This is a genomic window from Pseudomonas sp. CBZ-4, from assembly GCF_000346755.1.
Taxonomy (GTDB): Bacteria; Pseudomonadota; Gammaproteobacteria; order Pseudomonadales; family Pseudomonadaceae; genus Aquipseudomonas.
Map to the genome: position 1 here is coordinate 1 of NZ_ANNV01000072.1, position 57,671 is coordinate 57,671.

Genomic DNA, 57,671 nt, shown 5'->3' on the forward strand with positions numbered 1-57,671 from the left:
GGATCATAAAACCTGAACGTATTGAAATGCAGCCCCGTCTCCCGATCCAGATACTGCCCCTGAAACCGCAGGTTCTGCTCTTCGATGTAATACGGCTCGCGCACCTCCTCCAGCGTGTTGCCCCACACCCGATAAGTCGCCCGCCAGACGTCATGCCCATCCGCTTCGGTGAGCTGTTCCGGCAAGCCGTTCAGGTCGTTGTGGTAGTAGCGGATCTTCTGCAACGGCCCCGTACCGTCAACCCGGGCCAAGGGCTCGTGGCCTTCGTCCTGATAGATATACAGGCTGGTCTGGCTGTGCCGGTGCTCCTGCAACAACCGCAGGCCATCCCACACGAACCGCGTTTCCCCTAGCGGATAGCCGTCGCTGCCATGCTCGGTTTTCCCGATGCGCCGGCCCAACGGGTCGTAGGTCATCCTGACCACGCTGCCGTTGTCATTGCGTACTTCGATCAGTCGGCTTTCAGCATCATAGGCAAAGCGTTGCACGCCCCGCGCGGCACTGCGTTTTTCAATCGTGCGGCCAAACGCATCGTAGCGATAACGCTTGTCCTGATAGGTCAGCAGTTTGTTATGCACCACCAACCCGGCGCCCGTTTGCGGGCCGTCGAGCAGGTTGGCGGCGGCGTCGTAGGCGAAGGTTTCGCGCTGGCCGTGCAGGCTGTCCTGGCTGGCGATGATGCGGCCGGTGGCGTCGTAATGCAGCAGTTGGCGATGTTGCGCGGAGGGTTGTTGGTCGAACTTGCCGATCAGGTTGTCGGCAGGGTCATATTCGAATTGTTTTTGCGCCGCAGCGGGCAGCAAGGACGGCTGGCTGGCGTGGCGGCGTTGGCGTGAGCGCAGGCGGCCGCTGCGGTCGTATTCGCTGCGGGTATTGAGCTGGCCTTGGGTGCGCAGCACTTCGCGGTGCAGGCGATCGCGTTCAAAGTCGCTGATGACCTGGCCGTCGAGGTTGATCTGGTGCAGGTGGCCACTGCCGTAGTGCAGGCGATTGAGCCAGCGACCGTCGGGCAGTCGGCTCTGGATCAGGTTGCCCAGCTCGTCGTAGTGGTGGTTCAGGTCGCCCGCTGCGCTTTGTTCGCACAGCAGTTGGCCGAGGGCATCGTAGGCAAAGCCCAGGGCTTGGGTGTTGCCGTTCAAGTCGGTGAAGGTTACGGCGGTGAGTTGATCCACCGCATCGTAGGCGTAGTCGGTGCGGCCATCGTCGGTGGCCTTGGCGATCAGGCGGCCAACCGCATCGCGTTCCAGCTGATGGACGATGGGGGCGGGCGGGGTTTCGGGGACTACCGCCAGACCGTTGCCGTGAGGGGCCGGAACAGCAGTCACTGCGATCACATTATTCAGTGGGTCGTAACCGTAACGCTTGGCGCTGCCGTCGAGATCTTGCTGTTCTGTCAGCCTGTCCCCGGCATCCCAGGCAAACCGGTAGCGCTCGCCGTTCTCGTTGATCAGCGCTTGCAGCCGCCCATAGCTGTCATAACCGAACTGCACCTGTCGGCCGTGGGCATCAGTACGCTGGCGGACCTGGCCGCGACGGTTGTGCTGATAGAGCGTGGTGTGTCCGGCCGGGTCGGTGTAACCCACCAGTTGCCCGCTGACGTCACGCTGGTATTGCTCGGTGCGCCCGTCCGGCAGTTGGCTGCCGAGCAGGCGGCCCTGGGCGTCATAGTTGAACAAGGTGCGCTCGCCGAGGGCGTCCGTGATCACCTGCAAGTTGCCGCGCGCGTCGTAGCCAAAGCGGGTTGGATAGCCCGAGCAATCAACGTGTTCCACCAGCTGCCCGAACGGGTTCCAGCGCAGCTTTTTGCTTTTGCCGGTGGCGTCGATGATTTCCACCGGCTGGCCGTGGTCGTCATAGCGGTAGCGGGTGACATGGCCCAGCGGATCGGTTTCGGCGATGCAGTTGCCACGCGGGTCGTAGCGATACTGCCAACTGTTGTCGGCCGCGTCGGTTTCCACCTGCGGCAAGGCCCAATGCTCCAGCCACAACGTCGAATCGCTGCGCCCCAACGGGTCACGCTCGCCGATCAGATTACCGGCCTCGTCATAGCTGTATTCATAACGCCCACCCTGCGGATCGGTGGCGCTGAGCAATTGGCGTTCGTCGTTCCACTCGAACAGCCAGGTCTGGCCGAGGTTGTCGCTGTACTGGATGATCTGGTGCTGCGTGTTCCACAAGCGGGTGCTGACGCGTTGCAAGCCATCGGTGATGCGCGTGAGGCCGGCCTGCAAGTCATAGTCGAACTGGTAAGCGTCGCCTTCATCGGTCCAATGCCGGACCACGCGCCATTCCAGGTTTTCCACCAACGCCCATTCGTAAAAACACCGTAACCCGGTCGGCAGTTGATGCTCGACCATCCGGCGGCCGTTGTCGTAGGCGAAGCGGCGTTGCACCTGATCAGTCGCGTCGCGTACTTCAGCCAGGCTCCCGGCCATGTCATAGCCGTAGCTGACCAGCACTTCACGACGCTGATCGGGATACACACGCTCGATGCGCGCCAATTGGCCCTGCTCACGGACCAACTCAACCTGCACCAGATCGAACGTATCGCGCAGCCGTACCTGATGCCCGGCTTCGTCGTAGTCGAGGTAGATACGGTTGTCATTGCGGTCGCCGAGCTGGCTCAGGCGCAACCGCGCCGGGTTGGCCGTAGGCTCGAACAACCTGAACAGGCCATCGTCGCTTTCGATCAGCAACTGCCCATTGAGGTGGCGGCGCACCGCGAGCCCTTCACCGGCGCTGAATACCGCGCCGCCCAAAGCAATCGAACCCATGTCGATTGCTCGGCCCTGCTCGTCGGTGTAGATCAGCGTTTCACCACCCTCAGGATGGGGGCGAATGTCGACGCACACTTCATAAGCCACGCTCCAGCCTTTGCCGAACAGGCTGCCCGGGCGCTCATCGCGGCTGTTGTAGAACCGCTGCCAGGCAATCGGCAGGATGCCGGGCAGCACAAAATCCAGCTCTTCGACGTGCCCCAACACTTTTGCGCCGGTGGCCGCATGGACCGGGTTCGACGAGCCCATCGCCGCGTTCGCCAAGGCCCCCATCGCACTGCTGACGGCCATCGACGTCGCGCCGCTGATCAGCATGCACGGCAGCTTGCTGAAGAACTTGCCCTTGCCGCCCTTGAGCATCAACAGCGCCGTCACCGCCAGCCCGACGCCCGGCGTCTTGCCGCTGCGAATCTCACGCACCACCACCGAGCCGCCGCCAATGGTCACGTTGGACGAGATCAGCCCCGAACCCACCACCGTCGCATCGCACGTACTGCGATCACCGCTGCGCACCGCCGGCTGGCCGTTGACCGTGACCTTGTCCGAACCCTCGGCCATGAACTGCGGCGGCATCGGCGGGTGCTTCATGCACACCACCAGGTCCAGCGGCTTGGGCACCGCGCCTGGCGCCGGCGTGGCGACGGGGGGGCGCCACATCTGCGAGAAGAAACTCTCGGCCATGTCCAGGTAGCCCGGCTCTGGTGCCGGCTCTTCCAGCTCGGTGCCGGCCGGCGCGACGTGGGAGCTGATCGCCCCGGCAGCGCGGGCGGCGGGGATGTTATTGGTCAGGGTGTTGGTGGAACCGGTGAGAATGTTCGCCTGCACCGTGGGCGGAAACAGGGCGTTGCTAAAGCTCTCGCATAAATTCGACAGGCCTTTGTCCGCCCCCGTCTTGCTCATGGCCAGCCCGACAATCGTGCCCACCACCGCGCCCAGCAGGAAGCAGCCAAGCCCGCCCGTGGCCACGGTGATACCGGTGGCGGCCACCACCGCAGCGGTTGCCACGGCGGTGATCGCAATATTGGCCGCCACCTCCAGCACACCGCCGAGGATGTCGGCCATCATCGACGTGTGGGCGAGCGCGTCGCCCATGCGGGCCGCCCAAAGTGCGTCAGACATGCAGGCGGCTCATCAAAGGGCGTCGAACGACAGCGAGTTCTTGATCAACGCCCAGTGCGCTGCCTCGGCATCGCCGAGCTTTTCGGCCTTCACATAACTCAACGCGAGCATCTTACGCGTGCCCGGCAACACCAGCGCCAATTGGTACTGGAACACCTTGTCATTGCCCTTGTTGAACTGGCTGCGCAGCTCGATGCCTTCGATTTCTTGAGCCGCGCCCAAACGCACCACAGTGCTCGGCTGGCAGCGCAAATCCTGCACCTGTTGCTCCAGGCGCTTGAGCTGGTCGGCGAAGTTGCTGTGCAGGGTTTCGCCCTCGGCCAAGAGGCTGCGACTGATGATCAGGGAAGTGCCCAGCTCAGGGAACTTGAGGATATTGATCGTCGCGTCCTGCAACTCGGCGGCCGGCAGTTGGAACTGGAATTCGTTGATTCGATACGTCATCGCAAACAGGTCTCGTCAGGAGCTTTTAGGCGTTGGGAACGCGGCGTTGATATTGGCGTCGATGCTGGCTTTAACGCCCTGGCCATCGGGGGTTGCGCCCGCGCCGCCGCCGTTGTTCAGGTGCAGCACGCCACCCGTGTTGAACTCGGCATCGCCGCTGGCGTAGAAGCTGATCTGCACGCCCGTCAGGTTGATCTGCCCGCTGGCATTCAACTCCAGGATGCTTTCACCGCAGACCAGGCGCAGGTTTTCGCCCACTTCGATGACGTAGCTTTGGCTGATGCTGTCCGTCTTGCGCTGGCCCACTGAGAGGATGTCTTCCTGCTTGACGATGCGCAGGCGGTTGTTGCCGATGGTCACTGTCTCGTTGTGGCCGATGCTCTTGTTGCGGTCATGCCCCACCGAATGGCTCTCATCCACCTCCACCACGATGTCCTGGTTACGCTCGGCATGGATGTACAGCTGCTCCAGGCCCTTCTTGTCCTCCATGCGGATTTCATTGAAGTTGGCCGGCGTGCCGCCCTTGCTGGAGCGGCTTTTCATGCCGCTTTGCGTGGCGTTTTCCGGCAAGTCGTAAGGCACCGTCTGCTCGGCGTTGTACACCCGCCCGGTGATGATCGGCCTATCGGGATCACCTTCCAGAAAACTCACAATCACTTCCTGGCCGATCCGTGGAATCTGCATCGAGCCCCAGTTCTTGCCGGCCCAGGATTGCGACACGCGAATCCAGCACGAGCTGTTTTCGTTGGATTGGTCGTGACGGTCCCAGTAGAAATGCACCTTCACGCGGCCGTACTGGTCGGTCCAGATTTCCTCGCCCTTGGGCCCCACCACCAGCGCGGTCTGCGGGCCTTTGACGATGGGCCGGTGGGTGCTGGCCAGCGGGCGGAAACTTTGCTGGGCATCGATGCAGTTCAGGCTGCTGCTGAACTGCGCCGCGCCCGAGCCGCTGCCGCTTTCCAGGCTCTCCTGGACGATGTGGTAGCGGATGCCGACGATCAGGTATTCGCGGTTCTGGTCCTGGCGACTGAAGCCGGTGAGGCTGAACAAATGCCCCGAACCCAGGCCCCGCGCATTGCCGCTGAACTCGATCTGTTCGTGCAGGGTTTGCAGGGCCTCGATGCGGGTGCGCGCGTAGTGTTCGCCGTCCTGGCTTTGCACGTAGGTGCCGGGGTAGTCGTACAGCGGATAGTCGCCGGCGGTGTGCGGGCGCGGCATCGCCGAGCGCACGTCGATGCTCGCGCTGGGGCGCTGGAAGTCGTAGTCGTTGAGCTCCAGCGAGCCCGGCTGCACTTGCTGCGCCAGGTGCCAGTTGTGCATATGGTCGCGTTCGCGCTGCTGCTCGTCCTTGGGGTAATACGGGATCGACGCGTAGCCCGGCACCGTGGTGTGGGCGCCATAGGCGTCGGCCAGCACCAGCACATGGCGGTCCTGTTCATGGCGGAAGAAGTAGTAGATGCCTTCCTGTTCCATCAGGCGGCTGACGAAATCGAAGCTGGTCTCGCGGTACTGCACGCAGTATTCCCACTCGCGATACGGGCGGCTCAGGGCGTCTTCGAAGTCGGAGAAACCCAAGTCGCGAAACACCTGCTTGATGATCTGCGGGATGCTCAGGTTCTGGAAAATCCGACAGTCCGAGGTGCGACTCAACAGCCAGAACCACGGGCGCAGCACCACCTGGTAACTGGCGAACTGGCCCTGGTCGATATCCTGGCTACAGCGCGCGACGATGCCGTGGAAATGCCGCTCACCGCCGTCCGCCAGCTGCAGGCCGACGCTCATGGGTTTGCCGAGCAACTGGTTGGGGTCGATGTTGGCGTCCAGGGACGTCAGTTGCAGTTCATAGGTGAACAGCCGGCCCAGTTCCTCACCGCCGCCCATGGCATTGAGCAGCAGCACATCCGGCCCGAGGGGGCTGGTGATCTTGGCCAGGCGTGAGGCTTGGTTGAATAGCATCGGTTGTCCTGTAATACCTTTTTCACTGACGGAACTGGATCAAATGTGGGAGCTGGCTTGCCTGCGATAGCGGTCTGTCAGTGAAAAATCTGGGACTGCCCCACCGCTATCGCAGGCAAGCCAGCTCCCACAATGACCGCATTCCACCAATAGTTATTCTGCGTCGCTGAAGGCGTAGTGCAATTCTTTATCCCGACTGCTGATCCGCACCCCCGCCAACGCCTTGCCCTCCAGCATGCGCGTGAGGAATTCACGGCTCATGTCCGGCAGCAAACTGTTGGTCAGGATCGTATCGATCATGCGCCCGCCGCTCTCAGTCTCGGTGCAGCGCGAGACGATCAGGTCGACCACCGCGTCGTCATAGTCGAAGGCCACCTTGTGCGTACTCTCCACGCGCTTCTTGATGCGGTTCAGCTGCAGGCGGGTGATCGCCTTGAGCATCTCGTCGCTCAGCGGGTAGTACGGAATCGTCACCAGGCGGCCGAGCAGTGCCGGCGGGAAAATCTCCAGCAACGGCTGACGCAATGCCTTGGCGATCTCTTCCGGCTCCGGCACATTCGCCGGGTCCTTGCACACGCGGGAAATCAGCTCGGTGCCGGCGTTGGTGGTCAGCAGGATCAGGGTGTTCTTGAAGTCGATCACCCGGCCTTCGCCGTCTTCCATCACGCCCTTGTCGAACACCTGGAAGAAGATCTCGTGCACGTCCGGGTGGGCTTTTTCCACCTCGTCCAGCAGCACCACGCTGTAGGGTTTGCGCCGTACGGCTTCGGTCAGCACGCCGCCTTCGCCGTAGCCGATGTAACCCGGTGGTGCGCCCTTGAGCGTGGAGACCGTGTGCGCTTCCTGGAACTCGCTCATGTTGATGGTGATCACGTTCTGCTCGCCGCCGTACATGGCTTCGGCCAGGGCCAGGGCGGTTTCGGTCTTGCCCACGCCCGACGTGCCGGCGAGCATGAACACGCCAATCGGCTTGCTCGGGTTGTCGAGGCCGGCGCGGGAGGTCTGGATGCGCTTGGCGATCATCTGCAAGGCATGGTCCTGGCCGATGATGCGTTTTTTCAGGTGCTGGTCGAGGTTGAGCACCGTCTCCAGTTCGTTGCGCGCCATGCGGCCCACCGGGATGCCGGTCCAGTCGGCGACCACCGAGGCCACGGCCTGGTAATCCACGGTGGGCAGGATCAGCGGGGTTTCGCCTTGCAGGGCGCTGAGGCGTTGTTGCAGGTCCACCAACTGAGCGCGCAATGCGTCGTTGCCGCTATCAACCACGCCTGCGGTTTCGCGCAGGGTCGCGCGGGTGGCGAGCAGTTCATCCACCAGCGCTTTCTCTTCGGCCCAACGGCTTTCCAAAGTCGCTAGACGCTCACGTTCAGCACTCAACAGCGCTTCGCTGTTGGTTTGCCGCGCCCCAATCGCAATGCCGATGGCATGTTCGCGGGCGATGATTTGCAGCTCGGTTTCCAGCGCTTCGATGCGGCGACGGCTGTCGTCCACTTCCGCCGGCACCGCGTGCAGGCTGATGGCGACGCGGGCGCAGGCGGTGTCCAGCAGGCTCACGGATTTGTCGGGCAACTGGCGTGCGGGGATGTAGCGGTGGGACAGCTTGACCGAGGCTTCCAGGGCTTCGTCGAGGATCTGCACCTGATGGTGTTTTTCCATGGTCGAGGCCACGCCGCGCATCATCAGCAGCGCCTTGTCTTCCGACGGTTCGGCCACCTGTACCACTTGGAAACGGCGGGGCAGCGCCGGGTCTTTCTCGATGTGTTTCTTGTACTCGGCCCAGGTGGTGGCGGCCACGGTGCGCAAGGTGCCGCGGGCCAAGGCGGGCTTGAGCAGGTTGGCCGCGTCGCCCGTGCCGGCAGCGCCACCGGCGCCGACCAACGTATGGGCTTCGTCGATAAACAGGATGATCGGCTTGGGCGACGCCTGCACATCCTCGATGACCTGGCGCAGGCGCTGTTCGAACTCGCCTTTCATGCTTGCGCCGGCTTGCAGCAGGCCGACGTCCAGGCTGCGCAGTTCCACATCCTTGAGCGCTGGCGGCACGTCACCGGCGACGATGCGCAGGGCGAAGCCTTCGACCACGGCAGTCTTGCCCACGCCCGCTTCGCCGGTGAGGATCGGGTTGTTCTGGCGTCGACGCATAAGGATGTCCACCAGTTGGCGGATCTCTTCGTCGCGGCCGACAATCGGGTCGAGCTTGCCGCTGCGCGCCTGTTCGGTGAGGTCGACGGTGAAGCGCTTGAGGGCTTCCTGCTTGCCCATGGCACTCGGCGCCATGGCGCCGCTGGCTTCACCCGGAACGGCGCCGGCGTTAAAACCATCGCTGGCGCTCAGGGCGTTTTCCGGCGAGTCGCCGACGTATTCGTCAAAACGCTCGCTCAGCGCTTCGGCCTTGATCTTGTCGAACTCGGCCGACAAACCCAGCAGCGCATGGCGCAGGCTTGGCGTCTTCAAGATGCCCAGCACCAGGTAGCCGGTGCGCACCTGGCTTTCGCCAAACATCAGGCTGCCGTAGACCCAGCCGCGCTCTACGGCTTCTTCCACGTGGGACGACAGGTCGGTGATCGACGTCGAGCCGCGTGGCAGGCGGTCCAGCGCTTCGGTGAGGTCACGGGCCAGGCGCGCCGGTTCCACGTTGAACTGGCGGATGATGCGGTGCAGGTCCGAGTCCTGCAGTTGCAGCAACTGGTGAAACCAGTGCGCCAATTCCACATACGGGTTACCGCGCAATTTGCAGAACACCGTGGCGGCTTCGATGGCCTTGTAGGCCACGCTGTTGAGTTTGCCGAACAGCGCGGCGCGACTGATTTCACCCATGCTCTGGATTCCTTGAGGTGGTGGCGTGATCGGCGTAATGCCGGGCCAGGATTAGGTCGTTGGCGTCTCGCTCGGGTTGACCGAGCCAGGTATTGAAGCCCAGGCGGAACTGCCCATTGAGTTGCAGCGCCGGCACTTCGGGTTGTTGCAAAACCAGGTTCAAGTCCCAGTCCAGTTCATGGCCCAGGTACTCGGCGACCCACGCCACCAGCTCGTTGAACGGCTGCTGGCCGGGCAACATGCCCATGTAGTCGTCAAGGGTGAGCGGGCCGAGGCGGATGCGAAATTTGTGCTGGCGGTCCCACACATGGCTGCCCAGGCAAAAGTCCACGCCCAGGCGGTTGGCGCTGACGCCGACGCGGCTGCGTTCGGGCAGTTCCAGCCATTGGCCGACGTACTCTTCAATCGCCACCGGCAGGCCGAAGTACTCGCCGAGGATCGCCTTCAAACCGTCCGGGTAACGGGTTTGCGCCGACAGGTGGCCGCTGTAGTGCAGCTTGGCGGTGTCGGGAATCAAACCCTGATTGAGCAGGCTTGGCATGCCACGGCCACTCAAGGCGGCGAGGCGCGCGGACCAGTAGTCATCGTCCGGGCGATCGTGGCTGACGGTCGGCCGCGCCTCGGCCCAGGCCCGGTAAAACAGGCTGAGCAGGCGATGGTGGAACACGTCCAGGAACTGTTTGCTGGTGCTGTCGGCGTTGTTGCGCTGGCGCTCGCGCACGTACTCGGTGATGTGCAGCGGCAGCGGGCCGTTGGGGCCGCCGAGGCCGAAGAAGAACTGCTCCAGGCGCGCCGGTTTGCCGTCGCCGCCGGGATCGACCGAGGCCAGCGTGGCCGGGGCGAAGGTGCAATCGGCTTGTTGACCGAGGCGCAAGGGATCGTCCGCCAGGCGCAGGGAATGGCCCAGGCGCGGCAGGTCCGGCGATTCGCACTCGATCCGCCGCAATGCCTGGAAGAAATCGTATTCCCAGGGCTCCTGATGCATCGCGTCCAGGGTCTTCACAGGGTTGGCCGCCGCCCGGGCTTGGCTTTCCAGCGCATGATCTCGCCGCGTTCGGTGGTACGGATCACCGTTTCGGTAAAGCTGTTGATCGACACGTAGCGCGCCAGGAAGCGTTCCAGCACCGCGCCGAGGAGGAACACGCCGGTGCCGCGAAACGCGTTTTCATCGAACTCCAAGGTGATCTCCAGGCCGCGACCAAACACAATCGGGCCGGGCATCGGCAGGCGGCGGGTCACGGCTTTGCTGCTGACTTCGCGCAGGCCTTCGATCTGCAATTGCAGCGCCGCGTCGTTGCTGTCGCCATAGAGCCGCAGCAGTTCACGCAAGGCGCCGGCGCCCTGGCCTTGTTCGCTCAGGGACAAATAGTTGAGCGACAGCTGGCTGATCAATCGCCAGGCCTTGGCGTCATGCGCATGGCTGGCGCGCGGGCGGCTTGGCCCGGCGACGCAACGTACGGCCAACACCGGCGCGCTGTCGGCCAGGGTGAAGTCGGTCTTGCCATTGCCCACGCTCATGAACAGCGGCAAATCGCGGTTGGTACACAGCGCGGTAACGCCGAGTTGACGCAAGTCGTGGCCGTACGGCGCCTGGCGGCTGTCCACCAGGCTGATAAAGGTTTCGCTGCCCACATAGGTGGAGCGCGGGCCGTTGCGGCGCTGGTCGCTGGACAACACGCGAGGTTCGCGGCGCACCGTGTAATACGCCTGGTCGCGGCCATAACGCGACGGATCACGCACGGCGTAGAACGGCAAAAACGGCTGCTCCGGCCCGGTGCCGTGGCCGGTGAGGCCGCTGAGGGAATGAATCTCGAAATCCATCGGCCGCGTGCGGTCGGCGATCACATGGTGTTCGTTGACCCGGTCGGACAAGTGGATACGGTCCACGCGTTTCGGGAACAGGTTGATCGCCGGCGTGCAGAACGGCAGGAATTGCGCCGCACCGACGCTGCCTTCCAGGCTTGGCTCGTGACGGTCGAACAGCACGATCAGTTCCAGCTCCTGGCCGTCGCAGCGCTTGACCGCGCGGCTCAGCTCGGCAAATTCGACGAACAGATAGCGGTGGGGCAGGGCGAAGTATTCCTGCAGCAGGCGATAGCCCTGGAACGCCCGCGCCACCACCGGCATGGCGGCGTCGGCGTCGTCAAAACCACGGGAACGCAGTGCGTCTTGCGGCAGGCGCTCGACCCAATCGCCACCGGGCTTGCGCGCAAAGACCGCGCAGGCATTGCCGAGCAATTGTTCGTAGAGGCGAAACGGTTGCTCATCCGCACCACTGAGGTACAGCGGCAGCGTGTCCAGGTCGAGGCTGTTGAACGGCAGTTCGGCACCGGTGCGCAGGGTCAGGCGCAGGCCGGCCTTGGCCTTCGGTTCGCTGGCGGCCAGGCGCCCGAGCACGGCGGCGGGGTTGCCGAAGTACTCGGCGTTGCTCACTTGCAGCGGCCACAACGTCACCGGGTGGGCGGTGCGGTACTCGCAGCAGGTCTGGGTTTCGCGGCCCAGCGCGGCGCGCAGGACGGTGTCGCGGGGCAGGGGGAAACCGCTGGCCAGCGAGCCTTCGTCCGGGTCGGTCTGCAATTGCACCACGGTCATCGACGGCGTTGGCGCCAGGTAGTGCGGGTAGGCGATTTCCAGCAGGTTGTGGGTGAAGGTCGGGTACTCGGCGTCGAGCTTGAGCTGCACGCGGGCAGTCAGGTAGGCAAAGCCTTCCAGCAAGCGTTCGACGTACGGGTCGGCGCAGTCCATACCGGACAGGGTCAGCCGACTGGCGATCTTCGGGTATTCCTTGGCGAACTCGGCGGCGCTTTCGCGCACGTGGTGCAGTTCCTGGTTGTACAGCTCCAGCAGGCGCGGGTTCATGGGCGTCTCCGCTGGTCGGCATTGACCACGCGCACGTGGCCGGACTCCAGGTCGAGGTCGGTTTGCAGCAACAGGCGCAACGGCACCGGCTGTGCCCACAGGTCGCCTTCGATCTCGAAACTCAGCGCGTTGTGGTTCATCTCGCCATGGCCGACGCGGGCTTTGACCCGCAAGGTGTGGCGCAGGATGCGCGGTTCAAAGGTGGCGATGGCCTGGTAGATCAGCGCTTCGAGCGCCTTGATATCGACGCTGGACACACTGTTGCCCGCCAGCGCCGGCAGGCCGTAGTTGACCACCGAAGTCCCGGCCGGGGTGTGCAGCGTGGCATCGGCATCCAGCAACGACGTGGTGTTGAGCAGCCACGCCAGGTCGCGCAGCACCGAGGCTTTCAATTGGGTCAGGGACAGCACGCGTTTGTCGGCGCTTTCCTTGGGATTGGTTGGATCGTCATCGGTCAACCGGTCCAGCAGGGACGGTTGCAGACGGTCGCGGGAAGCGATTTCAGTGACCACCAAAGCAGCTCCACGGACGGGTTGTGAGAGGGGCAATTGAACTGAGGCCGTGGCGCTGGGCCACGGCCACAAGGGCTATCAGCGCTTGGTGTTGGAACGGATATTCCAGCCAAACTTGATCGCGCCGCCGTCTTTGGTGCCGTCGGCTTTCTGCGGCTGGTAGTCGACCATCACCTGGGCGAAGTTCAGGGTGACGTTCTCGGTCAGGCGATCATCGGAACCCGAACCGCCGGTGCTCAGGGACGTGACCAGCACTTCTTCCAGGTTGATCACCATGTACTCGACCTGGCTTTCACCACCGGCCTTGCGCACGGTCAGCTTGACCTTGTCGATGTGCTTGCCGCTGGCGCAGTGCATCATCAGGTTCGGCGAGGCCTTGTCGACGTACTTGGTCAGCGACAGGTCCTGGATATTCACCTTGCCGGCGCCGCCGCCACCGCCCACGTGCATGTTGCCGGACTGGGCCATGCCCCAGCTCCAGTTCAACACGTCGATTTCGTCCTTGTGGGCCTTGTCCATGGACTCGCCCTTGATGTCGCCGATCTTGATGAAAATATCAACAGCCATGTTTTCTCCCTGTGTGGCCCAAGCCACGAAATTTGTTTAAGCCCGATGGGGCTTTGCTTTTCTGTGGGAGCTGGCTTGCCTGCGATAGCATCACCGCGGTCTGACTGGCAGACCGCGTCGCCTGCATCGCGGGCAAGCCCGGCTCCCACAGAAGAGCCAGTTCACCAGCTACTTACGCGCTTTTTGCCGAAGGCAGCTTCGATACCAGGCGCAGCGACACGGTCAGCCCTTCCAGCTGATAGTGCGGGCGCAGGTAGAACTTGGAGTTGTAGTACCCCGGGTTGCCTTCCACTTCTTCGACGATCACTTCGGCCGCTGCCAACGGGTGCTGGGCCTTGGTGGTTTCGGTGGAGTGCGCCGGATCACCGTCCACGTAGTTGAGGATCCAGTCCTGCAACCAGCGCTGCATCTCGTCCTTCTCTTTGAACGAGCCGATCTTGTCGCGCACGATGCACTTCAAGTAATGGGCGAAGCGGCACGTGGCGAACAGGTACGGCAGGCGCGCGGCCAGGTTGGCGTTGGCGGTGGCGTCCGGGTCGTCGTATTCGGCCGGTTTCTGCAACGACTGGGCGCCGATGAACGCGGCGAAGTCGGTGTTTTTCTTGTGCAGCAGCGGCATGAAACCGTTCTTCGCCAGCTCCGCTTCACGGCGGTCGCTGATGGCGATTTCGGTCGGGCACTTCATGTCCACGCCACCGTCATCGGTCGGGAACGTGTGGGCCGGGAGGTTTTCCACTTCACCGCCGGACTCCACGCCACGGATGCGCGAGCACCAGCCGTAGTGCTTGAACGAACGGTTGATGTTCACCGCCATCGCGTAGGCAGCGTTGGCCCAGGTGTACTTGGAGCTGTCGGCGCCGTCGGTGTTTTCTTCGAAGGCGAAGGCTTCCACCGGGTCGGTCTTGGCGCCGTACGGCAGGCGCGCGAGGAAGCGCGGCATGGTCAGGCCGATGTAGCGCGCGTCTTCCGATTCACGCAGGGAGCGCCAGCCGGCGTATTCCGGGGTGGTGAAGATCTTGGTCAGGTCGCGCGGGTTCGACAGTTCCTGCCACGAGCCCATGCCCATCACGGTCGGCGAAGCGGCAGCGATGAACGGGGCGTGCATGGCAGCGCAGACTTTCGACAGCTCGCCCAGCAGTTCCACATCCGGTGGCGATTGGTCGAAGTAGTAATCGCCCACCAGGCAACCGTAAGGCTCGCCGCCGAACTGACCGTATTCTTCTTCGTACATCTTCTTGAAGATCGGGCTCTGGTCCCACGCGGTGCCCTTGAATTTCTTCAGGGTCTTGTGCAGGTCCGGCTTGGAGATATTGAGCACGCGGATCTTCAGCTGCTCATCGCTCTCGGTGTTGTTGACCAGGTAGTGCAGGCCACGCCAGGCGCTTTCCAGCTGCTGGAAATCCTGGTGGTGGATGATCTGGTTGACCTGGGCGGTGAGCTTGGCGTCGATGGCGGCGATGATCGATTCAATCGACTTGATCGCGTCGTTGGACACCAGGTCCGTCTGCGCCAACGCTTGTTCGGCCAAGGTGCGCACGGCGGTTTCCACGGCTTCGCGGGCACGCTCGGTCTTGGGCTTGAACTCTTGCAGCAGCAGGTTGGCGAACTCGCTGGCTTCCTCGGTGGCGCCCAGGATCGGCGCGCCTTCGCGGGCGGTATTGTCACTCATGATTACTGCTCCCCTGCAGGCTTGGGCGCACTGGCAAGTGCTTGCAGCAATGCCGGGTCCTTGATCGCCTTCATGATGATTTCTTCAGCGCCGGTCTTGCCGTCCATGTAGGTCAGCAGGTTGGCCAGTTGGGTGCGGGCTTCGAGCAGCTGGTTCAGCGAATCGACCTTGCGGGCCACGGCGGCCGGGCTGAAGTCGTCCATGCTTTCGAAGGTGATGTCCAGGCTCAGGTTGCCTTCGCCGGTCAGCTCGTTGGGTACGTGGAACGCCACGCGCGGCTGCATGGCCTTGAGGCGCGAGTCGAAATTGTCCACGTCCACTTCGAGGAACTTGCGATCAGCCACTGGCGCCAGAGGCTCGGCGGGCTTGCCGGCGAGGTCGGCCATCACGCCCATCACGAAGGGCAGCTGGACCTTTTTCTCGGCGCCGTAGAGCTCGACGTCGTACTCGATCTGCACCCGAGGCGCGCGGTTGCGCGCGATGAATTTCTGAGAACTTTGCTTCGCCACGTTGCTGCTCCTGGTCGCTTGAGCGACGGTGTTGTTACTGCACGGCCGGGCGGTTTACTCGCCGTCCGGGCCGCGCAGGTTTTCAAATTGGGACATGCCGTCGGGAATCAGATTGCGCACGATCGCCGCAAAGTCGGCGTGCACCAGGTTCTTCGCCCGGTTCAACAGCACCGGCAGCGGGCTCGAAGGCTCGTGCCGGGTGTAGTACGCAAGGATCTTGTCGAGGCTGCGCAGCACGTCATCGCGGTTGGCGATATCGCCCAGCGGGCGCGGTGCTGCGGGGGCGGCGGCGGGTTCGACCGAGGGGGCATTGTCTTCACTGACGGCCTCGGGAACGCTGCTGCCGGGTACGGCTTGATTGAGGATTTGCAACGCCTGCTTGAGCGGTTGCTTCAAGGCGCTGAGGTCCACGCCCTGGGCGGAACCGACCTGCTCGTTGACCTGTTGCTCGATGGCTTCGCAGGCCGCCCGCGCGGCGCTCAAGGCATCGCGGGTGGCTTGCAGCTGCTCGGGGTCGCTGTCGAGGAACGCGGCGTTGAGCTGCTGGGCGCCGAGTTGTTCATCGGCAAACGACTGCAAACCGCTGGCGTTCAGCGCCGCGCGCAGGCTCACCGGGCCGAAGGTGCGCGAGCGCGTGAGGATGCTTTCGCGCAGCAGGCGGATGTTGGTGTCGCAAGTCAGGCCGGTGAGGGCGTTGATGCGTACGGTCGGGTCGTTATCGTCGTCGGCGTCCAGGCGCGGATGCAGCTCGGCCCAGTAGTCACGCAGCAGTGCGTTGATCAATGAGAGGACTTGCGCCAGCCCGGCCACACCCTGGAGGGCGAGGGCACTTTGCAGCAGGAAATGGGTGATGCGCAGGTCTTTGCTGCGTTGCAGCAAATCGAGGCTTTGCTGCTGGATGTCGCGCCATTGCGGTGGCTCAGCGGGCAGGATCGAGTCGCCCATGCTTCGCTCGGGTTGGCCCTTCGCGGCACGCTCTAGTTGAAGAAAGTCCGCGTCATATTCCATGTCTTCGCCACACGGCGAATTCGCGGAAACGGCGGCGAGCAGCAACGGCACATCCACTGAATTTGATCTCCTTATCAGCCCGTTAGATGGCGGGCAATGCATGCATTAGTTGCGCGAGGAACTTTGCATGTTTTCTCGGTCATATAAGCAAGATGCCACTAGTGTGCCATCATGGTTATCTGAGAAGTTGTGCATTTTTGGTGTAGTACTTACGCCTTGTCAAGGTAAGCTATTCGCCCTCTGTGACAGATGTGCGGTGCTTAACAACCTGCGCGACTGGTGGGTCTAACGACGTACCGGGACAGGATTTTTGTCATGGAGCCCGGTTAAGATCAGCAATTGTGCGGGTGTTGCAAGGTTTTACGGTGGGTTGCACGACCTTATGGAGAGACTTTCTGGAACTAACGTTCAGGAAGTAGAGCGCGCGCGAAGTATCAGCAAGGAGGCAAGATGTCGCTGTGTTTGACTATCACTAGTTATCACAAGATCACCCCAGGGCAATGTGCCGAAAAGTCCATGGATCAGGGCGTGATGGCTATTGGCCGCAGTTTGCATAATGACTGGGTATTGCCTGACCCTGAGCGCCTCGTCTCCTCGCAACATTGCGTTATTCAATACAAAGATGGCCGTTATTATTTAACCGATAACAGCACCAACGGCGTGGAGTTGGTCAACGCCGGTATTCGCCTGCGTCGGGGTAACAGCGAGCCCCTGGAAAATGGCGAGTTGATCCGCATCGGTGACTACGAGATCCAGGCGCGTATCGACTTCAACGTGCAGGCCGGCGACAGCCAACCCTTTGCCGCCGATGCCGCGAACAGTTTTGAAGCGCTGATGGGCGCCGTGGCGAACAAGCCGGTGATCGCGCCGCAGTTCCAGGGCGCCTCGTCGATGGACACCCTGCCGGACCTGTTCGACTTCCTCAGCCCCAGCGCCGTACCGCCGCCGACCGTGGCTGATCATGTGCCGTCGGAGCAACACGACTTCCGCCCGCCGACCCCCATTGCCGTCGAAAAACCCGTGGCCTCGGCGTCGGTGATCCCGGATGACTGGGACCTGTTGGCCGACGCCCCCGCGCCCGTCGTCGCGCCGGTAATCCAGCCGCCACCGGTGGCCGTCACCCCGCCACAAACCGACCTGCTGCAAGCCTTCCTGCGTGGCGCCGGCCTCGACCAGTTGAACCTCGACAAGGCCCAGGCTGAGGCGCAGATGGAAAACATCGGCCGCAGCTACCGCTTGATGGTCGAAGGCCTGATCGACGTGTTGCGTGCCCGCGCTAGCCTCAAGGGCGAGTTCCGCATGCAGCAGACGATGATCCAGCCCGCCGAAAACAATCCGTTGAAATTCGCCCCCAACGCCGACGAAGCGTTACTGCTGCTGCTTCGCCACGGCAACCAGGCGTTTATGGCGCCGGACGCCGCCGTACGTGACAGTTTCAACGACCTGCGCGCCCACCAACTGGCGGTGATGGCCGGGGTGGAAGCGGCGATCAAGCACCTGCTCACGCGCTTTGAACCGGCGCAGCTGGAAGAGCGGATGGGCAAGCCCGGCGGCTTGTCGAGCCTGTTCAACGGTTCGCGCCAGGCCCAGTACTGGCAGCAGTTCACCGAGCTCTACAGCAATATTTCCCGCGAGGCCCAGGAGGATTTCCAGGACCTGTTCGGCCGCGAATTCAGCCGCGCCTACGAAGACCACAGCGCACGACAGCGTCGCTAAAAACCGCACGACATGGATTAACGGATAGCTAAGTACGTCATTGAGGACGCAGGATGATTCCCAGGTTTTTACTCGCAGTTGCCACCGTGCTGCTGCTGACGGCGTGTGCCAAAGACGCCGTCGCGCCCGCCGCAGCCCCTGAGGTTGAAGCGGACACCGCGGCCATCGAGTTGCATTTCCACGCAATCAGCGGGCTCAACCCCGGCGCCAGCGGCCAGGCCGCTCCGGTGCGGGTGCGCATCTTCGAATTGAAAAACGCCGCCACCTTCGCCCGTTCCGATTACTTCGCCCTGGCTGACCGCGCGCAATCCACCCTCGGTCTGGACCTGCTCGACCAGGACGAAGTGGTGGTGCAGCCCGGCCAGCAATTGAGCATCCAGCGCGACCTCGACCCGGCCACCCGCCAGATCGGCTTGCTGGTGGGCTATCGCGAGTTGGACCGCGCGCAATGGCGCACGGTGATCAACGTGCCCGCGCGCCAATACACCGAATACCAGATCAGCCTCGATGTGCGTGCCGTGCGCGCCGACGTCGCGGCCTCCCCATCCAGCCCAGCCCAATAACAAGCAATCGGAGCCCCCATGTCCTGGAACAATCGCGTGGTCTGGTCGGAAGGCATGTTCATCGGAACGCAGCACTTCCAGCAGCATGACCGTTACCTGGAAAACCTGATCGACGCCCGCAGCCGCCCGTTGTCCGCCGGCAGCTGGGGCTTCTCCGAGTTGCTGATCGACCAGGGTCTGCTGGCCCAGGGCAAGCTGGCCATCGTCTCGGCACGCGGCCTGTTGCCCGATGGCACGCCGTTCAATATCCCCCAGGATGACCTGGCGCCGAGCCCGCTGAACATCGACGACCACCTGCGCGATGGCCTGGTCTACCTGGCCTTGCCGCTCAAGCGTGCCGGCGCGCGCGATACCGTGGATGAGGGCGAAGCCCTGGAAGCCGCGCGCTACGTGAGCCAGGTGCGCGAAGTGCGCGACGACAACGCGCCGTTCGAAAACCGCGCGCCGGTGGCCGTGGGCTCCCGCGCGTTGCGCCTGCTGACCGCGCAAGATGGCATCAGCGACTACGCCGCCATCGGTCTGGTACGCATCAAGGAAAAGCGCGCCGACCGCGCCCTGGTGCTCGACGACACGTACATCCCACCGGTGCTGGACGTGGCCGTGAGCAAACCGCTGGCAGCCTTTCGCAGCGAACTGCTGGGCCTGCTGCACCAGCGTGGCGAGGCCTTGGCGGGCCGCGTGGTCGCCTCGGGCGCCGGTGGCGCGTCGGAGATTGCCGACTTCATGCTGCTGCAACTGGTCAACCGCGCGCAGCCGCTGATCCAGCATTTCAACCAGTTGAGCCCGCTGCACCCGGAGCGGTTTTTCAGCGAGCTGGTGAGCCTGGTCGGCGAGTTCTCGACCTTCTCCACTTCTGGCCGGCGCCCGCAGGAATACCCGCAGTACCAACACGACGACCTCGCCCTGAGCTTCGCCCCGGTGATGCTGGCGTTGCGTGAAGCCCTGTCGATGCTGATCGACAGCAAGGCCACGCCAATCCCGATTGTGGAGAAGGCCTACGGCATTCACGTGGCGATGCTGGCCGACAAAACCCTGCTCGACAGCGCCAGTTTCATCCTGGTGGTGCGCGCCGACGTGCCCGCCGAAACCCTGCGCGCGCGCTTCGGCCAGCAAAACAAAGTCGGCTCGGTGGAGCACATCCGCGACATGGTCAACCTGCAACTGCCGGGCATCAGCCTGCTGCCGTTGCCGGTGGCGCCACGGCAGATCCCGTATCACGCCGGCTCCACCTATTACGAGCTGGACCGTGGCAGCGAGCACTGGCAACAGCTGAACAACTCCGGCGGTTTCGCCTTCCATATCGCCGGGCAGTTCCCGGGCTTGAACCTGGCCTTCTGGGCGATCCGAGGATAATCCGCGATGCACCCCAATGATGACGACCGCACCCAGTTCATGCCGCGCCCCGGTGGCCGTGCGCCGGAACCTGCGCGTGCCGAACCTGCGCCCTTGTCGGTGCCGGCCGCGCCGATGCTCACCGGCAAGAGCCAGGGCCTCAACCCTCTGGAAAGCGCCGCCGGCCCGTTGCTGGCGCTGCTGACCCGGCTGCGCAACACCATCGCCCACCCGGCGCCGGCCAGCCTGCGCGCGCAATTGCTGGCGTACCTGCGCCAGTTCGAAGAGCGCGCCGAAGCGGCCGGCATCGCCCGCAACGAAGTGCTGCTGGCGCGTTACGCGCTGTGCACCGCCCTCGATGAAGCGGTGTTGAGCACGCCGTGGGGCAGCACCAGTGACTGGGGCAAGCAGAGCCTGTTGATCACCGTGCACAACGAAGCCTGGGGCGGCGAAAAAGTCTTCCAGTTGCTCGACCATTGCCTGCAAAGTCCACGGGAGCGCCTGTACCTGCTGGAACTGTTGTACCTGTGCCTGTGCCTGGGTTTCGAAGGTCGTTACCGCGTGATGAGCGACGGGCGCAGCCAGTTGGAGGCCTTGCGCGAGCGCACGGCGGCGGCGATTCGCAGTGCCCGTGGCGAGCACGAGCGTGAGCTGTCGCCGCACTGGCGCGGCGTGACGGTGGCGCGCGATCGCCTGGCGCAATTCATGCCGCCGTGGATCACCGTGGCCATCGGCGTCGCGCTGTTGCTGGCGCTGCTGTTCGGTTTGCGCCTCAAGCTGGCGGCGGACGCGGAGCCGGTGTTCAAGAATATCCATGCCCTGGGCGAGATCCCGGTGCAGGCCATCGACCGCCCCGTGGCGCAGCCGAAAGTCATTGAACGGCCACACCTGGCGGGCTTTTTGGTGGACGACATCAAGGCCGGTCGCGTGGCCGTGGAAGATGCGGTGGACCGCTCGGTGGTGACCATTCGCGGTGACGAACTCTTCGCCTCCGCCAGCGCCAGCATTGTCGATGACTACCAGCCGCTGATGCTGCGCATCGCCGATGCCATCCGCAAAGTGAAGGGCCAGGTGCGCGTCACCGGGCACAGCGACAACCGCCCGATTGCCACGCTGCGCTTCCCGTCCAACTGGGCGCTGTCCGAGGCACGGGCCAAATCGGTGCTGGATATCCTCGCGGCGAAGACCGGCCAGGGCGAGCGCTTCAGCGCCGAAGGGCGCAGCGACACCGAGCCTGTCGCCACCAACAGCACAGCCGAAGGCCGCGCCCGCAATCGTCGGGTTGAAATCACCGTATTGGCGGAGGGCGTCGAGTGAAGGCGTTGTTCAGTTTCATGATTCGCTGGGTGATCCCATTGCTCGGGCTGATCGCCCTGAGCCTGATCATCTGGTTTGTCGGGCCGTTGCTCGACGTGTTGGTGCCTGAAGGGCGCCGCTGGGCGCTGATCATCCTGGTGTTCGGCGTGTGGCTGGCCTACCGCATATGGCGCATTGTCCAGGCGCAGCGCCAAGCCGCCGAAGTGATGCGCAGCCTGGCCGCCGAAACCCCGGCCGATCCCAACAGCGTGGCCACCGCCGAAGAACTCAGCACCCTGCGCCAGCGCATGGACGAAGCCCTGGCCCTGCTGAAAAAAGCCAAGCTCGGTGGCGATGAGCGGCGCAACCTCTACGAGCTGCCGTGGTACGTGATCATCGGCCCGCCGGGTTCGGGCAAGACCACCGCGCTGGTCAATTCCGGCCTGCACTTCCCGCTGGCCGCGCAGTTGGGCGCCGGCGCGGTGCGTGGCGTCGGCGGTACGCGCAACTGCGACTGGTGGTTTACCGACCAGGCCGTGTTGCTCGACACCGCTGGCCGCTACACCACCCAGGACAGCAACTCCACGGTGGATAAAGCCGCGTGGCTGGGCTTCCTCGACCTGCTGAAAAAGCAGCGTTCGCGCCGCCCCATCGATGGTGCGTTCATTGCCATCAGCCTGTCGGACCTGCTGCTCGGCACCGACGCCGAGCGCGCCGCCCACGCCGCCGCGATCCGCCTGCGCATCCAGGAGCTGTACACCCAACTGGGCGTGCGTTTCCCGATCTACCTGATGCTCACCAAGCTCGACCTGGTGCCGGGTTTCATGGAGTACTTCGACAACCTGAGCAAGGAAGAACGCGCCCAGGTGTGGGGCATGACCTTTGCCCTGGATGACGGCAAGAACAGCGACAGCCCGCTGGCCCACCTGCAAAGCGAATTCGCCGGGCTCGAACAACGCCTCAACGAACGCCTGGTGGAGCGCCTGCAACAGGAACGCGACCCGGCGCGACGCGACCTGATCTACGGTTTCCCGCAGCAGTTCGGCGCGTTGAAGGATTGCCTGCAAAGCTTCCTCGAAGGCGTGTTCAAACCCAACGCCTTTGAAGAGCGCGTGCTGCTGCGCGGCGTGTACTTCACCAGCGGCACCCAGGAAGGCAGCCCGATTGATCGCCTGATCGGCGCCATGGCGCAGAGCATGAACCTCGACCGCCAGCACCTCGCGCGGCAGAGCGGCACCGGGCGCAGTTACTTCATCGAAAAACTGTTCACTGCCGTGGCGTTTGCCGAGCGCGGGCTGGTGGGGGTGAACCCCAAGGTCGAGCGGCGGCGCAAGTGGATTGCCCGTGGTGTGCTCGCGGCCACCGTGGCGTTGGTCGTGGTGGTCAGCGGCCTGTGGTGGGTGAGTTACCGCGCCAACCAGGCCTATATCGCCCAGGTCGACCAGAAGGTCGCGCCGTTGGGCCAGGCCGTGCAAAACCTGAGCCCGGCGCAACGCGACATCCTTGCGGTACTGCCATTGCTCAATGCGGTGAAGAACCTTGCGGGAGATTCGCCAAGCTTTTCCGAAGGCTTGGGCTTGTATCAGGGCGACATGCTTGAAGCCGAGTCGGCCAGCGTCTACCGCAAGCTGTTGATCGCCGTGTTCGCGCCGCGTTTGGTGACGCGGATCGAGGAGCAACTGCACGGCGGCGGCAATTCCGATTTCCTCTACGAAGGCCTCAAGGCCTACCTGATGCTCGCCGACAGCGAGCATTACGACCCGGACTTCATCAAGGCCTGGATCGCCCTCGACTGGGACCGCAACCTGCCCCGCGACTTGCCGGCGGATCAGCGCCAGGCTCTGGCCGGGCACTTGCAGGCGCTGTTCGAACGTCATCCGCCGAATGCGCGGCTTGATCCGCGCTTGATCGACGACCTGCGTCGGCAATTGCAGCAACTGCCGGTGGCCCAGCGCGTGTACGACCGGGTCAAGCGTCAGAAATTGCCGGAAGGCATCCCCGACTTCCGTCTCAACGAAGCCGCCGGCCGCGATGCGGCGCTGGTGTTCAGCCGTAAAAGTGGCAAGCCACTGGGCGAGCCGTTAAGTGGTTTCTTCACCGCCAAGGGTTATCGCCAGGCGTTCCTGCTGAGCAGCCTGAACCAGACCGGCACCCTCGCCGAAGAGCAATGGGTGCTGGGCCATGAGCAGGCCGATCAGCAGAACGTGCTCAGCCTTGCCGGGGATGTGCGCCGCCTGTATTTCCAGGACTACCAGCGCCAGTGGGATGCGCTGCTCGCCGACATCGACTTCGTGCCCATCACTAGCGTGGCCCAGGCCGCCGATGTGCTGCGGGTGATTTCCGGGCCGACCTCGCCGCTGAAAAAGCTGCTGGTGGCGGTGGCCAAGGAAACCGATCTGCAAGCCGAAGAACGCCAGTTGGCGGCCAAGGGTGTGCCGGTGGAAGGCGGTGTGGACAAGCTCAAGGAGCGCCTGGGCAATCTGCTCGGTCAGGAGCAGCCAAGCGCGAATACAGCGCCGGCAACGGATGATCCGGTGACCGCGCACTTTGCCGAACTCAACAGCATCGTCAGCAAGAACGAGGGCGAACCGGCGGCCATCGACGGCCTACTGGCGGACATGAACGCGCTGTATGTGCAGGTCAGCGCCATGGTCGGCGCCAGCGGCGATGCCTTGCTCGGCGAGGCGAAGAACCAGGCGGCGGCTGCGGCCACGCGGGTCAGCCTGAATGCCGAACGCCAGCCGCCATTGGTGCAGGGCATGGTCAAGTCGGTGGTCAACTCCACCACCAACAGCATGATGGGTGGCGTGCGCAACCAGTTGAACGCGGCGTGGATGAGCGAAGTGGTCAACGTGTATCGCCAGTCGCTGGCGGGTCGTTACCCGATGTCGCCGGGCAGTGCGCGGGACGCGACGCTGGATGATTTCGGCATGTTCTTTGGCGTCGGCGGGGTGATGGACAACTACTTCCGCAAGTACTTGCAGCCTTACGTGGACACGTCCGCGCAGACCTGGCGCTGGCAGCCGGGCGCGGCGCAGAAGCTGGGGATTGCGCCGGGCGTGCTGCAAACCTTCCAGCGTGCCGCGACGATTCGTGATGCGTTCTTCCGCGCGGGCGGCACCCAACCCATCGTGCGTTTCGAACTCAAGCCGGTGTCGATGGACCCGACCATCACCCAGTTCCTGCTCGACCTCGACGGCCAGCAACTGAGCTACGACCACGGCCCCAGTGGCCCGGTCGCCATGCAATGGCCGAACCCCGGCAGCATCGGCGTGGTGCGCCTGTCGATCATGCCGCCTGCTGCCAGTGGCCGTTCCGGCGTGACCCTGGATGGCCCGTGGGCGTGGTTCCGCCTGCTGGAGCAATCGGACCTCAGCGCCGGCAACTCGCCAGACCGCTTCAACCTGCGCCTGCGCGTGGATGGCGCGAGCATTGCCTACGAGTTGCGTGCCAACAGCGCGTTCAACCCGTTCAAGAGCCGCGTGCTCAGCGGCTTCAGCCTGCCGGAGCGGTTATGACGACGGTGGGTTTCTACGGCAAGTTGGCCAGCCGCGGCGACTTTGTCAGCCGCGCCTTGCCCCAGAGTTTTGTCGGCCCGTGGGACAGCTGGCTGGCGGCGGGTTTGCTCGCCAGCCAACAGCGCCTGGGGGGCGACTGGCTCAACGTGTACCTGGTCAGCCCGCTGTGGCGCTTTGTGCTGGCGCCGGGCGTATGCGGGCCGGATGCGGCGGCGGGCGTGGTGATGCCGAGCATTGATCGGGTCGGGCGCTATTTCCCGCTGGCGGTGGTCACGTTGCTCGACCACGACACCAATCCGGCGTCCCTCGTCGGCGGGCCGGATACCTGGTTTGCACAGGCCGAAGAGCTGCTGCTCAGCACCCTCGACAGCGGCGCGACCTTTGAAGGCTTCAACGCCGGCATCGACGCACTCGGCGTGCCGCTGACCGAACCGCGTGCGGTGGACAGCCGCTTCGCCGGCCTGCAACGGGTGTCTACGACCCAACCCCACGGGCGCATGACCGCGCTCGCCGAACAGGCCTGCGAAGGCGCCAGCCTGTGGTGGGGGCGCGGTTCTGAACGGATTGCCCCAGGTTTATTGCGGTGCCAGGGTTTGCCTGCCACCGACGATTTTGCGCAGTTTTTGCTCGGACAAGAAGGTGTGGTGTAGATGGGCGCAACGTACAAATCCGCGAGCAAAAGCCATGTGGGCATGGTGCGCCAGGTCAACGAAGACGCCTGTCTGGACCTGCCGGAAAACCGCCTGTGGGTGGTCGCCGACGGCATGGGCGGGCATGCGGCGGGGGATTACGTCAGCAGCCTGATCGTCGACAGCCTGCGCACGGTGCCGCTGGGCCGTTCCCTCGACGAATACGCGGCAGCGCTGCGCAACGACCTGATCCGTATCAACGCCGCCGTGCGCGAAGAAACCGCCAACCGTGGCGTGACCCTGATGGGCAGCACCGTGGTGCTGCTGGCCGCACGCGGGTTGCGCGGCGTGTGCGTGTGGGCCGGCGACAGCCGCCTGTACCGCCTGCGCGACGGCGTGCTGGAGCGTATCTCCCGCGACCACAGCTACGTGCAAGACCTGCAAGACAGCGGCCTGCTCAGCGAAGCCGATGCCCGCGTGCACCCGCGCGCCAATATCGTCACCCGCGCCATCGGCGTCGAAGCCCAGCTGGAGCTGGCGGTGATCGATCTGCTGATCGCCCCCGGCGACAGCTACCTGCTGTGCAGCGACGGCCTCAACAAGACCGTCGAAGACCACGAGATCCGCGAGGTGCTCAGCCATGACGCACCGGACGAAATCGTGCGCAGCCTGGTGCACTTGGGGCTTAACCGGGGCGCGCCGGACAACATCACCACCATCGTCGTGAAGGTCTCGGCATGAATATCCTGATCCCCGGCTACGACATCCACGGCGAGATCGGCGAAGGCGCCATGGCCAGCGTGTACCTGGCGACCCAGCGCTCGCTGGAGCGCAAGGTGGCGTTGAAGGTGATGGCGGCGGCGCTGGCGGCCGACCCGACCTTCTGCGAGCGCTTCCTGCGTGAGGGCAAGACCCTGGCGCGCCTCTCGCACCCGCACACGGTGACCATCCATGACATCGGCAACGTCGGTGAACTGTATTACATGGCCATGGAATACCTGCCCAACGGCACGCTGAAGGAGCGCATCGCTGCCGGCATGACGCCGGAACAGGGCGTGACGCTGATCCGCCAGATCGCTTCGGCGCTGGGTTATGCCCACGCGCAAGGCTTGGTGCACCGTGACGTCAAGCCGGCAAACATCCTGTTCCGCGCGGACGGTACGGCGGTGCTGTCGGACTTCGGCATCGCCAAGTCCCTGGACGACCGCACCCAGTTCACCCAGGCTGGTTTTGCCGTGGGCACGCCGAGCTACATGAGCCCGGAACAGGCGCGGGGCCAGGAGATCGACGGCCGTGCCGACCTGTATGCGCTGGGTGTGGTGCTGTATGAAATCCTCGTCGGCAAGCTGCCCTACAGCGGCACCGACGCGCTGTCGACGGCGCTGGCGCACCTGACCGAGCCGTTGCCGGAATTGCCGGTGCACCATGGCCGTTATCAGAGCGTGCTGCGCAAGCTGTTGGCTAAAGATCCCGCCGAACGCTTCCCGGATGCGGCGGCGTTGTTGCTGGCGCTGGATCAATTGCCGATGGATGCGCCGGAGGCCACCTTGGTGCGGCCGCTGCCGATCCCGATGAGTTTTGATCTGGCGGGGATCACGCCGGAATCCATCGAGATCCCCACCGACAAGCCCCAACCGGTGCGCCAACCGGTGGTGCCGCCAACCCAGCGCAGCGAACAGCGCCGTGGCCCGGTGCTGGCGCTGGCGGCGGTTGCCGTGGCGGTGGCGTTGGCGATTGGTGGTGCCAGTTATTGGTGGTTGAGCGGCAGTGATGCACCGGTGGCTAAACCGCCGATTGCAGCAGTGCCGAGCGTGGCACCGGTCGCGCCCGACGTGGACGGCGGCCAGCGCCCGCTGCTGATGGCGGGCAAGAAAACCCTGTTCCAACGTGTGCTGAGCAAGCCCGGCGCGAAGCTTTCCAGCGACGCCGGCAGTGCGCCGGGCAAAGCCTTGCCGGCGTTCTCCGTGCTCTACGTGTACCAGCGCAAGGACGTCGACGGCAGCCCATGGGTGCGTGTCGGCGCCGCCACCGATGGGCGCAGCGACGGTTGGTTGCCGGCGGCCCAGGTCAGTGACTGGAAGCAGAGCCTGGTGCTCAAGTTCACCGAGCGCTCGGGCCGGGCGCCGGTGATGTTCCTGCGCCAATCGGCTGAGGTGGAAAAGCTCTTGGCCGATCCCGCCGCCGCCAAAGGCGCCTTGGCCAAGGCGCAGAAAAACAGCGACGACAACAGCCAGGTCCTGGCCCTGGAACCGACCGCCAGCGCCGTGCCGCAGAACCAGTTCTACCTGTTGCCGATCTTCGACGCCAAGGAGAGCTTCGACGAAAACGGCCAGCCGGTGCAGTTGCTCAATGTCGCGTCCATCGATCCGGGCATCCGCGCCGCCAAGCCGGAGGCGAATGCCGATGCCTTCCGCACCGCCGTGGTGTTGGTGGTGGATACCACCGTGTCGATGCAGCCCTATATCGACCAGGTCCGCGACGTCGTGCACGAACTGCAAACCCGCATCGCCGAGCGTGGCGAGTTGGACAGCGTGAGCTTTGGCATGGTCGGCTTCCGCAGCAGCGTGAAAAAGACGCCGGGCCTGGAGTACGTGGCCAAGACCCTGATCACCCTGGACCAGGGCCGCGATCCGCAGCGCTTCCTCGACATGGCGCGGCAGGTCAAGGCGTCCACCGTCTCCAGCCATTCGTTCAACGAAGACGCGTTTGCCGGCGTGATGCAGGCCGTCGATGGCATGGATTGGTCGGGCTACGGCGGGCGCATCATCCTGCTGGTCACCGACGCCGGCGCACTGCGCAAGAACGACCCGTTCGCCGCTACCCAGATGAACGAGGCCGAAGTGCGTCAGGCGGCGTTGGGCAAGCAGATCAAGATCTACGCCCTGCACCTGCGCACCGACGCCGGCAAGGCCACCCACGCCGGTGCCGAGAGCCAGTACCGCATCCTTACCGCCGACGCCAACCCGCAGATCGGCGACCTCTACACGGCGGTGCCGGGCGGCGATGTGCGCAAGTTGGGCCAGCGTGTGGATGAGATCGGCACGGTGTTCGCCAACCTCGTGCATCAGGTGCGCAGCAACACGCCACAGCCGTCGCCGTTGCTGGGCAGCGCGCCGAGTCTGGCGGACAAATCCGCCGCCGTCGGTTATGCCATGCACATGGATTTCCTCGGGCACAAAACCGCGAGCCAGGCGCCGCAACTGGTCAGCGCCTGGACTGCCGACCGCGACCTCACCAACCCGGCGCTGCCGGCGTTCCAGGTGTGCGTGATGCTGACCAAATTGCAGCTCAACGACTTGCAGCAGTCGCTGAAACTGATCGTCGACGCCGCGCGCAAGACCCAGACCTCGCCGAAGGATTTCTTCCAGGAAATCGCCAGCGCCTCGGCCTATATGAGCCGCGACCCGCAAGCCTTGCGCAAGGGCGGCAACCTCGCCGATGGCGGCCTGCTTGGCGAATACCTGGAAGGTCTGCCGTACCGCAGCAAGTCGCTGAACATGACCCAGGACTTGTGGTTGTCGTTGAGCGTGGCCGAGCAGGAAGACTTTATCGATGAGCTGGAGTCGAAAATCCGCCTCTACGAAACCTTCCACAACGACCAGGCCAACTGGGTGCGTTTCGGCGACGCCGAGCCGGGTGACGCGTTGTACCGCGTGCCGCTGTCGACGTTGCCGTGATGCTGGACCTGAGCGCGGTGCACAAGAGCCGGGGCGTCGGCAGCCAGCGCTATAGCCTGGTGATTCCGGCGCTGCATTTGCGTGCGGGTGAGCAAGTGGCGATTGTCGGGCCGAGCGGCTGCGGCAAGAGCACCTTGCTGGATGTGCTCGCGCTGGTGTTGGCGCCGGATCAGGTGGGGCGGTTTGCATTCCATCAGCAGGACATTGCCGGGCTGTGGCGCGCGGATCAACAATCGGCCCTGGCGGCGCTGCGCAGCCGGCACCTGGGGTATGTGCTGCAAACCGGTGGCCTGCTGGGCTTTCTGGATGTGCGCGGGAATATCGCCCTGTCTCGGCAACTGCTGGGGTTAAAGGACGACGGCAGTGTCGCGCGCTTGGCCGAGCAACTGGAAATCAGCGATCAGTTGGCGAAAAAACCTGCGGCGTTGTCGGTGGGCCAGCGCCAGCGCGTGAGCTGCGCCCGCGCCCTGGCCCACGCGCCGCAACTGCTGCTGGCGGATGAACCCACCGCGTCCCTTGACCCGTTGAATGCCGAGCGTGTGATGCACGCGCTGCTGGCCCAGGCCCGCGAGCACCGCGCCGCCTGTGTGATCGCCACCCATGACGAACCGCTGGCCCGCGCCAGTGGCTTGCAGGTGCGGCGCATCAGTTGCCGCCGCGATGCCGACGGCGGCGTCACCGCCACCCTTGGGGAGGCGTGCTGATGCGCAGCGCTCTGGTGGCATCCCTGGCCTGGCAGGACTACCGCAACGACGCGTGGTTGTCGGCGTGTTCCGTGTTGGCATTGGTGGCGGTGATCGCGCCGTTGCTGGTGTTGTTCGGCCTGAAATTTGGACTGGTTAGCAGTTTGACCGAACGTTTGGAAAACGACCCCGCCACCCGTGAAATTATTCCGCTGGGCGGTGGTCGATTCAGCAGCGCATTTATCGAGCAGTTGGGTCAGCGCAGTGAAGTGGCCTTCGCGGTCCCGCGTACGCGGCAGATTGCGGCGACGGCGCAGGTGGGGGCGTTGACCCTGGAAATGCTGCCGACGGCGCCGGGTGATCCGTTGCTGCAGGCGCTGCCGATGCCCCAGGGCCTCGACCAGATTGTGCTCAGCCACACCGCTGCCGAAAAGCTCGCGGCGCGGTCCGGGGATTGGCTGGAAACGCTGTTTGCGCGGCAAGTGGCGGGGCGTGTCGAGAGCCAGCGCACACGCGTGCAAGTGCTGGCGGTGTTGCCGCTGGCCGCCTTTGCCCGGGACGGTTTGTTTGCCGGCTTGGGCCTGCTGGAAGCGGCGGAAGATTATCGCGACGGCCGAGCAGTGCCGGCGTTGGGTTGGACGGGAGAGGCGGCGAGTGAACAGCGGATCTATCCGGCGTTTCGCTTGTACGCCCGCAGCCTCACCGATGTTGAGCCATTGCGGGTGTTTTTCGCTGGGCAGAACCTGTTGGTTTCGACCCAGGCGCACACCATCGCCCAGGTGCAGTCGTTGAGCCGCAACCTGTCGATCGTGTTCTGGGTGATCTGCGGTTTGGCGTTGGCGGGGGCGTTTGCGGCGATCTCTGCCGGGGCGCTGGCGGCCGTGGCGCGCAAGCGCCGGGAATTGTCGGTGTTGCGCCTGTTGGGGTTTTCCACCGGCGCGCTGTTGGTGTTTGTGGTGTTGCAAGCGCTGTACAGCGCAGGGTTTGCCGCCGTGCTCAGTGCCGGGCTGTATGGCCTGGCCGAGGCGGGTTTGAATCAACTTTTCGTGCAGGTGCCGGGCGAGTACGCCAGCCACCTGTTGGCGCGTCATTACGGCCTGGCCCTGGTTGCAGTCATGGGCGTCAGTGCCGTGGCAGCGCTGTGTGGTGGTTGGCGAGTGGCGCGGATCCAGGCTTCTGAAGGAATCAGAGATGTATAAGTTACTGGGCGCCGCCGTGGCGCTGAGCCTGGCCTCGATGGCTTGGGCCGATGAAGCGAGCGATAAACTCGATAATCCAAAACCCTTGGAAGGCGACGTCAGCCTGCCGTTGCCGTGTGACGGCAACATGCTGTTCCGCTACGCCTACGTGCTGGCCCAAGGCACCCTGGACGACCGCGAGATCAGCCTCGGCTACCCCTTCGCCGAGGGCGAGGCGGGTTATCAACAGTCGTTCATTTCCGGCTACCGCCGCGACTTTATCAACGGCCAGTTCACCCTCAAGGATCTGCCCAAGGCGTGGAGCAAGGTCATCACGCCCTTGATGCCGAAGACCGACGCCAAGACCCCGCTCAAGCCAATGCTGTACTTCATCGGCAAGTACGAAGTGACCGCCCGCCAGTACGCCCAGGTCATGGCCCAGGCGCAGTCCCTGGCCAGCGGCGAACCGGCGCCGGCCTGCGACGTGCCCAGCGGCATGGCCGGGCGGTTGCCCAAGGTGAAACTGTCGCGCTTTGAGGCCGAGCGCTTCTCGGCGGTGTACAGCGCGTGGCTGCTGAAATACCACCGCGACCTGCTGCCGGTGAGCGGGCGCGGTGCGTCGGCGGAGGAGGGCGGGGTCGGTTTTGTGCGTTTGCCGACAGAAGTTGAATGGGAATTCGCCGCGCGTGGCGGCCAGGCGGTGAGCCGTCAGGACCTGGAAGGGCGCCTGTTCCCGCGCCGCGCCGAAGGCAGCGACAGTGACGGCCCGCTGGGCGACTACGCAGTGTTCAACCAGGTCGCTGGCGGCACCGGCCAGGCCGTGCGCCTGATGCCCATCGGCACCAAACTGCCCAACCCCATCGGGATGTTCGACGTGATCGGCAACGCTGCCGAGATGGTCCAGGAATCCTTCCAGCTGGTGCACGCCGGGCGTCGCCAGGGCACCTATGGCGGCTTTGTGGTCAAAGGCGGCAACTACCTGGAAGGCGAGGGCACGCTGTTTACCGGCATGCGCCGCGAGTACCCGCTGTTTGGCGCCGACGGCACCGAGCAAAGCAACGAGACCACCGGTTTTCGCGTGGCGATTGGCGCGCTGTCGGCGCCGCGTTCGCGCTACAAGGAACTGTTTGCGCAGTGGCAGAAAGAAGGCCGACTGGCCGCCCTGACCGACGCCATCGACGACGCCCAGGACCCGACCAAGCGCCTGGACAGCATCATCGCCGCCAGCGCCGATCCCAAGCTGCAAGCCGAGCTGGGGCTGGTCAACGAAGAGCTCAAGCGCAACGTCTCGCTGATCGCCCAGCAACGCGAAGAAGCGGCGGGCAACCTGATCCAGTCGGCGGCGTTGGTGGCCGAGACCATCGGCAACTACAACATCCGCCTGGCCAATTTGCAGAAGAGTCGCCAGCAGGCCGTGGACAACAAGGATGAAGCCAGCGCGCAGCTGTTTGCGATGGCCATTGCCAACGGCCGCAGCGCCCTCGACGGCGCGGTGGCGATCTATATCGACAACCTGGCCACCGGTACGCGCTACACCGATGCGGTGATCCAGGCGCAGTTTCAACGGATCAAGGAAGAGTTGGATCGCAAGCCGGTGCTCGGCAAGAGCCTGGTGACGCGCGCGACACTGTTCGTCCGCCATGTCGGCAACTACCGCAAGCAACAGCGGGCCGACCCAGCGACGATCTTGAAGGAATTGCTCGCAGCGAGCGGTCAGCGATGAGCGCTGGCTGTATGGCGAGCTTGGAAGGGACTCAGGCGGCGTTGGGCCGTGCTGGGCAAGTCAAACTAAAAGAGAACACACCTATGCGTTTTTCCCGTAAGGCGGTTTCCAAGCGTCACTTGTTGTTGATCGCGGCCGGCTTCAGCACCGTGCTGACCGGTTGCGCCACGTCGCCGGCGTCCAAGGTCGCGTCGAGCACCAAGGTCGAGTACTACCCGAACTGCTACGAGCCGGTGCAGCACCTGCGCAGCACCGATTCGGACATGACCAAGTCGGTCGTCACCGGTGCCGCTCTCGGCGCGGCCGGTGGTGCACTGCTGGGCGCCCTGACCGGCGACTCCGACAAGCGCGGCCGCAACGCGGCGATCGGCGCAGCGGGCGGCGCCCTGGCGGGTGGCGCGGCGGGTTACTACACCGAGCGTCAGAAGCAGATCAGCGACGACAACCAGCGCATTGCGTCCTACGCCACCGACGTCAACAAAAGCGCGTCCGACATCGACCGCAGTACTGCCTACGCCAAGGCGTCGCAACAGTGCTACCAGAGCGCGTTCACCAAGCTGGTCAACGACCGCAAGGCCAAGACCGTCAACGACACCGAAGGCCGCAAGCGCCTGGCGGAAATCGTCGCAGGCCTGAAGGAATCCAACGACCTGATCGTAGCGGTGAACGGCAAGGCCGCCGAGGACCTGAACAACTACAACCAGGCGTACGAAAAAGACTTGCAACAAGTCAGCGTGCAGCGTGCCGATGTGGTCACCGTGGCCACGGCCGACACCGCAGCGGTGGTCCCACCGGCGGGTAAAGCCAACAAAGGCAACAAAGTGGTCAAGCCACCGAAGAAGCCACCACTGCCGGTTGTGCCGCGTGAAGCCGTCGATACCGAGAAAAGCTTCCAGACCGTGAAAGTCAGCCAGGCTGAAAGCAAGAAGGTCGCCAGCGCCGGTAAAGCGCAGATCGAAGGCACTTGCCGCGATCCGAACCTGACCGACTGGGCGCCGGTACCTTGCCCTAACGTTTAAGTAACATGCTGCTATAAGCGTCAAACGCCAGCCGATCTTCCGTTAAAGCGCCAGATCGGTGGCGTTCTTTTTGCAAATCGTTAAACTGCTGCGGCCACTCAATAATTACCCGAGGCCGTGTGCATGAAATTTCGTCTTCTCCTGTGGGTGCTGGGCCTGATGATGGGCAAAGCCAGCCGCAGCAATCCTGCCTTCCAGCAACAGCTGGGCGATAAAGACCTGGCCTTCCAGTTGCAGACCCTCGACGGCAAGGTTGCCCGTCATTTCATCGTCAAAGACCAACGCATTACCAGCCGCTCGGGTGTTCACCCGGCGCCGGCGTTTGCGATTGCGTTCAAGGATGCCGCCTATGGCTTCGCCACGATGCAGGCGAAGAACAAGCAACTGGCGTTCATGACGGGGATTCAGGACAAGTCGATCCAGATCAAGGGCAACCCGGCGCTGGTGATCTGGTTCCAGGGGTTGACCAAGTATTTGAAGCCGAAGAAAAAGAAGTAGGGTCTTCAGGTAGACCGAGGTGGATTCATCGCAGGCAAGCCAGCTCCCACATTTGACGGCATTCGCAAATCAAAATGTGGGAGCGGGCTTGCCCGCGATAGCGGTCTTCAGGCCTGGCTGAACTGCGAGGCCAGTTCGCGCAACAGCACCTCGGCATCCAGCACCTTGCTCACCACTTCCTCCGCCTTGTCCCGGGTCAGGCCCAGGCGCTCCAGCAGTTCATCGGGAATGGCTGCGTCCGGCCCGGAACCAATGCCACGGCTGCGCAACAAGCGCACGGCCAGACACACCAGGTTCGGATACTCAGCGTACTGCCCGTCATAGGTCGGGTCGTGCTGGAAGCGCAGGGCCGTGGACAACTCGTCGGGCATGTCCCAGTAACGCATCAGCCAGGCGCCGATCTGCTCACGGCTGATCCCCAACAAATGCTGTTCCACATAGCTGTGGCACAGGTGCGGATTGACCTCCAGGTGGCGGCAGATCAGCGAGAAATGCGGCGGGAACACGTGGGCCAGCAGCAGGTAGCCAAAGTTGTGCAGCAGGCCGGCGAGGTAGGTCAGGCCGGCTTCCGGGCGCTGGGCGCGGGGCATGGCGCGGGTCAGGCCTTCGATCACGGCGGCGGTGTAGATCGACTGGTGCCAGTACGGCGTGGACTGGTGCGGGTGGTCCTTGGGCAGGCTCAGGGTCTTGCCCAGGGCCAGGCCCAGCGCGAGGTTGATCACCAGGTCGAAGCCCAGCACGCGGACGATGGCGTCTTCCACTGAGCGGATCTTGCCCGGCGAGGCGTAGTACGGCGACGCGGCCCAGCTCACCACTTGGGCGGCCAGGGCCGGGTCGGTTTCCACCACGCCGGTGATGTCATCGATGGTGGCATTGGGGTCGACGCGCAGCTTGATGATCTTCTGCGCGGTGTCAGCCAGTGGCGGAATCTCGATGGTCGCTTCCAGGCGTTGCTGGATGCGGCGGGCAGTGAATGCCTGCATCGCCTGGGTGATTTCCTCACGGTCATCATTGGGGCGGTCGAGGTTCGGGCGGATGTTGCTCAAGGGCTCGCCGAACTGGGCGGCGCTGGCCTTGGTGAGCATGCTTTTGAAGTGCTCGCTGGCGATCTCCAGCAGCAACCCGGCTTCACCCGAATGCACCAGCAGGCTCGATTCGTTGAGCAGGCTGCCTTCGTACAGGCACGGCGAGCTGGTCAGCGCCGGCAAGCCCGGCAGCAAGGCCAGGTCGTGCTTGCCGAGCATGCGTTCGACGCGCTCGGGCGACACGGCTGTCAGGCGGCGCCCGGTGAGTTCGGCGAGGCGGTTGAGGTCGAGCAATTGGTTCTGCGGGAACAACACCATCAGAGCGCCCACCGCATCTTCCAGCAACACCGCCTGAACCTTGCGTGCAGGGTTCAAGCCTGGGTGTTCGGCGACTTCCGTGTAGGGGATGGCGAGCTTTGCGAGCAGAGCCTGAATGACCGGCGGGGCGGTCAGTGGGGCTGTGGCGAGGGCTACTTCTGACATGGCCTGATCCAATTTCTTACTGTCAACGGAGTATAACCAGCTTGGTACAGCTGTTGGTCGTATAAGTGAGTCAGGCGTCACACTTGGCCGTATTGCTGCCCATGTCGGAGCCAGCGGTCCAGCAGTGGGCTGACATGTTCCGGCCAGCGTTCCAGCAAGGCTTGCGCGGCGTCGCGCACGGCGGGCAGCAGGTCGGCGTCGCGCATCAGGTCGGCGACCTTGAATTGCAGCAGGCCGGTCTGGCGGGTGCCGAGCATTTCGCCGGGGCCGCGCAGTTCGAGGTCTTTTTCGGCGATCACAAAACCGTCGTTGGTTTCGCGCATGATGCCCAGGCGCTGGCGACCGATTTGTGACAGCGGCGGGTGATACAGCAGCACGCAATGGCTGGCGGCGCTGCCCCGGCCGACACGGCCGCGCAGTTGGTGCAGTTGGGCGAGGCCCAGGCGCTCGGGGTTTTCGATGATCATCAGGCTGGCGTTGGGCACGTCCACGCCGACCTCGATCACGGTGGTGGCCACCAGCAGTTGCAGGTTGCCGGCCTTGAATTCGGCCATCACCGCGGCTTTTTCCGCAGGCTTCATGCGGCCGTGGATCAGCCCGACCTTGAGTTCGCCAAGGGCGCTGGTGAGGTCTTCATAGGTGGTCTCGGCGGCCTGGCAGGTCAGCTCTTCGGACTCTTCGATCAGCGTGCACACCCAGTACGCCTGGCGGCCTTCGGCACAGGCGCCGCGCACGCGTTCGATCACTTCGACGCGGCGGGTATCGGTGACCAGCACGGTGTTGACCGGGGTCCGGCCGGGGGGCAGTTCGTCGAGGATCGAGGTGTCGAGGTCGGCGTAGGCGCTCATCGCCAAGGTGCGTGGGATCGGCGTGGCGGTCATGATCAGCTGGTGCGGGTTCATGCGCCCGCCCACGCCTTTCTGGCGCAGGGCCAGGCGTTGTTGCACGCCGAAGCGGTGCTGTTCGTCGATGATCACGAGGGCCAGGTTCTTGAACTTCACTTCGTCCTGGAACAGCGCGTGGGTGCCCACCACCATCGGTGCACCGCCGGCGATCTGCTCCAGCGCGGCTGCGCGGTTCTTGCCCTTGAGCTTGCCGGCCAGCCACGCGACTTCCAGGCCGAGGGGTTCGAGCCAGCGCTTGAAGGTGATGAAGTGCTGCTCGGCGAGGATCTCGGTGGGTGCCATCAGCGCCACCTGGTAGCCGGCTTCCAGCGCTTGCAGGGCGGCGAGGGCGGCGACCACGGTCTTGCCCGCGCCCACGTCGCCCTGGATCAGGCGCAGCATGGGTTCTTTCTGGCTGAGGTCGTAGGCGATTTCATTGCCGACGCGCTGCTGGGCACCGGTCGGCGCGAAGCCGAGGTTGGCCAGGTATTGCGCCGGCAGCTTGGTGGCCTTGGGCATGGCGGGCGCGCGCAGGGAGCGCATGCTTTCGCGCAGGCGTTGCTGGGACAGTTGGTGCGTCAGCAGTTCTTCAAAGGCCAGGCGGTGCTGGGCCCAGTGGTGACCAAGGGCGAGTTCGTCCACATCGGCATCGGCCGGCGGGTGATGCAGGTAGCGGATCGCATCGTCCAGCGGCGCCAGTTGATAGTCGCGGGCCAGCTCCAGCGGCAGCCAGTCGGGCAGGCTTTTCGGGCCGAGCATGGTCAGGGTCTGCGTGCACAGTTGGCGCAGGCGCTGTTGGGTCAGGCCTTCGGTGAGCGGGTAGATCGGCGTGAGGGTGGTGTCCACCGGCGGCGGCTCGTCGCCGGTGATGGCGCGGTATTCCGGGTGGTAGATCTCCAGGCCCGATGCGCCGGGGCGCGCTTCGCCGTAGCAACGCACGCGGGTGCCGCGCTTGAGGCCTTCCTTCTGCGCATTGCTGAAATGGTAGAAGCGCAGGCTCAGGCCGCCGGTGCCGTCTTGCAGGCGCACCACCAGGCTGCGGCGCTTGCCCATCACCACGTCGGCGCCGCTGACGGTGCCTTCGACCACCGCATCCTGCCCAGGGCGCAAATGGCCGATGGGCACTACGCGGGTGCGGTCCTGATAACGCAGGGGCAGGTGGAACAGCACGTCCTGGAGATTCTCCAGGCCGACCTTGGCCAGCTTCTCGGCCATGGCTTCACCGACACCCTTGAGTGCCGTCACCGACACGTGCGACAGCTCAGTCATACGCGGGCTTAGCTCGCCACGGGCGGCTTGGCCACCGAGCACAGGCGGATCGAGTCGGCGAGGATCTCAATGGCTTTGGGTCTTGGGAAGCTGGCGCGCCAGGCGATGGCCACGGTGCGGAACGGCACGGGTGGCGTCAGCGGGCGCACTTCGATCACGCCGGGGGCGTAGTGATGGCTGTCGACTGCCGACAGCGGCAGGATCGAGATGCCCAGGCCGGAGGCGACCATATGGCGGATGGTTTCCAGGGAGCTGGATTCCACGGTGGTGTGCTTGGCGCCGTCGTTGCCCTTGGTCAGGGTCGGGCAGGCTTCCAGTACCTGGTCGCGGAAGCAGTGGCCTTCGCCGAGCAGCAGCAGGCTCTTGTCGTTGAGCAGGGCGGCGTCGATGGAGGCTTTTTGCGTCCACGGGTGGTTGGCCGGCATCAGTACCTGGAACGGCTCGTCGTAGAGCGGCAGGGTCAGCACGTCAGCCTCGTGGAACGGCAGGGCGATGATGATCGCGTCCAACTCGCCGTTGCGCAGTTTGTCGCGCAGCACGTGGGTGAAGTTTTCTTCGATATACAGCGGCATCTGCGGCGCGACGCGGTGCAGTTGCGGGATCAGGTGCGGGAACAGGTACGGGCCGACGGTGTAGATGGCGCCGACTTTCAGCGGAGCGGTCAGCTGGTTCTTGCCGGCCTGGGCCAGCTCGCGAATGCTTTGCGCCTGCTCCAGCACCTTCTGTGCCTGGGCAACGATGCCTTCGCCCACGGGGGTGAGGCGCACGGCGCTTTTGCTGCGCTCGAAAATCAGCACACCGAGTTCGTCTTCAAGCTTTTTCACACCCACCGACAGCGTCGGCTGGCTGACATGGCAACGCTCGGCCGCGTGGCCGAAGTGCTGCTCTTGGGCGAGGGTCACGATGTAGCGTAATTCTGTAAGAGTCATAGCGAGCGTCCATGAGGTTGCGGGCCAAGCATAACGGCTGCAATCGATAGACGCACGTTATCAGAAGTTTGTTGGGGATTGAGCGGGGAATGCCGGGGATTTTGTGGGAAAGGGACTTTATGCGGTGATGAAATCAAATGTGGGAGGGGTTTGCCCCCTCCCACATTGTCTTAGCGGCGTTTCTCGATGTTGTACACGAACGGTGCAACGATCTCGATGCTGCCACCCTTGAGCATGTCGGCCGGCGGCTTGGGCAGTGGCTGGGCACGACGGATCATGTCCAGGGTCGCACGGTCCAGGTCGGCGTTGCCGGAGCGGCCCACCAACTCGTAGGACAGCACGTTGCCTTCACCATCGACCACGAAGCGCAGGCGGTTCAAGCCTTCCTTGCCACGGGCCTGGGCGCCGGGCGGGTACTTCTTGTACTTCTGCAAGTGCGCGAGCAGGGTGCCTTCCCAGGAAGCCTTGGCCGCCACCTGTTGGGGCGATGGGCCAGGGACCGGCTGGGCCGATTTCTCCGCAGGCGCGTTGGTCGGTGGGGCGTCGCTCGGCGGCTCTTCGGAAGGTTTCTCCTTGGGCGGCTCGACCTTTTTCTCCACCGGCTTGGGCGGCTGCGGTTTCGGTTTGGGCTTGACCGGCTTGGGCACCTGGATTGTCGGCTTGGGTGCTTCGGCCAGCTTCGGCAATGGCAGTTCTTCCACCGGTGCTGGCGGTTGCGGCGGCGTGATCACCTTCGGCGGGGCCGGAGGTGGCGGCGCGGGCATCGGTGCCAGGTCGATGACCATGGCAGCCGGCGGCAACTGCACCGTATGCGGCGCGGACCATTGAAGCGCGATGATAATCGCGACGGCATGCACGCCCAGCACGACAGCGAGGCTTGTGCCATAACGCGTCAGTTTGTGGCGCGTCGTGATCATTTCTTGGCTGCCGTCTCAAGTCCGACCAGGCCTACCTTGAGGTAGCCGGCTGCCCGCAGGGCATCCATCACGCTCATCAGGTCGCCGTAGTCCACGCCCTTGTCGGCCTGGAAGAAGATCGTCGTGTCTTTCTTGCCCTGGGTCTTGGCGTCGAGCACCTGGCCGAGGGTTTCGGATTTGACTTCTTCTTCGCCCAGGAACAGACGCTGGTCCGCCTTGACGCTGAGGAACACCGGCTTCTCTGGCCGCGGCGCCGGCTTGGCGCTGGAGGCGGGCAGGTCGACCTTGATGTCCACGGTAGCCAGTGGTGCGGCCACCATGAAGATGATCAGCAGCACGAGCATCACGTCGATAAACGGCGTGACGTTGATTTCGTGGTTCTCGACGAGTTCGTCGTCGCCTTGATTCAAATGCAGGCCCATGGCCGATTACCCCACTTTCACCATGTGCGGTTGCGAGCTGCGCTCGGTAGGCAGGTGATCGAGGTCGCGGCTGACCAGCAGCAGGACTTCTGCCGACGCGTCCGATACCTGGGCCTTGTAGCCGGCAATCGAACGGGCGAAGACGTTGTAGATCACTACCGCAGGAATCGCCGCAACCAGGCCCAGGGCCGTAGCCAGCAGGGCTTCGGCGATGCCTGGGGCAACGACGGCGAGGTTGGTGGTCTGGGTCTTGGCGATGCCGATGAAGCTGTTCATGATGCCCCACACGGTGCCGAACAGGCCGACGAACGGTGCGGTGGAACCGATGGTAGCCAGCACGCCGGTGCCGCTGCTCATGTTGCGACCGCAGGCGGCCACCAGGCGCTCAAGACGGAAAGCCACACGTTCCTTGATGCCTTCTTTTTCGCGGGTGTTGGCCGACAGGCGCATTTCTTCCAGCGCGTCGTGCACCAGGGTGTTGGCCAGGGTGCCCTTCTTGGTCGCGCTTTCGCTGGCTTCCTTGAGGGTGGTGGCTTTTTTCAGGTGGACGATTTCAGTGCGCAGGCGACGCTTGGCGCCCAGCAGCTCGAAGCCCTTGGCGATCCAGATGGTCCAGGTGATGATCGAGGCGATGGCCAGGCCAATCATCACGGCCTTCACCACGACGTCAGCATTCTGGTACATGCCCCACGGCGACAGGTCGTGGGCCATGCCTAGGGTGTTGTCTTCTTCCAGGACCACGCCGGTTTCGTCAGCGGCTGCCGGATCTGCAGCCAGGGCCGGGTCGGTGGCGGCCGGTGCAGCTGCGGGAGCAGCGGCTGGCGCGGCAGTGCTGTGTTCGGCAGCGGCTGGAGCAGCCGGGGCGGTGGCGTCGGCGAAGGCTGCGGTCGGAGCCAGCAGGACGCTGAACAACAGCGCAGCAATCGCGCGCCAGGCGCGGGACGTGGTTGGCGAAGCGGGGGTTGTATTACGTGTCATGCTGGCCGGACCTGAGAAGAAAAAATGGGTGATCGTCCATCAAGACCCAGGGGGCCGAGGACAAATGGGTGCTTATTATTGCAAGTAATTCTTGTTAACAGAAGTAATACAGTAACTTTATTTGTCCTTTTTCTGGCCGTCGGTCAGCTGTGAGGGCTAATCTAGACCTTTGAGAACGGAGTTTTGTAATGTCTGCGCCTTCTGTTGTGATTGCCGGTTGCGGCGATGTGGGTAGTCGGCTGGCTAGCCAATTGCTGGCCTCGGAATGGGAGGTCCATGGCCTGCGTCGCGATATTTCGCGCCTGCCCGATGGGGTGATCGGCATTGCCGGTGACTTGTTCAACAAGGATTGCCCGGAGACCTGGCCGATTGGCGGGGTGGATTACCTGGTGTATTGCGCCGCCGCGACGGACCACGACGAGGCCGGGTATCGCGCGGCTTACGTGCAGGGCTTGAAGCATGTGCTGGAGTGGCTGGACGACTACGGCCAGGCGCCGAAGCACCTGCTGTTTGTCTCCAGCAGCAGCGTGTACGGGCAGCAGAATGGTGAGTGGGTTGATGAATCGTCCGACACCCAGGCGCAGGGCTATTCCGGGCAAGTGATGCTGGAAGCCGAGCAAGTGGCGCTCGATAGCGGCATCCCGGCGAGCATCGTGCGCTTGACCGGCATCTACGGCCCGGGCCGTGAATGGCTGCTGACCCAGGTACGCCAAGGCTACCGCGTGGCGATCGACCCCCCTTTATATGGCAACCGCATTCATGCGGACGATGCGGCGGGCTTGCTGGCCTTTTTGCTGCGGCATGTGGAGCAGGGCGGTCAGTTGGACAAGGTCTACATCGGCGTTGACGATGCGCCGGCGCCCTTGGCCGAGGTGGTGGATTGGTTGCGTGAGTATCTGGGCGTGACGGAGTGGGCGGATGACGCCAGTGTGCGGCGTGCGGGGAGCAAGCAGTGCAGTAATGCACGGGCTAAAGCGCTGGGCTGGACGCCGACCTATCCGAGTTACCGCGAAGGTTACGCGGCGATTCTCAAAGGCTGAAATACGGTCCAAAACTGTGGGAGCTGGCTTGCCTGCGATGGCGGTATCACATCCACAGAGGTGTTGACTGATACACCGCTATCGCAGGCAAGCCAGCTCCCACATTTAGATCGGAGTGAGTCCGGTTATTGCTTTTCCAGCAACCATTGGCGCGGGCCGGGGGTGAACTGGGGTACTTCATCGGCCTGTGCAGTGTTGACCGCCTGGAAGATTTCCAGCTGCCCGCCCTTGCGCACAAAAATCCATGGATTGCCCTGGCCATTCAGTTGCAACCAGATGCTGTCGTAGCCGCCGCTCATGGAGGCGCAATCACCCGCCAGGCATAGCGAGTACTGATCAGCATTCGGCAGGCCGACGACCTTGCCGTTGGCCTGGAATTGCACGATGGCGCCGTTGCCGAAGCCGTCGGTGATCTTCCAGTCGCCACCCAGGTAGGCCGCATACAGCGCCCGTTCGAAGTTGGCGCCCAATGGCGCACCCTCCGGGGCCGGCTCTGTGGGGCGGGCGAACAGCTGTTCAGGCTCATTGTCGTTGGCCGCTTGCAGCAGTTGCTTGCCTTTGCGCTTGAGTTCGGTGGCGGAGCTGCCGTAGAAATCCACGCTCCAGGCGCCGGATTGCTCGCCGAGCAACTTGCCTTCCGCTACTTCAAAACCGTTGTAGTAGCGCGCCTGCGCCGCCTTGGTGTTGACCTGCCATTCGAGGTTCGGGCCAAAGCTTTGCAGGGCTTCGCGCAAAGGGCCGCCCTTGGCTGCCGCATCGATGGCGACCTGGTTGATCCAGGTGCCGCTCACGTCCAGGTCGGCGGGGTTGCTGGCGCAGCCGCCGAGCAGCAGGGTGAGCAATGATGTGGCTACGAGCGCTTTGCGCATTACGAAATCCTTCTGAAACAGGGTCGGCGCAGCCGGTGGAGGCTGCGCCGGGTGTTTTACTCGATGACCAGAATTGCGTCCATCTCAACCTGCGCGCCCTTTGGCAGAGCGGCTACGCCGATGGCGGCGCGGGCTGGGTAAGGTTGTTCGAAGTACTTGCCCATGATCTCGTTGACCTTGGCAAAGTGGCTCAGGTCGGTGAGGAAGATGTTCAACTTGACGATGTCCTTGAACGAACCGCCAGCGGCTTCGGCAACGGACTTGAGGTTTTCGAAGACTTGCACGGTCTGTGCTTCGAAGCCTTCAACCAGTTCCATGGTCTTTGGGTCCAGAGGGATCTGGCCGGACATGTAGACGGTGTTGCCCGCCTTGATCGCCTGGGAGTAGGTGCCGATGGCGGCCGGGGCCTTGTCGCTGGTGATAACAGTCTTGGTCATGAGTGACTCCTTGTAAGAGACAGGTTATGCACGCATGCGGGTGATACGAATCACACCGGTCAAGGCGCGCAGCTTCTTGATCACGCGGGCCAGGTGCACGCGGTCGTGCACGCTGACGACCAGTTGGACCACGCTGATGCGGCCATCGCGTTCATCCATGCTGATCTTCTCGATATTGCCGTCGGCTGCGTTGACGCTGCTGGCCAGCAGGGCGATCAGGCCGCGCTGGTGTTCCAGCTCGACGCGCAACTCGACGTTGAATTCGCCGGTGACATCCTTGGCCCACGAGAGCTGGATGCATTTTTCCGGGTTGTGGCGGATCTCGGTGATGTTGCGGCAGTTGTCCAGGTGCACCACCATGCCTTTGCCCGCCGACAGGTGGCCGACAATCGGGTCGCCCGGGATCGGCGTGCAGCACTTGGCGTAGCTGAGCACCAGGCCCTCGGTGCCACGAATTGCCAGCGGGCCTTCGGGGCTTGGCAGTTGCTCGCCTTCGCCGAGCAGGCGGCGGGCGACCACGTAGGCCATGCGGTTGCCCAGGCCGATATCTTCCAGCAGGTCTTCGATGGTTTCCTGGCGGTACTCGTGGAGCATCGCTTGCACGCGCTCGGCCGGGATCTTGTCGAGGGCGCTGTCGAAACCGTTGAGCACCTTGTTCAGCAGGCGTTCGCCCAGGCTGATGGACTCGGAGCGGCGCTGCAGCTTCAGGGCGTGGCGGATATGGGTGCGCGCCTTGCCGGTGACGACAAAGTTGAGCCAGGCCGGGTTCGGGCGTGCGCCCGGTGCGCTGACGATCTCCACCGTGGAGCCGCTTTGCAGCGGCTCGGACAGCGGCGCGAGACGGCGATTGATCCGACAGGCAATGCAGCTATTGCCCACATCGGTGTGCACCGCATAGGCAAAATCGACCGCCGTGGAGCCTTTGGGCAGCTCCATGATCCGGCCTTTGGGCGTGAACACGTAGACCTCGTCCGGGAACAGGTCGATCTTCACGCTTTCGATGAATTCCAGGGAGTTGCCGGCACGTTGCTGCATTTCCAGCACGCCTTTGACCCACTGGCGCGCGCGGGCGTGGGTGCCTTTTGGCTGCTCGTCGCCGCTGGATTTGTACAGCCAATGGGCGGCGATGCCGTTGTTGGCCATCTCTTCCATCTCGCGGGTGCGGATCTGGATCTCGATCGGCACGCCATGCATACCAAACAACGTGGTATGCAGCGACTGATAGCCGTTGGCCTTGGGAATCGCGATGTAGTCCTTGAAGCGGCCCGGCAGGGGTTTGTACAAATTATGTACAGCGCCCAGCACGCGGTAGCAGGTGTCCACCTTGTCGACGATGATCCGGAACGCGTACACGTCCATGATCTCGTTGAAGGCCCGGCGCTTGCCGCGCATCTTCTTGTAGATGCCGTAGATGTGCTTCTGCCGGCCGCTGACCTCGCCCTCGATCTCATCGATGGCCAGGCAATGGCTCAGGGACTCTTCGATCTTGTTGACGATTTCCTTGCGGTTGCCCCGGGCGCGCTTGACCGCCTGGTAGATGCGCGCCGAACGCATCGGGTGCATGGCCTTGAAGCCGAGGTCTTCGAATTCGATACGAATGGCATGCATGCCCAGCCGGTTGGCGATGGGCGCGTAGATTTCCAGGGTTTCCTTGGCGATGCGCCGGCGTTTTTCGCCGGACAGCACTTCCAGCGTGCGCATGTTGTGCAGCCGGTCGGCCAGCTTGACCAGGATCACGCGGATATCGCGGGCCATGGCCATGGCCATCTTCTGGAAGTTTTCCGCCTGGGCTTCGGCCTTGGTCTCGAAGTTCATCTGGGTCAGTTTGCTGACCCCATCGACCAGTTCGGCCACGGTTTCGCCAAATTGGGCGCTGAGCGCTTCCTTGGCGATGCCGGTGTCTTCGATCACGTCATGCAGCATCGCGGCCATCAGGCTCTGATGGTCCATGTGCATGTCGGCAAGAATATTGGCCACCGCAAGAGGATGGGTGACATACGCCTCGCCACTGCGGCGGCGTTGGCCGTCGTGGGCTTGTTCGGCGTAGAAATACGCTCGGCGGACCAGGTTGACCTGGTCGGGGCCGAGGTAGGTCGATAAGCGATCGGCGAGGGCGTCTATGCTCGGCATAGGAATGACTCCTGCCGCATGCGTTGACCCCGCGCCGTGCTACGTCGACCAGGCATAGGCTTAGACGGCCTCGTTGGACTCGTCCTCGAACGCTGCAAACAGCGGTTCGTCTTCAACGATTTCGGCGTTGGCGATGAACTCGTAGCTCATCAGGCCTTCAGCGATTTCACGCAGGGCCACAACGGTAGGCTTGTCGTTTTCCCACTGAACCAGGGGCTCTTTGCCGCCAGTGGCCAGTTGACGGGCACGCTTGGTAGAGAGCATGACCAGCTCAAAGCGGTTTGCCACGTGGTCTAGGCAGTCTTCAACGGTTACGCGGGCCATGATATTCCTCGGAGCGGATGCAAGATGCGCGCTGCCCGGTTGGGCGAGCGGACTGAACAGTTTAAAAAATCACCAGCGTTTAGGGAAGCGCTGATTTTTCGCAAGCCTGGGTAAAACCGCTGCAAGTGCCAATGTAAAGCCCTTGCAGCGGTTTTGGGAAGAGCTAATCAACCGAGCAGTTCAGCCAGTAATTTGCCGAAACGCTGCTGTTGGCGCTTTTGCTGAAGCTGATTGGTGCGGAAAATCGCCTTCAAATCCTCCAGTGCGTGGGAAAAATCGTCGTTGATGATCAGGTAGTCGTAGTCGACGTAGTGGCTCATTTCACTGACGGCTTCACGCATGCGGCCTTCGATGATTTCGTCGCTGTCCTGGCCGCGGTTGGTCAGGCGCTGGTGCAAGGCGTCGAGGGACGGCGGCAGGATGAAGATCGAGCGCGCCTGGGGCATCAGCTTGCGCACTTGCTCGGCGCCCTGCCAGTCGATTTCCAGGATCAGGTCGTGGCCTTCGTCCAGGGTCTGCTGCAGGTGGCTTTGCGAGGTGCCGTAGAGGTTGCCGAACACTTCGGCGCGCTCCAGGAAGTCGCCGTGTTCGATCATCTTGACGAACTCGGTGCGCTCGACGAAGTGATAGTGCACGCCGTTCACTTCACCCGGGCGCATGGCGCGGGTGGTGTGGGACACCGAGATGCGGATCTGCTCGTCGGCGTCGGTCAGGGCCTTGACCAGGCTGCTCTTGCCCGCGCCCGAAGGGGCGGAAATGATGTAAAGGGTGCCGGTGCTGTGGGTCATGGAGGTTGCCTTACTCAATATTCTGTACTTGTTCGCGCATCTGCTCGATCAACACTTTGAGGTTGACCGCAGCCGTGGTGCTGCGCGGGTCGAACGCCTTGGAGCCGAGTGTATTGGCTTCGCGGTTGAGTTCCTGCATCAGGAAGTCCAGGCGCCGACCGGCGGCACCGGCCGACTTGAGTACGCGGCGTACTTCAAGGATGTGGGTGCTCAGGCGGTCGAGTTCTTCGGCGACGTCGCTCTTTTGCGCCAGCAGGACCATTTCCTGCTCCAGGCGCGTCGGGTCGAGGTCGGCCTTCATGTCGGCGAAGCGGTCGAGGACTTTCTGGCGCTGGGTCGCGAGCATCTGCGGCACCAGTTCGCGCAGGGTCACCACGTCTTCTTCGATCGAAGTCAGGCGCTCATTGATCAGGCGGGCCAGTTCGGCGCCTTCGCGCTCACGGCCAGCCTTGAGCTCCTTCAAGCCCTGGGTGAACAGGGCGAGGGCTTCGGCGTTGAGGGCCTGCGGGTCGGTGGCATCGGCCACCAGCACGCCAGGCCAGGCCAGCACTTCCAGCGGGTTGAGGGCCGCAGGCTGTTTGATCAGGCCGGCAATGGTTTCGGCGGCGGCGACCAGCTGCGCGGCGCGGTCGCGGTCGATTTGCAAGGCTTTGCCGGTGGTTTCCTCGGTAAAGCGCAGGGTGCATTCCAGCTTGCCGCGGGAGATGCCCTGGCGCAGCGCTTCACGAACGGCGCCTTCGAGGTCGCGGAACGATTCCGGCAGGCGCAGGTGCGGTTCCAGGTAGCGGCTGTTGACCGAGCGCAGCTCCCAGCTCAGGGTGCCTTGGGCGCCGGCTTTTTCGACGCGGGCGAAGGCGGTCATGCTGTGCACCATGGAGGTACCTCGCGTTGCAGGTTAAGAAGGCGCAGGATTGTAGCGCAGTGGGGCGGGCACGCCCAAACAATGGGCGACGGCCTGGCCATTCGTAACCGAATTTTTAGAAGTGCCCCGAATCGGCCCACGGCTCTATAATGCTCGGCAGTTTTTCGTCCTCAGTACAGGTATCCCCTATGAAACGTCCAAGTGGTCGCGTTGCCGATCAGCTCCGCTCGATCCGCATCACCCGCAACTACACCAAACACGCCGAGGGATCTGTACTGGTCGAGTTTGGCGATACCAAGGTGATCTGCACCGTCAGCGTCGAAAACGGCGTGCCGCGTTTCCTCAAAGGCCAGGGCCAGGGTTGGTTGACCGCCGAGTACGGCATGCTGCCGCGCGCCACCGGCGAGCGTAACCAGCGTGAAGCCAGCCGTGGCAAGCAAGGCGGGCGCACTCTGGAAATCCAGCGCCTGATCGGCCGCTCCCTGCGCGCAGCCCTGGACATGTCCAAGCTGGGCGACGTGACCCTGTACGTCGATTGCGACGTGATCCAGGCCGATGGTGGCACCCGCACGGCATCCATCACGGGCGCCATGGTGGCCCTGGTCGATGCACTGAAAGTGATCAAGAAGCGTGGCGGCCTGAAAGGCGGTGACCCGCTCAAGCAAATGATCGCCGCCGTCTCGGTGGGCATGTATCAGGGCGAGCCAGTGCTGGACCTGGACTACCTGGAAGACTCGGCCGCCGAGACTGACCTGAACGTAGTCATGACCAGCACCGGTGGTTTCATCGAAGTGCAGGGCACCGCCGAAGGCGCGCCATTCCAGCCGGCCGAGCTGAACGCCATGCTGGCCCTGGCCCAGAAAGGCATGACCGAAATCTTCGAACTGCAGAACGCCGCACTGGCTGACTGATACCTGCCTCAAGGAGACGCGCCATGAATGACAGCCAAATGCCAGTGCCTACGCCTTCCTACGAAGTGCGCCAGGGTGCGATGTTGTGCCATCTCGCGGCATTTCTGGGGTTTGTATTCCCCTTCGGCAGTGTCGTCGGGCCGCTGATCCTCTGGCAGATGAAGAAAGAGTTGGACCCGTTCATTGATGATCAGGGCAAGGAGGCGCTGAACTTCCAGATCACCGTGGCCATCGCCTGGATCGTGTGCATCGTGCTGGCCTTTGCGGTCATTGGGTTCTTCCTGATGACGGCGCTGGCCATCGCCGGTGTGGCACTGACGATCATCGGTGCGATCAAGGCCAACAAGGGGATCGCCTATCGCTATCCCTTGACCTGGCGACTGATCAAATAATGAGCGCCCACAAAAAAACCGACAGCGATGTCGGTTTTTTTGTACCTGGAAAAAGACCTCAGATGGTCAGTGTCCAGTCGTAGTCCACGATCAGCGGCGCGTGCTGCGAGAAGCGCGGCTGGCGCGGCAAGCGTGCGCTGCGCACGAACCGGCGCAGGCCCGGGGTCAGCAGCTGGTAGTCGAAACGCCAGCCCAGGTTGAGCATCTCAGCCTGTTCGTTGTCTGGCCACCAGCTGTACTGGTCGCCTTCGCGGCTGACTTCGCGCAGGGCATCGACATACCCCATGTTGCCGACAATCTCGTCCATCCAGGCCCGTTCCGGCGCCAGGAAGCCCGGGGATTGCTGGCTGTCGCGCCAGTTCTTGATATCCAGCTTCTGTTGCGCCACGTACAGCGAGCCACAATAAATGTACTCGCGACGTTTGCGTCGCTGTTTATCCAGGTAACGGGCGAAGTCGTCCATTAGCTTGAACTTCTGGTTCAAGTCTTCATCGCCGTTCTGCCCCGAAGGAAGCAGCAAGGTCGCGATGCTGACCTTATCGAAATCGGCTTGCAGGTAGCGCCCGTAGCGGTCGGCTGTCTCGAAGCCGAGGCCGCTGATGACCGCCTTGGGTTGCAACCGCGAATACAAAGCCACGCCACCTTGGGTGGGCACTTCGGCATCGCAGGCATAAAGGAAGTAGCCATCCAGTTGGAAGGCTGGGTCGTCCAGTTCAAAGGCGGAGGCGCGGGTATCCTGCAGGCAGATGACGTCGGCATTCTGGGCTTGCAGCCAACTGAGCAAACCACGCTCGACTGCAGCCTGAATACCATTAACGTTCACACTGATGATCCGCATAAATGGCCCCAAAAATCGCGTGCGTGTATGATACACGCCGTCTAACTAATTAGCTAAATCCGTGGTATCTGAGGCTTTTTTCATGCAGGCGTATCAACGCGATTTCATTCGTTTTGCCATCGATCGCGGCGTTTTGCGCTTCGGTGAGTTCACTCTCAAGTCCGGGCGCACCAGCCCGTACTTCTTCAATGCAGGCTTGTTCAACTCGGGTTCGGCCCTGGCTCAGCTGGGTCGTTTCTACGCGGCGGCCATCGTTGAAAGCGGTATTTCCTTCGACGTGCTGTTCGGCCCTGCCTACAAGGGCATCCCCCTGGCCGCTGCAACCGCCGTGGCGTTGGCGGAACATCATGGGCAGGATCTGCCGTGGTGCTTCAACCGCAAGGAAGCCAAGGCCCATGGCGAAGGTGGCAGCCTGGTGGGCGCGCCGCTCACCGGCGACGTGCTGATCATCGATGACGTGATCACCGCCGGTACCGCCATCCGCGAGGTGATGCAGATCATCGCTTCCCAGGACGGCGCCAAGGCTGCTGGCGTGCTGATCGCGTTGAACCGCCAGGAGCGTGGCAACGGTGAATTGTCGGCGATCCAGGAAGTGGAGCGTGACTTCGGCATTCCGGTGGTGAGCATTGTGTCGTTGAACCAGGTGTTGCAGTTCCTGGAAGATGATCCGCAGCTCAAGCAGCATTTGCCGGCGGTCAAGGCGTACCGCGAGCAGTTCGGCGTTCAGTAATACTGTGGGAGCTGGGCCTGTGTGGGAGCGGGCTTGCCCGCGATAGCGGTTTATCTGGCGACATTGTTGTTGAATGTGCCGCCGTCATCGCAGGCAAGCCAGCTCCCACATTTGGACCGAGTACAAACAAAAAGGCCCCGCTCAATCTGATTGAGCGGGGCCTTTTGTTTGCAGTACTTACGGACGCTTGCGGTTACTGATCAGCGTACCCACACCGGTATCGGTGAAGATTTCCAGCAGGATTGCATTCGGCACCCGGCCATCGAGGATCAGCGAGCTGCCCACGCCGCCTTGCACTGCTTCCAGCGCGCAGCGGATCTTCGGCAGCATGCCGCCGTAGATGGTGCCGTCGGCGATCAGCTCGTCCACTTGTTGCGTGGTCAGGCCGGTCAACACCTTGCCTTCCTTGTCCATCAGGCCGGCGATGTTGGTCAGCAGCATCAGCTTTTCAGCCTTCAGCGCTTCCGCCACCTTGCCGGCTACCAGGTCGGCGTTGATGTTGTAGGACTCGCCGTTGGCGCCCACGCCGATAGGCGCGATCACCGGGATGAAGTCACCCTTGACCAGCAGGTTCAGCAGGTCGGTGTTGATACCGATCACTTCGCCCACCTGGCCGATGTCGATGATTTCCGGCTGGGTCATTTCCGGCGTCTGACGGGTGACCGTCAGTTTTTTCGCGCGGATCAGCTCCGCGTCCTTGCCGGTCAGGCCGATGGCGCTGCCGCCGTGGCGGTTGATCAGGTTGACGATGTCCTTGTTCACCTGGCCACCGAGGACCATTTCCACCACGTCCATGGTCTGCGCGTCGGTCACGCGCATGCCATCGATGAAGTGGCTCTCGATCGACAAGCGCTTGAGCAGGTCGCCGATCTGCGGGCCGCCACCGTGGACCACCACCGGGTTGATCCCTACGGCTTTCATCAACACGATGTCGCGGGCAAAGCCGGTTTTCAGCTCTTCGCTTTCCATGGCATTGCCGCCGTACTTGATCACCAGCGTCTTGCCGACATAGCGTCGAATGTAAGGCAACGCTTCGGAAAGGACCTTGGCGGTGTTGGCAGCGGCTTCGCGTTCGAGGGTCATTCAGGGCTCCGGTGCAAAAAAATCAGAACGGTAATTGGAGATCAGGGGCAACACGTTTCAACTGGGCGTGGAACACGTCCTTGATGCGCTGCAACTCGGCCTCGGTATCCGCCTCGAAGCGCAGGACCAGCACCGGTGTGGTGTTGGACGCGCGAACCAGGCCCCAGCCTTGGGCGTAATCGACTCGCACACCATCAATGGTGGTCAGGTTGGCGCCTTCGCCCCATTGCGCATCGTGCAGTGCGTCAATGATGCTGAATTTGCTCTCCTCGGTCACATGGATATTGATCTCTGGCGTAGAAATATCATTCGGGAAGGTCTGAAACAGCTCTTCAGCCGTGGATTTTTCCTTGCTGAGGATCTCCAGCAGACGAGCGGCGCTGTAAATGCCGTCGTCAAAGCCGAACCAGCGCTCCTTGAAGAACACGTGGCCGCTCATTTCGCCGGCCAACAGGGCGCCGGTTTCCTTCATTTTCTTTTTGATCAACGAGTGACCGGTCTTCCACATTAGCGGGCGGCCGCCATATTCCTTGATCAGCGGGGTGAGGCGGCGGGTGCACTTCACGTCAAAGATGATCTCGGCGTTGGGGTTGCGCGCCACCACGTCACGGGCGAACAGCATCAGCAGGCGATCGGGGAACACGATCTCGCCGGTTTCGGTCACCACGCCGACACGGTCACCGTCGCCGTCAAAGGCCAGGCCGACGTCAGCCCCGGTTTCCTTGACCTTGGCGATCAGATCCACCAGGTTCTCTGGCTTGCCCGGGTCTGGGTGGTGGTTGGGGAAGTTGCCGTCAACGTCGCAGAACAGCGGGATCACTTCGCAGTTCAGGGCTTCGAGCAGTTGCGGGGCGATCACGCCGGCCGCGCCATTGCCGCAATCCACCACCACTTTGAGGCGGCGTGCGAGTTTGACGTCGCGGGTGATTTCATCGGAGTAGCGCTGCAGGATGTCGACCTTGGTGATGCTGCCCTTGCCGCTGGTCAGGTCATTGGTCTTCAAGCGCGTGTGCAGGGCCTGGATTTGCTCGTTGGCAAGGGTGTCGCCGGCGATGACGATCTTGAAGCCGTTGTAGTCCGATGGGTTATGGCTGCCGGTGAGCATGACCCCGGACTTGCCGGCCAGTACGTTGGCGGCGTAGTACAGCGCAGGGGTTGGCACCAGGCCGACATCGCTGACATGGCAGCCGCTGTCGGCCAGGCCCTGGATCAACTGCTCGACCAGCTCAGGGCCGGACAGGCGGCCGTCACGGCCTACCGAGACGTTCGGCTCATCCTGGGCCAGGCTCTGGGCGCCGATGGCGCGGCCGATCCAGTAGGCGGTTTCGGCGGTCAGGGTCTTGGGCACTACGCCACGGATGTCATAGGCGCGAAAGATGCTGTCGGGGAATGTCGGGGCTACTCGTGCGGTACTCATCGCGGGGGGAAACTCCATCTGAAGGGGGCAAGGCTGGCCGTAAAGCGGCTGACCGGCAGGCTCAAACTGAAGGGTATGACGACTTTTTTGGCGCAGAGTTCGTGGTGCAAAAGTGCCATCGGCGCAGTGGCTCCGTGCTTTTCTCTGCGTAATGCACTGATTTCGCTGGGGAAATCTCGCTGATTAGAACCGCGCATTCTTCATCCTGAAAAGCCATGCGGTGGCGTCGGGCCGGGCAGGGGTGCCCGGCCTGATTCAGCTTAGTCAGTGGCTGCCGGAATGGCCAAAGCCGCCTGCGCCGCGTTGTGTTTCAGCAAATTCCTCGACCAGTTCGAAGTGCGCCTGCACCACGGGTACCAGTACCAACTGAGCGATGCGCTCGCCGACAACGATGTTGAACGCGGTCTGGCCACGGTTCCAGCACGACACCATCAGCTCGCCCTGGTAGTCCGAGTCGATCAGGCCGACCAGGTTGCCCAGCACGATGCCGTGTTTGTGGCCCAGGCCGGAGCGCGGCAGGATCAGCGCCGCCAGGCCAGGGTCGCCGACGTAGATCGACAGGCCGGTAGGAATCAGGAGGGTCTGGCCCGGCTCGAGGACGGTGTCTTCCTTGAGCATGGCGCGCAGGTCCAGGCCAGCGGAGCCTGGGGTGGCGTAGGCCGGCAGCGGGAAGTCGGTGCCGATGCGGGGGTCGAGGATCTTGGCTTGCAAAGCGTGCATGGAAATTAAACCTGGTTCAGCCGTTGGGCGATAAAAGAGATCAGTTGGCGGGCAATCTTGCCCTTGCTGGTCTGGGCGAAAAGGGTGGCGTGCAGCTCGCGGTCGATCACGCTGCAGGCGTTTTCCTCGCTGTTGAAGCCGATGCTCGGGTTGGCGACATCGTTGGCAACGATCAGGTCGAGGTTTTTGTCTTTCAATTTGCGTGCGGCGTAGTCCAGCAGATGCTCGGTCTCGGCGGCGAAGCCGACACTGAACGGGCGGTCGGGACGCGTGGCGATGGTGGCCAGGATGTCCGGGTTGCGCACCATTTGCAGGAGCAGGCCGTCACCGCTCGTAGGGTCTTTCTTGAGCTTTTGCGGGGCGACGACTTCCGGACGGTAGTCCGCAACTGCTGCCGAGGCGATGAACAGGTCGCAGGGAATGGCTGCCTCGCAGGCCGCAAGCATGTCGCGGGCGCTGACCACGTCGATTCGCGTGACCCGATCAGGGGTGGGCAAATGCACCGGCCCGGTGATCAGGGTGACGCGTGCGCCTGCCTCGACCGCCGCCTCTGCCAAGGCAAAGCCCATTTTTCCTGAGCTATGGTTGGTGATGTAGCGCACCGGGTCGATGTTTTCCTGGGTCGGGCCAGCGGTGATCAGCACGTGCTTGCCAGTCAGGGCCAGGTGCTGGAAGCACTCCGCTGCGCACAGTGCGAGATCGGTGGCTTCCAGCATGCGGCCCATGCCGACGTCGCCGCAGGCCTGGCTGCCGGACGCCGGGCCGAACACCTTGAGGCCGCGGCTTTGCAGGAGTTGGGTGTTGGCCTGGGTGGCCGGGTCGCGCCACATGGCCTGGTTCATGGCCGGGGCGATGGCCACGGTGGCATCGGTGGCCAGTACCAGGGTGGTCAGCAGGTCATCGGCGATGCCTTGGGCCAGACGGGCGATCAGGTCGGCGGTGGCCGGGGCGATCAGCACCAGGTCGGCCCATTTAGCCAGCTCGATATGGCCCATGGCGGCTTCGGCAGCCGGGTCCAGCAGGTCAAGGTGAACCGGGTGGCCGGACAGCGCTTGCATGGTCAGCGGGGTGATGAACTCACTGCCGCCGCGTGTCATGACCACGCGCACTTCGGCGCCGTGGTCCAGGAGCCTGCGAACCAGTTCTGCGCTCTTGTAGGCGGCAATGCCGCCGCCGACGCCGAGAACGATGCGTTTCCGATACAGACGCTGCATTGGTTTGCCTTTCCAGTTCAGTGATGCCAGTTCAGTGACGCCTGCGATGCCCCCTCCCCAGGGGAAATCACATGCAAAAAAGAGGGCTTACGATAACACAGCGCCCGCCAGGCAACAGCGGCGCACAGGTGGAGAGGGAGGTGGGATGAGTATTCGAGACTGGCCTGTGGCGGAACGGCCACGGGAGAAACTCTTGGAATGGGGCGCGGCAAGCCTGTCTGACGCCGAACTGTTGGCGATCTTTCTGCGCACGGGGGTCTCCGGCAGAAGTGCGGTGGACTTGGCGCGGCATCTCTTGGCGCAGTTTGGTGGCTTGCGCCCGCTGATGGAGGCCGGCCAGGCGTTGTTCAGTCAGCATTTGGGCTTGGGGCCGGCGAAGTTTGCGCAGTTGCAGGCGGTGCTGGAGATGGCTCGGCGGCATATGGCCGAGCGCTTGCGCAGTGAGTCGGTGCTGGAAAGCCCGGTAGCGGTACGTAATTACCTGAAGGCGTTATTGCGCCATGAGCCCCATGAGGTCTTCGGCTGCCTGTTTCTCGATTCGAAGCATCGGGTGCTGGGGTTTGAGGCGTTGTCCCAGGGGACTATCGACACGGCAGTGGTTTACCCGCGACAAGTGGTCAAGCGTGCCCTGGCCTACAACGCCGCCGCGTTGATCCTGTGTCACAACCACCCTTCCGGCAGCCTTGAGCCCAGTGCGGCTGATCGGAAATTGACCAAGCTGCTGCAAAAGGCCTTGGAAGTGGTGGATGTGCGGGTGCTGGATCACATCATCGTTGGGGATGGTGATCCATTGTCGATGGCGGAATATGGGTGGATGTAGGGGGGGCAGCTGCAAGGTTGAAGCTGCAAGCCTCAAGTGGGCTTGCAGCTTCAACCTTACAGCTTGCAGCTTACGGCTTGACGCTGACCTTCGAAAAATCCTGGCGACCGAACGGGCTCACCTGGTAGCCCTCGACCGTTTTGCGTGCCAGGGCAAACGCGGTCGGGTGCGCCAGCGGCAACCACAACGCCTGCTGCTGGATCTGCGCCTGGGCCTGTTGATACAGCTTGCTGCGCACCCCTTGTTCGTTGGTGGTCTTGCCGGCGCTGATCAGTTTGTCCAGGGCCGGGTCGCAGTAGCGCGCGAAGTTGGTGCCGGATTTCACCGCCGCGCAGGAGAACTGCGGCGTCAGGAAGTTATCCGGGTCGCCGTTGTCGCCGGCCCAGCCCATGAACAGCAGGTCGTGCTCGCCGGCCTTGGCGCGGCGAATCAGTTCGCCCCATTCGATCACGCGGATCTCGGCCTGGATGCCGACCTTGGCCAGGTCGGCTTGCAACAATTGCGCGCCGAGGTTGGGGTTGGGGTTCAGCAGGCTGCCGGTGGGGCGCGTCCAAATGGTGGTCTTGAAGCCGTCCTTGAGTCCGGCACGGTCCAGCAAGGCTTTGGCTTTCGCGAGGTCCTGTGGATAACCCGGCAAATCCTTGGCATAGCCCCAAGTGTTGGGCGGGTAAGGGCCGTTGGCGGCTTCGGCGGTGCCTTCAAACACGGCCTTGAGGTAGCTGGCCTTGTCGAAGGCCAGGTTGATCGCCTGGCGCACTTCGGGCTTGTCCAGCGGCGGGTGCTGGCTGTTGATGGCGACGAAGGCGGTCATGAAGGCCGGGGTTTTCTCGACCTTGAGCGCCGTGTCCTTTTCGGCCTCGCCTACATCCAGAGGCTTGGGTGACAGGGCTATCTGGCATTCGTCGCGGTGCAGTTTCTGCAGGCGTACGTTGGCGTCCGGGGTGATGGCGAAGATCAAGTTATCCACAGACGGTTTGCCGGCGAAGTAATCCGGGTTGGCCTTGTAGCGCACCACGGCGTCTTTCTGGAAGCGGCTGAAGATGAACGGCCCGGTGCCGATCGGTTGGCTGTTGAGCTTCTCCGGGGTGCCGGCCTTGAGCAGCTTGTCGGCGTATTCGGCTGGATAGATCGAGGCAAAACCCATGCTGAGGGCGGCGAGGAACGTGGAGTCGGCGTGATCCAGGGTGAAGCGCACGGTCAGCGGGTCGAGGGCGTCGATCTTCTTCACCAGCGTCGGTAGTTGCAGCGACTGCGCGTGGGGGAAGCCGCTCTGGGCGATCTTGTGCCATGGGTTGGCCGGGTCGAGCATGCGTTCGAAGCTGAAGCGCACGTCTTCGGCGGTCAGGGTGCGGCTGGGGGTGAAGTACTCGGTGCGGTGGAACTTCACGTCCGGGTGCAGCTTGAAGGTGTAGGTCAGGCCATCTGGCGACACTTCCCAGCTGTCCGCCAGGCTGGGCACCAGCTTGCCGCTGGCTGCGTCGTAGTCCACCAGGCGGTTCATCAGCACGTCGGCCGAGGCGTTGGTGGTGGTCAGCGAGTTGTATTGCACCACATCGAACCCTTCGGGGCTGGCCTCGGTGCAGACGCTCAAGTTGCTGGCGGCAGAGGCCAGCGGGGCGAAAAAGAGAGGGGCTAGCAATAGCGGTAGGGCAGCGAGGCGCATGTTTGGTTTCCTTTGCAGATCGAAGGCCCATCTGCGAGTGCAGTCTGGAAAAGTCCTACCGTAGAGGTCTGATTGGTAAATGACTAGTCCATTTTTGCCTGTGCTTTTGCCTCAAATGCTGTTTTCATGGCGCCTCAGCGCGTTCCGCTGCGCACTTTGCCGTGCGCGTGGGCGCTGTAAATCATTTGGTGCGACGAGCGGTCGGCTGTGACAGCGGCCCCTCCTGGCAACGGTTCAGGTGTGTTTTGCCTAGATTTACGCCGGTAAAAACACACGGGCTGTTGTTGCACTAGGGTCTTTCTGGTATAAAGCAGCGCTCTTTTCTAGGGGCCCGGTTCCTTCGCTTGTAGGTGTAGCCGGTAAGACCCTAAAGAAACGCGGCGCCTGGCGCCAAATGACTGAGAGATTAAGCGGCCAACCCATGCCGGGTTGGGCATGTGGTTTTAGAGGGCTGAGG

46 protein-coding genes and 1 pseudogene are annotated in these 57,671 nt (G+C 63.3%); 18 read left to right on the forward strand and 29 right to left on the reverse strand.

Annotation, left to right across the window (positions count from 1 at the left end; all coding sequences use genetic code 11):
* The 11 genes from B348_RS0108620 to tssA form a co-directional block, all read right to left on the reverse strand.
* The coding region (locus B348_RS0108620; RefSeq protein WP_017735726.1) for a DUF6531 domain-containing protein at positions 1-3,896 on the reverse strand (3,896 nt) is incomplete at its 3' end.
* 12 nt (positions 3,897-3,908) lie between these two features.
* On the reverse strand, positions 3,909-4,340 hold the full coding sequence (locus tag B348_RS0108625; protein WP_017735727.1) for a DcrB-related protein: 432 nt from the start codon (positions 4,338-4,340) through the stop codon (positions 3,909-3,911).
* Positions 4,341-4,355: 15 nt separating this feature from the next.
* Positions 4,356-6,296, reverse strand: a complete 1,941-nt coding sequence (locus tag B348_RS0108630; protein ID WP_017735728.1) for a type VI secretion system Vgr family protein — start codon at positions 6,294-6,296, stop codon at positions 4,356-4,358.
* A 153-nt stretch (positions 6,297-6,449) separates the two neighbouring features.
* Positions 6,450-9,113, reverse strand: a complete 2,664-nt coding sequence (gene tssH, locus B348_RS0108635) for a type VI secretion system ATPase TssH (RefSeq protein ID WP_017735729.1) — start codon at positions 9,111-9,113, stop codon at positions 6,450-6,452.
* Positions 9,106-10,149 (reverse strand): type VI secretion system baseplate subunit TssG, encoded by a 1,044-nt coding sequence (tssG, locus tag B348_RS0108640; protein ID WP_026136666.1) that lies wholly within the window; start codon positions 10,147-10,149, stop codon positions 9,106-9,108. Before tssG ends, tssH begins: the two co-directional genes overlap by 8 nt.
* Positions 10,113-11,972, reverse strand: coding sequence for a type VI secretion system baseplate subunit TssF (tssF, locus tag B348_RS0108645; protein ID WP_017735731.1), 1,860 nt, complete (start codon positions 11,970-11,972; stop codon positions 10,113-10,115). Before tssF ends, tssG begins: the two co-directional genes overlap by 37 nt.
* Positions 11,969-12,484, reverse strand: a complete 516-nt coding sequence (gene tssE, locus B348_RS0108650) for a type VI secretion system baseplate subunit TssE (RefSeq protein WP_005792513.1) — start codon at positions 12,482-12,484, stop codon at positions 11,969-11,971. Before tssE ends, tssF begins: the two co-directional genes overlap by 4 nt.
* 78 nt (positions 12,485-12,562) lie before the next feature.
* The gene (locus B348_RS0108655; RefSeq protein WP_017735732.1) at positions 12,563-13,051 is read right to left on the reverse strand and encodes a type VI secretion system tube protein Hcp; all 489 of its coding nucleotides are present in this window, start codon (positions 13,049-13,051) and stop codon (positions 12,563-12,565) included.
* Between the two features lie 172 nt (positions 13,052-13,223).
* Positions 13,224-14,720 carry a type VI secretion system contractile sheath large subunit gene (tssC, locus tag B348_RS0108660; protein WP_017735733.1) on the reverse strand — a complete coding sequence of 499 codons (1,497 nt, stop codon included), beginning with the start codon at positions 14,718-14,720 and terminating at the stop codon, positions 13,224-13,226.
* Between the two features lie 2 nt (positions 14,721-14,722).
* Complete coding sequence (gene tssB / locus B348_RS0108665) at positions 14,723-15,229, reverse strand: type VI secretion system contractile sheath small subunit (RefSeq protein WP_003195557.1); 507 nt, start codon at positions 15,227-15,229, stop codon at positions 14,723-14,725.
* A gap of 54 nt (positions 15,230-15,283) precedes the next feature.
* A complete protein-coding gene (gene tssA, locus B348_RS0108670) occupies positions 15,284-16,294 on the reverse strand; it encodes a type VI secretion system protein TssA (protein WP_017735734.1) in 1,011 nt (336 codons plus the stop codon).
* A 393-nt stretch (positions 16,295-16,687) separates the two neighbouring features.
* Here tssA and tagH point away from each other — a divergent pair, with 393 nt between their 5' ends.
* From tagH to B348_RS0108735, 13 genes are all read left to right on the forward strand, one after another.
* Entirely contained in the window at positions 16,688-17,953 is a 1,266-nt protein-coding gene (tagH, locus tag B348_RS0108675) for a type VI secretion system-associated FHA domain protein TagH (protein WP_017735735.1), read from the forward strand.
* Between the two features lie 53 nt (positions 17,954-18,006).
* Positions 18,007-18,516 (forward strand): type VI secretion system lipoprotein TssJ, encoded by a 510-nt coding sequence (gene tssJ / locus B348_RS0108680; protein WP_017735736.1) that lies wholly within the window; start codon positions 18,007-18,009, stop codon positions 18,514-18,516.
* Positions 18,517-18,534: 18 nt separating this feature from the next.
* Positions 18,535-19,869, forward strand: a complete 1,335-nt coding sequence (gene tssK / locus B348_RS0108685; RefSeq protein WP_017735737.1) for a type VI secretion system baseplate subunit TssK — start codon at positions 18,535-18,537, stop codon at positions 19,867-19,869.
* 6 nt (positions 19,870-19,875) lie between these two features.
* A complete protein-coding gene (locus B348_RS0108690) occupies positions 19,876-21,165 on the forward strand; it encodes a DotU family type VI secretion system protein (RefSeq protein WP_017735738.1) in 1,290 nt (429 codons plus the stop codon).
* Positions 21,162-24,662 carry a type VI secretion system membrane subunit TssM gene (gene tssM, locus B348_RS0108695; RefSeq protein WP_017735739.1) on the forward strand — a complete coding sequence of 1,167 codons (3,501 nt, stop codon included), beginning with the start codon at positions 21,162-21,164 and terminating at the stop codon, positions 24,660-24,662. Before B348_RS0108690 ends, tssM begins: the two co-directional genes overlap by 4 nt.
* A complete protein-coding gene (gene tagF / locus B348_RS0108700; protein WP_017735740.1) occupies positions 24,659-25,312 on the forward strand; it encodes a type VI secretion system-associated protein TagF in 654 nt (217 codons plus the stop codon). Before tssM ends, tagF begins: the two co-directional genes overlap by 4 nt.
* Positions 25,313-26,032: a PP2C family serine/threonine-protein phosphatase gene (locus B348_RS0108705; protein ID WP_017735741.1), complete on the forward strand. Its 720-nt coding sequence runs from the start codon at positions 25,313-25,315 to the stop codon at positions 26,030-26,032.
* Entirely contained in the window at positions 26,029-28,968 is a 2,940-nt protein-coding gene (locus tag B348_RS0108710) for a serine/threonine-protein kinase (protein WP_017735742.1), read from the forward strand. Before B348_RS0108705 ends, B348_RS0108710 begins: the two co-directional genes overlap by 4 nt.
* Positions 28,968-29,672, forward strand: coding sequence for an ABC transporter ATP-binding protein (locus B348_RS0108715; protein WP_017735743.1), 705 nt, complete (start codon positions 28,968-28,970; stop codon positions 29,670-29,672). Before B348_RS0108710 ends, B348_RS0108715 begins: the two co-directional genes overlap by 1 nt.
* Positions 29,672-30,850 (forward strand): ABC transporter permease, encoded by a 1,179-nt coding sequence (locus B348_RS0108720; RefSeq protein ID WP_017735744.1) that lies wholly within the window; start codon positions 29,672-29,674, stop codon positions 30,848-30,850. The genes B348_RS0108715 and B348_RS0108720 overlap by 1 nt, the downstream gene beginning before the upstream one ends.
* The gene (locus tag B348_RS0108725; protein WP_017735745.1) at positions 30,843-32,552 is read left to right on the forward strand and encodes an SUMF1/EgtB/PvdO family nonheme iron enzyme; all 1,710 of its coding nucleotides are present in this window, start codon (positions 30,843-30,845) and stop codon (positions 32,550-32,552) included. Before B348_RS0108720 ends, B348_RS0108725 begins: the two co-directional genes overlap by 8 nt.
* Before the next feature lie 83 nt (positions 32,553-32,635).
* On the forward strand, positions 32,636-33,571 hold the full coding sequence (gene tagQ / locus B348_RS0108730) for a type VI secretion system-associated lipoprotein TagQ (RefSeq protein WP_017735746.1): 936 nt from the start codon (positions 32,636-32,638) through the stop codon (positions 33,569-33,571).
* A 123-nt stretch (positions 33,572-33,694) separates the two neighbouring features.
* Complete coding sequence (locus B348_RS0108735) at positions 33,695-34,069, forward strand: hypothetical protein (protein ID WP_017735747.1); 375 nt, start codon at positions 33,695-33,697, stop codon at positions 34,067-34,069.
* Positions 34,070-34,176: 107 nt separating this feature from the next.
* On the opposite strand, the gene B348_RS0108740 is transcribed toward B348_RS0108735, so the two are convergent.
* The 6 genes from B348_RS0108740 to exbB form a co-directional block, all read right to left on the reverse strand.
* Positions 34,177-35,577 carry an aminoacyl-tRNA deacylase and HDOD domain-containing protein gene (locus B348_RS0108740; RefSeq protein WP_017735748.1) on the reverse strand — a complete coding sequence of 467 codons (1,401 nt, stop codon included), beginning with the start codon at positions 35,575-35,577 and terminating at the stop codon, positions 34,177-34,179.
* 77 nt (positions 35,578-35,654) lie between these two features.
* On the reverse strand, positions 35,655-37,730 hold the full coding sequence (recG, locus tag B348_RS0108745; protein WP_026136667.1) for an ATP-dependent DNA helicase RecG: 2,076 nt from the start codon (positions 37,728-37,730) through the stop codon (positions 35,655-35,657).
* Between the two features lie 8 nt (positions 37,731-37,738).
* Positions 37,739-38,659, reverse strand: a complete 921-nt coding sequence (locus B348_RS0108750; RefSeq protein ID WP_017735750.1) for a hydrogen peroxide-inducible genes activator — start codon at positions 38,657-38,659, stop codon at positions 37,739-37,741.
* Between the two features lie 170 nt (positions 38,660-38,829).
* Entirely contained in the window at positions 38,830-39,576 is a 747-nt protein-coding gene (locus B348_RS0108755; RefSeq protein ID WP_017735751.1) for an energy transducer TonB, read from the reverse strand.
* Positions 39,573-39,998, reverse strand: coding sequence for a TonB system transport protein ExbD (gene exbD / locus B348_RS0108760; protein WP_017735752.1), 426 nt, complete (start codon positions 39,996-39,998; stop codon positions 39,573-39,575). The genes B348_RS0108755 and exbD overlap by 4 nt, the downstream gene beginning before the upstream one ends.
* 6 nt (positions 39,999-40,004) lie before the next feature.
* On the reverse strand, positions 40,005-40,976 hold the full coding sequence (exbB, locus tag B348_RS0108765; RefSeq protein ID WP_026136668.1) for a tonB-system energizer ExbB: 972 nt from the start codon (positions 40,974-40,976) through the stop codon (positions 40,005-40,007).
* Between the two features lie 188 nt (positions 40,977-41,164).
* On the opposite strand from exbB, the gene B348_RS0108770 reads away from it, so the two are divergent.
* The gene (locus B348_RS0108770) at positions 41,165-42,016 is read left to right on the forward strand and encodes an SDR family oxidoreductase (RefSeq protein WP_026136669.1); all 852 of its coding nucleotides are present in this window, start codon (positions 41,165-41,167) and stop codon (positions 42,014-42,016) included.
* Positions 42,017-42,141: 125 nt separating this feature from the next.
* Here the strand turns inward: B348_RS0108770 and B348_RS0108775 are convergent, their stop codons facing one another.
* The 6 genes from B348_RS0108775 to B348_RS0108800 all read right to left on the reverse strand — a co-directional run bounded on the left by B348_RS0108775 (position 42,142) and on the right by B348_RS0108800 (position 47,438).
* The gene (locus tag B348_RS0108775; RefSeq protein ID WP_017735755.1) at positions 42,142-42,885 is read right to left on the reverse strand and encodes a hypothetical protein; all 744 of its coding nucleotides are present in this window, start codon (positions 42,883-42,885) and stop codon (positions 42,142-42,144) included.
* A gap of 56 nt (positions 42,886-42,941) precedes the next feature.
* The gene (locus B348_RS0108780) at positions 42,942-43,322 is read right to left on the reverse strand and encodes a RidA family protein (RefSeq protein ID WP_003176922.1); all 381 of its coding nucleotides are present in this window, start codon (positions 43,320-43,322) and stop codon (positions 42,942-42,944) included.
* A 24-nt stretch (positions 43,323-43,346) separates the two neighbouring features.
* Positions 43,347-45,452: a bifunctional GTP diphosphokinase/guanosine-3',5'-bis pyrophosphate 3'-pyrophosphohydrolase gene (spoT, locus tag B348_RS0108785; protein ID WP_017735756.1), complete on the reverse strand. Its 2,106-nt coding sequence runs from the start codon at positions 45,450-45,452 to the stop codon at positions 43,347-43,349.
* Positions 45,453-45,512: 60 nt separating this feature from the next.
* The gene (gene rpoZ, locus B348_RS0108790) at positions 45,513-45,776 is read right to left on the reverse strand and encodes a DNA-directed RNA polymerase subunit omega (RefSeq protein ID WP_017735757.1); all 264 of its coding nucleotides are present in this window, start codon (positions 45,774-45,776) and stop codon (positions 45,513-45,515) included.
* A 167-nt stretch (positions 45,777-45,943) separates the two neighbouring features.
* Positions 45,944-46,564 (reverse strand): guanylate kinase, encoded by a 621-nt coding sequence (gene gmk, locus B348_RS0108795; protein WP_017735758.1) that lies wholly within the window; start codon positions 46,562-46,564, stop codon positions 45,944-45,946.
* A 10-nt stretch (positions 46,565-46,574) separates the two neighbouring features.
* The gene (locus B348_RS0108800; protein ID WP_017735759.1) at positions 46,575-47,438 is read right to left on the reverse strand and encodes a YicC/YloC family endoribonuclease; all 864 of its coding nucleotides are present in this window, start codon (positions 47,436-47,438) and stop codon (positions 46,575-46,577) included.
* A 176-nt stretch (positions 47,439-47,614) separates the two neighbouring features.
* On the opposite strand from B348_RS0108800, the gene rph reads away from it, so the two are divergent.
* The gene (rph, locus tag B348_RS0108805) at positions 47,615-48,337 is read left to right on the forward strand and encodes a ribonuclease PH (RefSeq protein ID WP_017735760.1); all 723 of its coding nucleotides are present in this window, start codon (positions 47,615-47,617) and stop codon (positions 48,335-48,337) included.
* A 23-nt stretch (positions 48,338-48,360) separates the two neighbouring features.
* Positions 48,361-48,729, forward strand: coding sequence for a DUF4870 domain-containing protein (locus B348_RS0108810; RefSeq protein WP_017735761.1), 369 nt, complete (start codon positions 48,361-48,363; stop codon positions 48,727-48,729).
* Positions 48,730-48,787: 58 nt separating this feature from the next.
* On the opposite strand, the gene B348_RS0108815 is transcribed toward B348_RS0108810, so the two are convergent.
* A complete protein-coding gene (locus B348_RS0108815; protein ID WP_003195493.1) occupies positions 48,788-49,567 on the reverse strand; it encodes an exodeoxyribonuclease III in 780 nt (259 codons plus the stop codon).
* Between the two features lie 82 nt (positions 49,568-49,649).
* On the opposite strand from B348_RS0108815, the gene pyrE reads away from it, so the two are divergent.
* The gene (gene pyrE / locus B348_RS0108820) at positions 49,650-50,297 is read left to right on the forward strand and encodes an orotate phosphoribosyltransferase (protein ID WP_017735762.1); all 648 of its coding nucleotides are present in this window, start codon (positions 49,650-49,652) and stop codon (positions 50,295-50,297) included.
* Positions 50,298-50,474: 177 nt separating this feature from the next.
* Here the strand turns inward: pyrE and argB are convergent, their stop codons facing one another.
* The 4 genes and pseudogenes from argB to coaBC form a co-directional block, all read right to left on the reverse strand.
* On the reverse strand, positions 50,475-51,380 hold the full coding sequence (argB, locus tag B348_RS0108825; RefSeq protein ID WP_017735763.1) for an acetylglutamate kinase: 906 nt from the start codon (positions 51,378-51,380) through the stop codon (positions 50,475-50,477).
* Positions 51,381-51,402: 22 nt separating this feature from the next.
* A pseudogene (locus B348_RS0108830) lies at positions 51,403-52,821 on the reverse strand (phosphomannomutase/phosphoglucomutase); the annotation flags it as partial.
* Positions 52,822-53,061: 240 nt separating this feature from the next.
* Positions 53,062-53,517, reverse strand: coding sequence for a dUTP diphosphatase (gene dut, locus B348_RS0108835; RefSeq protein WP_017735765.1), 456 nt, complete (start codon positions 53,515-53,517; stop codon positions 53,062-53,064).
* A gap of 5 nt (positions 53,518-53,522) precedes the next feature.
* Complete coding sequence (gene coaBC, locus B348_RS0108840) at positions 53,523-54,731, reverse strand: bifunctional phosphopantothenoylcysteine decarboxylase/phosphopantothenate--cysteine ligase CoaBC (protein ID WP_017735766.1); 1,209 nt, start codon at positions 54,729-54,731, stop codon at positions 53,523-53,525.
* Positions 54,732-54,876: 145 nt separating this feature from the next.
* On the opposite strand from coaBC, the gene radC reads away from it, so the two are divergent.
* Positions 54,877-55,551, forward strand: coding sequence for a DNA repair protein RadC (gene radC / locus B348_RS0108845; protein WP_026136670.1), 675 nt, complete (start codon positions 54,877-54,879; stop codon positions 55,549-55,551).
* 70 nt (positions 55,552-55,621) lie between these two features.
* Here radC and B348_RS0108850 read toward each other — a convergent pair whose 3' ends face one another.
* A complete protein-coding gene (locus tag B348_RS0108850; RefSeq protein ID WP_017735768.1) occupies positions 55,622-57,214 on the reverse strand; it encodes an ABC transporter substrate-binding protein in 1,593 nt (530 codons plus the stop codon).
* Positions 57,215-57,671 lie beyond the last annotated feature (457 nt).

What these genes read in the sequence shown, in the direction of transcription:
- B348_RS0108755 (WP_017735751.1), bottom strand. Translation starts at nt 39,576, where the DNA reads ATGATCACGACGCGCCACAAACTGACGCGTTATGGCACAAGCCTCGCT.
- tagH (WP_017735735.1), top strand. Translation starts at nt 16,688, where the DNA reads ATGTCGCTGTGTTTGACTATCACTAGTTATCACAAGATCACCCCAGGG.
- B348_RS0108815 (WP_003195493.1), bottom strand. Translation starts at nt 49,567, where the DNA reads ATGCGGATCATCAGTGTGAACGTTAATGGTATTCAGGCTGCAGTCGAG.
- B348_RS0108800 (WP_017735759.1), bottom strand. Translation starts at nt 47,438, where the DNA reads ATGGTGCACAGCATGACCGCCTTCGCCCGCGTCGAAAAAGCCGGCGCC.
- B348_RS0108725 (WP_017735745.1), top strand. Translation starts at nt 30,843, where the DNA reads ATGTATAAGTTACTGGGCGCCGCCGTGGCGCTGAGCCTGGCCTCGATG.
- B348_RS0108735 (WP_017735747.1), top strand. Translation starts at nt 33,695, where the DNA reads ATGAAATTTCGTCTTCTCCTGTGGGTGCTGGGCCTGATGATGGGCAAA.
- B348_RS0108655 (WP_017735732.1), bottom strand. Translation starts at nt 13,051, where the DNA reads ATGGCTGTTGATATTTTCATCAAGATCGGCGACATCAAGGGCGAGTCC.
- recG (WP_026136667.1), bottom strand. Translation starts at nt 37,730, where the DNA reads ATGACTGAGCTGTCGCACGTGTCGGTGACGGCACTCAAGGGTGTCGGT.
- B348_RS0108690 (WP_017735738.1), top strand. Translation starts at nt 19,876, where the DNA reads ATGCACCCCAATGATGACGACCGCACCCAGTTCATGCCGCGCCCCGGT.
- B348_RS0108630 (WP_017735728.1), bottom strand. Translation starts at nt 6,296, where the DNA reads ATGCTATTCAACCAAGCCTCACGCCTGGCCAAGATCACCAGCCCCCTC.
- spoT (WP_017735756.1), bottom strand. Translation starts at nt 45,452, where the DNA reads ATGCCGAGCATAGACGCCCTCGCCGATCGCTTATCGACCTACCTCGGC.
- tagQ (WP_017735746.1), top strand. Translation starts at nt 32,636, where the DNA reads ATGCGTTTTTCCCGTAAGGCGGTTTCCAAGCGTCACTTGTTGTTGATC.
- B348_RS0108750 (WP_017735750.1), bottom strand. Translation starts at nt 38,659, where the DNA reads ATGACTCTTACAGAATTACGCTACATCGTGACCCTCGCCCAAGAGCAG.
- exbB (WP_026136668.1), bottom strand. Translation starts at nt 40,976, where the DNA reads ATGACACGTAATACAACCCCCGCTTCGCCAACCACGTCCCGCGCCTGG.
- B348_RS0108625 (WP_017735727.1), bottom strand. Translation starts at nt 4,340, where the DNA reads ATGACGTATCGAATCAACGAATTCCAGTTCCAACTGCCGGCCGCCGAG.
- dut (WP_017735765.1), bottom strand. Translation starts at nt 53,517, where the DNA reads ATGCACGCTTTGCAAGCCAAGATCCTCGACCCCCGCATCGGCACCGAC.
- B348_RS0108775 (WP_017735755.1), bottom strand. Translation starts at nt 42,885, where the DNA reads ATGCGCAAAGCGCTCGTAGCCACATCATTGCTCACCCTGCTGCTCGGC.
- B348_RS0108770 (WP_026136669.1), top strand. Translation starts at nt 41,165, where the DNA reads ATGTCTGCGCCTTCTGTTGTGATTGCCGGTTGCGGCGATGTGGGTAGT.
- B348_RS0108850 (WP_017735768.1), bottom strand. Translation starts at nt 57,214, where the DNA reads ATGCGCCTCGCTGCCCTACCGCTATTGCTAGCCCCTCTCTTTTTCGCC.
- B348_RS0108720 (WP_017735744.1), top strand. Translation starts at nt 29,672, where the DNA reads ATGCGCAGCGCTCTGGTGGCATCCCTGGCCTGGCAGGACTACCGCAAC.
- B348_RS0108710 (WP_017735742.1), top strand. Translation starts at nt 26,029, where the DNA reads ATGAATATCCTGATCCCCGGCTACGACATCCACGGCGAGATCGGCGAA.
- radC (WP_026136670.1), top strand. Translation starts at nt 54,877, where the DNA reads ATGAGTATTCGAGACTGGCCTGTGGCGGAACGGCCACGGGAGAAACTC.
- B348_RS0108810 (WP_017735761.1), top strand. Translation starts at nt 48,361, where the DNA reads ATGAATGACAGCCAAATGCCAGTGCCTACGCCTTCCTACGAAGTGCGC.
- pyrE (WP_017735762.1), top strand. Translation starts at nt 49,650, where the DNA reads ATGCAGGCGTATCAACGCGATTTCATTCGTTTTGCCATCGATCGCGGC.
- exbD (WP_017735752.1), bottom strand. Translation starts at nt 39,998, where the DNA reads ATGGGCCTGCATTTGAATCAAGGCGACGACGAACTCGTCGAGAACCAC.
- tssC (WP_017735733.1), bottom strand. Translation starts at nt 14,720, where the DNA reads ATGAGTGACAATACCGCCCGCGAAGGCGCGCCGATCCTGGGCGCCACC.
- B348_RS0108705 (WP_017735741.1), top strand. Translation starts at nt 25,313, where the DNA reads ATGGGCGCAACGTACAAATCCGCGAGCAAAAGCCATGTGGGCATGGTG.
- tagF (WP_017735740.1), top strand. Translation starts at nt 24,659, where the DNA reads ATGACGACGGTGGGTTTCTACGGCAAGTTGGCCAGCCGCGGCGACTTT.
- tssJ (WP_017735736.1), top strand. Translation starts at nt 18,007, where the DNA reads ATGATTCCCAGGTTTTTACTCGCAGTTGCCACCGTGCTGCTGCTGACG.
- tssF (WP_017735731.1), bottom strand. Translation starts at nt 11,972, where the DNA reads ATGAACCCGCGCCTGCTGGAGCTGTACAACCAGGAACTGCACCACGTG.
- rph (WP_017735760.1), top strand. Translation starts at nt 47,615, where the DNA reads ATGAAACGTCCAAGTGGTCGCGTTGCCGATCAGCTCCGCTCGATCCGC.
- argB (WP_017735763.1), bottom strand. Translation starts at nt 51,380, where the DNA reads ATGACCCTCGAACGCGAAGCCGCTGCCAACACCGCCAAGGTCCTTTCC.
- B348_RS0108715 (WP_017735743.1), top strand. Translation starts at nt 28,968, where the DNA reads ATGCTGGACCTGAGCGCGGTGCACAAGAGCCGGGGCGTCGGCAGCCAG.
- tssK (WP_017735737.1), top strand. Translation starts at nt 18,535, where the DNA reads ATGTCCTGGAACAATCGCGTGGTCTGGTCGGAAGGCATGTTCATCGGA.
- B348_RS0108740 (WP_017735748.1), bottom strand. Translation starts at nt 35,577, where the DNA reads ATGTCAGAAGTAGCCCTCGCCACAGCCCCACTGACCGCCCCGCCGGTC.
- B348_RS0108780 (WP_003176922.1), bottom strand. Translation starts at nt 43,322, where the DNA reads ATGACCAAGACTGTTATCACCAGCGACAAGGCCCCGGCCGCCATCGGC.
- tssH (WP_017735729.1), bottom strand. Translation starts at nt 9,113, where the DNA reads ATGGGTGAAATCAGTCGCGCCGCGCTGTTCGGCAAACTCAACAGCGTG.
- rpoZ (WP_017735757.1), bottom strand. Translation starts at nt 45,776, where the DNA reads ATGGCCCGCGTAACCGTTGAAGACTGCCTAGACCACGTGGCAAACCGC.
- coaBC (WP_017735766.1), bottom strand. Translation starts at nt 54,731, where the DNA reads ATGCAGCGTCTGTATCGGAAACGCATCGTTCTCGGCGTCGGCGGCGGC.
- gmk (WP_017735758.1), bottom strand. Translation starts at nt 46,564, where the DNA reads ATGACCCACAGCACCGGCACCCTTTACATCATTTCCGCCCCTTCGGGC.